54 protein-coding genes, 1 tRNA gene, 1 other RNA gene and 1 pseudogene (2 of these 57 cut by a window edge) are annotated in these 56,985 nt (G+C 56.0%); 18 read left to right on the forward strand and 39 right to left on the reverse strand.

Annotated elements, in window-relative coordinates; translation table 11 throughout:
- The 8 genes and pseudogenes from NYE74_RS24900 to NYE74_RS24935 all read right to left on the reverse strand — a co-directional run.
- Positions 1-516, reverse strand: partial view of an ABC transporter ATP-binding protein gene (locus NYE74_RS24900; protein WP_036624150.1) — the 5' portion only. Its footprint begins 288 nt before the window's first position; 516 of the gene's 804 nt are visible here — the first part of the coding sequence; it begins with the start codon at positions 514-516; the stop codon falls past the left edge of the window.
- Positions 494-1,360, reverse strand: coding sequence for an ABC transporter ATP-binding protein (locus NYE74_RS24905; RefSeq protein ID WP_051985559.1), 867 nt, complete (start codon positions 1,358-1,360; stop codon positions 494-496). The genes NYE74_RS24900 and NYE74_RS24905 overlap by 23 nt, the downstream gene beginning before the upstream one ends.
- A gap of 2 nt (positions 1,361-1,362) precedes the next feature.
- Complete coding sequence (locus tag NYE74_RS24910) at positions 1,363-2,226, reverse strand: ABC transporter permease subunit (protein WP_051985560.1); 864 nt, start codon at positions 2,224-2,226, stop codon at positions 1,363-1,365.
- Positions 2,223-3,164: a nickel ABC transporter permease gene (gene nikB, locus NYE74_RS24915; RefSeq protein WP_036624151.1), complete on the reverse strand. Its 942-nt coding sequence runs from the start codon at positions 3,162-3,164 to the stop codon at positions 2,223-2,225. Before nikB ends, NYE74_RS24910 begins: the two co-directional genes overlap by 4 nt.
- A 12-nt stretch (positions 3,165-3,176) precedes the next feature.
- On the reverse strand, positions 3,177-4,787 hold the full coding sequence (gene nikA / locus NYE74_RS24920; RefSeq protein ID WP_036624152.1) for a nickel ABC transporter substrate-binding protein: 1,611 nt from the start codon (positions 4,785-4,787) through the stop codon (positions 3,177-3,179).
- 203 nt (positions 4,788-4,990) lie between these two features.
- Complete coding sequence (locus NYE74_RS24925; RefSeq protein ID WP_036624153.1) at positions 4,991-5,680, reverse strand: class I SAM-dependent methyltransferase; 690 nt, start codon at positions 5,678-5,680, stop codon at positions 4,991-4,993.
- A gap of 195 nt (positions 5,681-5,875) precedes the next feature.
- A pseudogene (locus NYE74_RS24930) lies at positions 5,876-6,134 on the reverse strand (hypothetical protein).
- A 151-nt stretch (positions 6,135-6,285) separates the two neighbouring features.
- Positions 6,286-6,370 (reverse strand) — tRNA-Leu (locus NYE74_RS24935).
- A gap of 182 nt (positions 6,371-6,552) precedes the next feature.
- Here NYE74_RS24935 and NYE74_RS24940 point away from each other — a divergent pair.
- Positions 6,553-7,020: a hypothetical protein gene (locus NYE74_RS24940; RefSeq protein WP_051985581.1), complete on the forward strand. Its 468-nt coding sequence runs from the start codon at positions 6,553-6,555 to the stop codon at positions 7,018-7,020.
- Positions 7,021-7,049: 29 nt separating this feature from the next.
- On the opposite strand, the gene NYE74_RS24945 is transcribed toward NYE74_RS24940, so the two are convergent.
- From NYE74_RS24945 to NYE74_RS24960, 4 genes are all read right to left on the reverse strand, one after another.
- Entirely contained in the window at positions 7,050-7,394 is a 345-nt protein-coding gene (locus NYE74_RS24945; RefSeq protein ID WP_036624224.1) for a carboxymuconolactone decarboxylase family protein, read from the reverse strand.
- An 80-nt stretch (positions 7,395-7,474) separates the two neighbouring features.
- A complete protein-coding gene (locus tag NYE74_RS24950; RefSeq protein ID WP_036624225.1) occupies positions 7,475-7,690 on the reverse strand; it encodes a hypothetical protein in 216 nt (71 codons plus the stop codon).
- Between the two features lie 149 nt (positions 7,691-7,839).
- Positions 7,840-8,172 (reverse strand): hypothetical protein, encoded by a 333-nt coding sequence (locus tag NYE74_RS24955; protein WP_036624227.1) that lies wholly within the window; start codon positions 8,170-8,172, stop codon positions 7,840-7,842.
- A gap of 113 nt (positions 8,173-8,285) precedes the next feature.
- Positions 8,286-8,858, reverse strand: a complete 573-nt coding sequence (locus tag NYE74_RS24960) for a xanthine phosphoribosyltransferase (RefSeq protein ID WP_124331592.1) — start codon at positions 8,856-8,858, stop codon at positions 8,286-8,288.
- A gap of 169 nt (positions 8,859-9,027) precedes the next feature.
- On the opposite strand from NYE74_RS24960, the gene NYE74_RS24965 reads away from it, so the two are divergent.
- Positions 9,028-10,074, forward strand: coding sequence for a YkvI family membrane protein (locus tag NYE74_RS24965; RefSeq protein WP_036624229.1), 1,047 nt, complete (start codon positions 9,028-9,030; stop codon positions 10,072-10,074).
- A 333-nt stretch (positions 10,075-10,407) separates the two neighbouring features.
- Here the strand turns inward: NYE74_RS24965 and NYE74_RS24970 are convergent, their stop codons facing one another.
- From NYE74_RS24970 to NYE74_RS24980, 3 genes are read right to left on the reverse strand one after another with little or no spacing between them, the layout of a single operon-like run.
- Complete coding sequence (locus NYE74_RS24970) at positions 10,408-13,797, reverse strand: AAA family ATPase (RefSeq protein WP_278738945.1); 3,390 nt, start codon at positions 13,795-13,797, stop codon at positions 10,408-10,410.
- Positions 13,794-15,296, reverse strand: coding sequence for a metallophosphoesterase family protein (locus NYE74_RS24975; protein ID WP_227872658.1), 1,503 nt, complete (start codon positions 15,294-15,296; stop codon positions 13,794-13,796). Before NYE74_RS24975 ends, NYE74_RS24970 begins: the two co-directional genes overlap by 4 nt.
- 13 nt (positions 15,297-15,309) lie before the next feature.
- Positions 15,310-16,431, reverse strand: coding sequence for a glycosyltransferase family 4 protein (locus NYE74_RS24980; protein WP_036624233.1), 1,122 nt, complete (start codon positions 16,429-16,431; stop codon positions 15,310-15,312).
- A 171-nt stretch (positions 16,432-16,602) separates the two neighbouring features.
- Here NYE74_RS24980 and NYE74_RS24985 point away from each other — a divergent pair, with 171 nt between their 5' ends.
- From NYE74_RS24985 to NYE74_RS25000, 4 genes are all read left to right on the forward strand, one after another.
- The gene (locus NYE74_RS24985; protein ID WP_278738958.1) at positions 16,603-18,147 is read left to right on the forward strand and encodes an RsmB/NOP family class I SAM-dependent RNA methyltransferase; all 1,545 of its coding nucleotides are present in this window, start codon (positions 16,603-16,605) and stop codon (positions 18,145-18,147) included.
- A gap of 524 nt (positions 18,148-18,671) precedes the next feature.
- Entirely contained in the window at positions 18,672-19,253 is a 582-nt protein-coding gene (locus NYE74_RS24990; RefSeq protein ID WP_036624234.1) for a DUF2087 domain-containing protein, read from the forward strand.
- Positions 19,254-19,409: 156 nt separating this feature from the next.
- Positions 19,410-20,717 (forward strand): MFS transporter, encoded by a 1,308-nt coding sequence (locus tag NYE74_RS24995; RefSeq protein WP_278738941.1) that lies wholly within the window; start codon positions 19,410-19,412, stop codon positions 20,715-20,717.
- A gap of 434 nt (positions 20,718-21,151) precedes the next feature.
- Positions 21,152-22,159, forward strand: a complete 1,008-nt coding sequence (locus NYE74_RS25000) for a GNAT family N-acetyltransferase (protein WP_124331595.1) — start codon at positions 21,152-21,154, stop codon at positions 22,157-22,159.
- 19 nt (positions 22,160-22,178) lie between these two features.
- Here the strand turns inward: NYE74_RS25000 and NYE74_RS25005 are convergent, their stop codons facing one another.
- The 6 genes from NYE74_RS25005 to NYE74_RS25030 form a co-directional block, all read right to left on the reverse strand.
- Complete coding sequence (locus NYE74_RS25005; RefSeq protein WP_036628462.1) at positions 22,179-23,000, reverse strand: Cof-type HAD-IIB family hydrolase; 822 nt, start codon at positions 22,998-23,000, stop codon at positions 22,179-22,181.
- A 437-nt stretch (positions 23,001-23,437) separates the two neighbouring features.
- Complete coding sequence (locus NYE74_RS25010; RefSeq protein ID WP_036624238.1) at positions 23,438-24,193, reverse strand: pseudouridine synthase; 756 nt, start codon at positions 24,191-24,193, stop codon at positions 23,438-23,440.
- 3 nt (positions 24,194-24,196) lie between these two features.
- Entirely contained in the window at positions 24,197-25,741 is a 1,545-nt protein-coding gene (locus NYE74_RS25015; RefSeq protein ID WP_036628463.1) for an RsmB/NOP family class I SAM-dependent RNA methyltransferase, read from the reverse strand.
- A gap of 524 nt (positions 25,742-26,265) precedes the next feature.
- Positions 26,266-26,757, reverse strand: coding sequence for a DUF309 domain-containing protein (locus NYE74_RS25020; RefSeq protein WP_124331596.1), 492 nt, complete (start codon positions 26,755-26,757; stop codon positions 26,266-26,268).
- On the reverse strand, positions 26,747-27,562 hold the full coding sequence (locus NYE74_RS25025) for a GTP pyrophosphokinase (protein ID WP_341005246.1): 816 nt from the start codon (positions 27,560-27,562) through the stop codon (positions 26,747-26,749). Before NYE74_RS25025 ends, NYE74_RS25020 begins: the two co-directional genes overlap by 11 nt.
- A gap of 33 nt (positions 27,563-27,595) precedes the next feature.
- A complete protein-coding gene (locus NYE74_RS25030; protein WP_036624242.1) occupies positions 27,596-28,690 on the reverse strand; it encodes a quinone-dependent dihydroorotate dehydrogenase in 1,095 nt (364 codons plus the stop codon).
- Positions 28,691-28,860: 170 nt separating this feature from the next.
- Here NYE74_RS25030 and NYE74_RS25035 point away from each other — a divergent pair, with 170 nt between their 5' ends.
- Complete coding sequence (locus NYE74_RS25035; protein ID WP_255310295.1) at positions 28,861-28,992, forward strand: hypothetical protein; 132 nt, start codon at positions 28,861-28,863, stop codon at positions 28,990-28,992.
- Positions 28,993-29,006: 14 nt separating this feature from the next.
- Here the strand turns inward: NYE74_RS25035 and NYE74_RS25040 are convergent, their stop codons facing one another.
- From NYE74_RS25040 to NYE74_RS25055, 4 genes are all read right to left on the reverse strand, one after another.
- A complete protein-coding gene (locus NYE74_RS25040; RefSeq protein WP_341005247.1) occupies positions 29,007-30,473 on the reverse strand; it encodes a L,D-transpeptidase family protein in 1,467 nt (488 codons plus the stop codon).
- Positions 30,474-30,737: 264 nt separating this feature from the next.
- Positions 30,738-31,478 (reverse strand): Bax inhibitor-1/YccA family protein, encoded by a 741-nt coding sequence (locus NYE74_RS25045; protein WP_036624246.1) that lies wholly within the window; start codon positions 31,476-31,478, stop codon positions 30,738-30,740.
- 410 nt (positions 31,479-31,888) lie between these two features.
- Positions 31,889-32,131: a ferredoxin gene (locus NYE74_RS25050; RefSeq protein WP_036624247.1), complete on the reverse strand. Its 243-nt coding sequence runs from the start codon at positions 32,129-32,131 to the stop codon at positions 31,889-31,891.
- Positions 32,132-32,230: 99 nt separating this feature from the next.
- Positions 32,231-33,538 carry a DNA polymerase IV gene (locus tag NYE74_RS25055; RefSeq protein WP_036624249.1) on the reverse strand — a complete coding sequence of 436 codons (1,308 nt, stop codon included), beginning with the start codon at positions 33,536-33,538 and terminating at the stop codon, positions 32,231-32,233.
- Between the two features lie 188 nt (positions 33,539-33,726).
- Between NYE74_RS25055 and cimA the strand changes: the two genes are divergently transcribed.
- Positions 33,727-35,346, forward strand: coding sequence for a citramalate synthase (gene cimA / locus NYE74_RS25060; protein ID WP_036624250.1), 1,620 nt, complete (start codon positions 33,727-33,729; stop codon positions 35,344-35,346).
- 85 nt (positions 35,347-35,431) lie between these two features.
- Here cimA and NYE74_RS25065 read toward each other — a convergent pair whose 3' ends face one another.
- Positions 35,432-36,022 (reverse strand): TlpA family protein disulfide reductase, encoded by a 591-nt coding sequence (locus NYE74_RS25065; protein WP_036624251.1) that lies wholly within the window; start codon positions 36,020-36,022, stop codon positions 35,432-35,434.
- Positions 36,023-36,141: 119 nt separating this feature from the next.
- Here NYE74_RS25065 and NYE74_RS25070 point away from each other — a divergent pair, with 119 nt between their 5' ends.
- The gene (locus NYE74_RS25070) at positions 36,142-36,618 is read left to right on the forward strand and encodes a M67 family metallopeptidase (RefSeq protein WP_051985583.1); all 477 of its coding nucleotides are present in this window, start codon (positions 36,142-36,144) and stop codon (positions 36,616-36,618) included.
- A 434-nt stretch (positions 36,619-37,052) separates the two neighbouring features.
- Here the strand turns inward: NYE74_RS25070 and NYE74_RS25075 are convergent, their stop codons facing one another.
- The 3 genes from NYE74_RS25075 to NYE74_RS25085 all read right to left on the reverse strand — a co-directional run bounded on the left by NYE74_RS25075 (position 37,053) and on the right by NYE74_RS25085 (position 40,338).
- Positions 37,053-37,784, reverse strand: coding sequence for an exonuclease domain-containing protein (locus tag NYE74_RS25075; protein ID WP_036624252.1), 732 nt, complete (start codon positions 37,782-37,784; stop codon positions 37,053-37,055).
- Positions 37,781-38,872, reverse strand: a complete 1,092-nt coding sequence (locus tag NYE74_RS25080) for a DUF294 nucleotidyltransferase-like domain-containing protein (RefSeq protein WP_213510667.1) — start codon at positions 38,870-38,872, stop codon at positions 37,781-37,783. Before NYE74_RS25080 ends, NYE74_RS25075 begins: the two co-directional genes overlap by 4 nt.
- A gap of 65 nt (positions 38,873-38,937) precedes the next feature.
- A complete protein-coding gene (locus NYE74_RS25085) occupies positions 38,938-40,338 on the reverse strand; it encodes an ammonium transporter (protein ID WP_036624254.1) in 1,401 nt (466 codons plus the stop codon).
- A 614-nt stretch (positions 40,339-40,952) separates the two neighbouring features.
- Between NYE74_RS25085 and NYE74_RS25090 the strand changes: the two genes are divergently transcribed.
- Complete coding sequence (locus tag NYE74_RS25090) at positions 40,953-41,378, forward strand: MerR family transcriptional regulator (RefSeq protein WP_051985585.1); 426 nt, start codon at positions 40,953-40,955, stop codon at positions 41,376-41,378.
- Between the two features lie 73 nt (positions 41,379-41,451).
- On the forward strand, positions 41,452-42,150 hold the full coding sequence (locus NYE74_RS25095) for a zinc metallopeptidase (RefSeq protein ID WP_036624258.1): 699 nt from the start codon (positions 41,452-41,454) through the stop codon (positions 42,148-42,150).
- A 91-nt stretch (positions 42,151-42,241) separates the two neighbouring features.
- Here NYE74_RS25095 and NYE74_RS25100 read toward each other — a convergent pair whose 3' ends face one another.
- Together NYE74_RS25100 and NYE74_RS25105 are read right to left on the reverse strand one after the other, a co-directional pair.
- Positions 42,242-43,153, reverse strand: coding sequence for a LysR family transcriptional regulator (locus tag NYE74_RS25100; protein WP_036628467.1), 912 nt, complete (start codon positions 43,151-43,153; stop codon positions 42,242-42,244).
- Between the two features lie 99 nt (positions 43,154-43,252).
- Complete coding sequence (locus tag NYE74_RS25105) at positions 43,253-43,867, reverse strand: rhomboid family intramembrane serine protease (RefSeq protein WP_036628469.1); 615 nt, start codon at positions 43,865-43,867, stop codon at positions 43,253-43,255.
- A gap of 108 nt (positions 43,868-43,975) precedes the next feature.
- On the opposite strand from NYE74_RS25105, the gene tpx reads away from it, so the two are divergent.
- On the forward strand, positions 43,976-44,497 hold the full coding sequence (tpx, locus tag NYE74_RS25110; protein ID WP_036624259.1) for a thiol peroxidase: 522 nt from the start codon (positions 43,976-43,978) through the stop codon (positions 44,495-44,497).
- A 118-nt stretch (positions 44,498-44,615) separates the two neighbouring features.
- Here the strand turns inward: tpx and NYE74_RS25115 are convergent, their stop codons facing one another.
- The 3 genes from NYE74_RS25115 to NYE74_RS25125 all read right to left on the reverse strand — a co-directional run bounded on the left by NYE74_RS25115 (position 44,616) and on the right by NYE74_RS25125 (position 46,291).
- The gene (locus NYE74_RS25115) at positions 44,616-45,014 is read right to left on the reverse strand and encodes a DUF1499 domain-containing protein (RefSeq protein ID WP_036624260.1); all 399 of its coding nucleotides are present in this window, start codon (positions 45,012-45,014) and stop codon (positions 44,616-44,618) included.
- Positions 45,015-45,190: 176 nt separating this feature from the next.
- Positions 45,191-45,380: non-coding RNA, 6S RNA (gene ssrS, locus NYE74_RS25120), on the reverse strand.
- Positions 45,381-45,487: 107 nt separating this feature from the next.
- The gene (locus NYE74_RS25125) at positions 45,488-46,291 is read right to left on the reverse strand and encodes a YesL family protein (protein WP_036624261.1); all 804 of its coding nucleotides are present in this window, start codon (positions 46,289-46,291) and stop codon (positions 45,488-45,490) included.
- 179 nt (positions 46,292-46,470) lie between these two features.
- Between NYE74_RS25125 and NYE74_RS25130 the strand changes: the two genes are divergently transcribed.
- On the forward strand, positions 46,471-46,575 hold the full coding sequence (locus tag NYE74_RS25130) for a sporulation protein YjcZ (protein ID WP_082207865.1): 105 nt from the start codon (positions 46,471-46,473) through the stop codon (positions 46,573-46,575).
- 56 nt (positions 46,576-46,631) lie between these two features.
- Here the strand turns inward: NYE74_RS25130 and NYE74_RS25135 are convergent, their stop codons facing one another.
- Entirely contained in the window at positions 46,632-48,194 is a 1,563-nt protein-coding gene (locus NYE74_RS25135; RefSeq protein ID WP_036624262.1) for a DEAD/DEAH box helicase, read from the reverse strand.
- Between the two features lie 231 nt (positions 48,195-48,425).
- On the opposite strand from NYE74_RS25135, the gene NYE74_RS25140 reads away from it, so the two are divergent.
- The 4 genes from NYE74_RS25140 to NYE74_RS25155 all read left to right on the forward strand — a co-directional run bounded on the left by NYE74_RS25140 (position 48,426) and on the right by NYE74_RS25155 (position 52,565).
- The gene (locus NYE74_RS25140; RefSeq protein WP_036624263.1) at positions 48,426-49,253 is read left to right on the forward strand and encodes a YitT family protein; all 828 of its coding nucleotides are present in this window, start codon (positions 48,426-48,428) and stop codon (positions 49,251-49,253) included.
- A gap of 169 nt (positions 49,254-49,422) precedes the next feature.
- Complete coding sequence (locus tag NYE74_RS25145) at positions 49,423-49,623, forward strand: hypothetical protein (protein WP_155621168.1); 201 nt, start codon at positions 49,423-49,425, stop codon at positions 49,621-49,623.
- A gap of 184 nt (positions 49,624-49,807) precedes the next feature.
- On the forward strand, positions 49,808-51,001 hold the full coding sequence (locus NYE74_RS25150; protein ID WP_213510666.1) for a putative glycoside hydrolase: 1,194 nt from the start codon (positions 49,808-49,810) through the stop codon (positions 50,999-51,001).
- A 193-nt stretch (positions 51,002-51,194) separates the two neighbouring features.
- Positions 51,195-52,565, forward strand: coding sequence for an MATE family efflux transporter (locus tag NYE74_RS25155; RefSeq protein ID WP_124331599.1), 1,371 nt, complete (start codon positions 51,195-51,197; stop codon positions 52,563-52,565).
- On the opposite strand, the gene NYE74_RS25160 is transcribed toward NYE74_RS25155, so the two are convergent.
- The 4 genes from NYE74_RS25160 to NYE74_RS25175 form a co-directional block, all read right to left on the reverse strand.
- Positions 52,544-52,756, reverse strand: coding sequence for a DUF3906 family protein (locus NYE74_RS25160; RefSeq protein WP_036624267.1), 213 nt, complete (start codon positions 52,754-52,756; stop codon positions 52,544-52,546). The two genes, NYE74_RS25155 and NYE74_RS25160, sit on opposite strands and share 22 nt — an antisense overlap.
- Before the next feature lie 454 nt (positions 52,757-53,210).
- A complete protein-coding gene (gene pfkA, locus NYE74_RS25165) occupies positions 53,211-54,182 on the reverse strand; it encodes a 6-phosphofructokinase (RefSeq protein WP_278738699.1) in 972 nt (323 codons plus the stop codon).
- A gap of 20 nt (positions 54,183-54,202) precedes the next feature.
- On the reverse strand, positions 54,203-55,228 hold the full coding sequence (locus tag NYE74_RS25170; RefSeq protein ID WP_155621186.1) for a DUF2600 family protein: 1,026 nt from the start codon (positions 55,226-55,228) through the stop codon (positions 54,203-54,205).
- Positions 55,229-55,390: 162 nt separating this feature from the next.
- Positions 55,391-55,711: a hypothetical protein gene (locus tag NYE74_RS25175; RefSeq protein WP_036624272.1), complete on the reverse strand. Its 321-nt coding sequence runs from the start codon at positions 55,709-55,711 to the stop codon at positions 55,391-55,393.
- A gap of 128 nt (positions 55,712-55,839) precedes the next feature.
- On the opposite strand from NYE74_RS25175, the gene NYE74_RS25180 reads away from it, so the two are divergent.
- On the forward strand, positions 55,840-56,985 hold the 5' portion of the coding sequence (locus NYE74_RS25180; RefSeq protein ID WP_036624273.1) for an MFS transporter. Its footprint extends 48 nt past the window's final position; the window shows 1,146 of its 1,194 coding nt (coding positions 1-1,146); the start codon lies at positions 55,840-55,842; the stop codon falls past the right edge of the window.

A 56,985-nucleotide genomic window follows, 5' to 3' on the forward strand; every position in this document is an offset into this window, starting at 1 on the left:
TGGCCGCACAGCGATTGCCCTGGCTATCGCCAGCCGCTGCTGCTCTCCGCCGCTGAACTGATGCGGGTAACGGTCCGCGGACGACGGATCAAGTCCTACCCTCGCCAGCAGCTCACCTGCACACTCCCTATACGCCTGCTTCCCCATTTTCTCGTAGTTATACAGCGGTTCGAGCACGATGTCTCCTGCCTTCATCCTGGGATTTAGCGCGGCGGAACTGTTTTGAAAAACCGCGTGCATAAACTTTCGAAGCGGTTGGCGCTCGCGGGACGTCATGCAATGCCAATTTTGTCCCATGAACCGCACCGCGCCCGAGTCAGGCCGCTCCAGTCCCAGAATAAGCTGGCCCAGGGTGCTTTTCCCCGACCCTGATTCCCCCACCAAAGCAACGCATTCCCGCTCTCCGATCCGCAGCGAAACCCGATCAAGCGCGAGGTAGAGGTCTTTTCTCCCTCGCCAGCCCCCGATCTTCGCGGGAAATGTTTTGGTAACCTCATCTAGTTCCAGCAGGATCATGAGCAACATCTCCTACAGTCGGATATAGCGTGTCCGAATTCAACGGAAAGCTTAGGCGGGCACTTAAAAGACGGCGGGTATAAGGATGCTCGGGAGCATCAAACAATCGGGCGCAGGGCGCGGTTTCCACCACCCTACCGCTTCGCATCACCACGACCGTGTCCGCCATTTCGGCGATCACGTCCAGGTCGTGGGTGACGAGCAAAACCGCGGCCCCGGTCTCCCGCTGCGCCTGTTTCAGCTCCTGCAAAACGGATTTCCGGTTGCAGGCGTCCAGCGCGGTGGTCGGTTCATCCGCAACGATCAGATCCGGATTCAAGGCCAGAGCCATGCCGATCATCACCCGCTGCAGCATGCCTCCGCTTAACTGAAACGGATATTGCTTGATTAAGTCCATCGGACGCGGCAGCCGGACTCTGTTCAGAGACGCTACCGCCAAATCGGTTGCCTCCTTCTTGCTGACGCCAAGATGAAGGCAAAACGTTTCCGTCAAATGAGCTCCAATCGTGCGCAGAGGATTAAACGACGCTATGGGATTCTGCATAATCATCGCCATTTTACTGCCTCGCAGCGAACGAAACTGTCGCGGGGTCAACCTCCCCAGAGCATTGCCTCTGAACCGGATCTCGCCCTCGCTTATCCGGAACCCCGAAGGTAGCAGGCCCATCACGGCCCGGCACAACATCGTTTTGCCGCTGCCGCTCTCGCCTACAACGCCCAGAACCCCATGCGGAGGAAGCGACAGGCAGATATTTTCCAATACGCGATGTTGACTCCGCTGATGGCTAACCGTGACATGATCCAAGTCCAACAAGGCAGCATTGCTTGCAAATTCCGTCCGCATCTTCACCGCCCCCTGGGGTCGAACCAGGCTCGAAGCCCATCCCCGATCAAATTAAAGGCAATGACCGTAAGCAAAATGGCTATTCCGGGATACACCATAAGCCAAGGGTACTGCCAAATATAAGACTTGCTTTCATTTAACATCATCCCCCACTCCGCTTCCGGCGCCTGAACCCCCAGCCCGAGGAACGTAAGACCTGTCATGTCCAGCACGACGCCTCCCGTTTCCAGGAATTGGAGCACGGCCACGGGAATGGCCACCTGCGGTATCAAATGCCTCCGCACCAATTTCCAGCCTGTGGTCCCCGATACGATCGCCGCCCGCACATAATCGCCGGTTTTCAAAGACAGAACCAAACTGCGGACAAATCGGGCATAGGCAATCCACTGCGAAAAGATCAGGGCCAGCAATAAATTGACAAATCCGGGGCCCATGACTCCGACAAGCGCAAAAGCCAGGACAAGGGTCGGAAACGCCAGCAGCAGATCGCAGCAGCGCATAAACAACCGATCAAGGAGGCCGCCTTTCCAGGCAAAGAAAGCCCCCGTAACCGTACCTGTGACAACGCTGCACACCATAACGGCGACAGCTCCCCCCAGGGAATATCGAATGGCCATCAAGAGCCTGGATAGGATGCACCTGCCCAGATGGTCCGTTCCAAAGGGATATTCCCAGGAAGGCGGGCTGAATTGGACGGCCAGAGCGACCAGGTCCGGATCGTTCGGCACGATCCAGGGGGCCAGCGCCCCGGCCGTGCCGAGCAGCAGCAAGAAGACAAGCGCGGCTCCCGCAAGCCGCATATCCCCGCTTTGGATCAGACGAGCTCCGGAGGACGAAGCGTTCATCTTCGACGGATTCAGCCTCATGTCTTCCCCTCTCCATACTCCGCTCTGGGATCGAGCAGCCGCTGTATTCCGTCCGCAACCAGATTCACCGTTACATATACAACCGCCATCAGCCATACGTAGCATTGGATCACCGGATAGTCACGGTTCAGGATCGATTCCATCAAATATCGGCCCATGCCGGGCCAACCAAACACCTGCTCGACGATCACCGTCCCGCCGAGCATATTCCCGATGCCGAGTCCCAGAACGGTAACAATCGGCGCCAGAGCGTTCCGCAGCACATGACGGACCAAAATGAAGCCTTCGCCCAGCCCCCTGAATCGGCCAAACAACACAAAGGTCTCCCGCATCTGTTCCAGCATTTGGCTGCGGAGCAGCCGAGCCACCACCGCTATCTGGGGCAATGCCAGCGTGAGCGACGGCAGAATGAGATGCGCTAAGCCCGCCTTGCCCTGAGACGGAAGCCAATCGAGCCTGAGCGAAAAGACATAAAGAAGCAAAAAACCGAGCCAAAAGCGCGGCATTGCCGCTCCTATGTACATGAAAACCGCAGCGACCCGATCCATCCAGCGGGTATGAAATCGTGAAGATAGAATGCCCAGCGGCACGCCGATCAAGACGGTTAACAGCAAGGCCGACAGGGCCAGCTGGAGGGTGGCCGGAAATTTGGCGGCGATCTCGTCCGCAATCGGCAGTTTGCTCACATAGGAAGACCCGAAATCAAACGTGATCGTCCGGGAAAGCCATAGCCCATATTGGACGTAGAACGGCTCATCCATCCCCAATTCGGCTCGAACCTCCACCACCGCCTCATCGGTCGCGGGCAAGTTCGACAGCCGCAGAATCACTTCCGCCGGCTCCACGGGCACCAGCCGGACCAGCAGAAAAGTCAGGAGGGACACACCCAGCAGCACAAACGGCAGTTCGGCCAGACGTCTGAAAATAAACCGTGTCATCCGCCCACCCGCTTATGGAGCAACGTCGATCGTTTCCAACGGGAAGCGGTATTTGGACGCCGTCGGCGCGACGCCGGTCAACTGCGGTTGATAGACCGCCGCGTTGGCTTCGTACGAAATCGGATAAATGACTGCCTGCTCATGAATGCGGGACAGCAGCTCGGCGTAGAGACGGCTGCGTTCTTCGTCGTTCTTGCTGATCAGCGCCTTTTGTACGATGCCGTCCATTTCAGCTTTTTCCGGCAGGCCGGAAAAAGCCTCGTACAATCCGTCCATCGTCGGCGTCGCGATGACCGTTGCAAAGTTGTGCGGATCGTTGGGCGTTCCGTAACTGGACCAAAAGTTCATATTTGCTTCGCCGTTTCGCAGCATTTGCAGCCCCAGCATTACTTCGGCTCCCTGGAGATCGAGCTTGATGCCGATTTTGGCCAAATCGCCTTGGATGACTTCCGCCATCTGCTTCTGCACAGCTTCCGTCTCGATGTAAACAAACTTCAGCTTGAGCGGGCGGCCTTGCTTCATCCGTATGCCGGAACCGGGGTCAAGCTTCCACCCCGCCTCATCCAGCAGTTGCCGGGCCTTGCCGGGATCGTAATCGATCGGCTTCAGATCGAGATCCGCATATGGAACGTTGCGCCCGAGCGCCGTATCCGCCTTGAGCTCCGTTCCTTTGGTGATGTTTTGCAGCAGCGCGTCTTTGTCGATGCCGTACTGGATCGCCCGCCGCACCGCCAGCTCGGAGGTGCCGTCCATCTGCGTATTCATAATGATGCCGCGGGTGTTGAGTCCCTCCGACAGCGCGACGCCGTATTTCCCCGAGTCCTTCAAATATTGAAAGCTGTCGCGGCTGATCACGCCCTGGCCATAAATCAGGCCGATGTCGCCCTTCTCGAACGCCATGACGATCGATTCAGGATCGGGAATGATCTTCACCGTAATTTGCTCCAGGCGAGGCTTGTCGCCCCAATAATGCTCATTTCGCTCGAATATCGCGTATTCGTCTTTTTTATACTCCTTCAGCTTCCAGGGACCGGTACCGATCGGCCCCGCAATCGTTTCGGACGTTTTGCCGTCCTCCGGAAACCCCGCATCGGCCAGAAAGCGGAACGGACGCACAAAGGAAAGGTCCTGTAACACCGGATAATAGTAATCGGTCAAGCGCAAGCGGATCGTGTGCTCATCCACCTTGTTCACCTCGCCGATATGGCGAACGATCCCCATCCAGCTGTGCCGGTTTCGATTGGCCAGGATCGCCTCGAAATTTCGCACGGCATTGTCGGCATCAAAAGCGGAGCCGTCGGAATATCGAACCCCCTGCCGCAGATGAAACGTATAGGTCAAGCCGTCATCGGATATCTCCCAGCTTTCGGCAAGGGCGGGTTCGATTTCCCCGTTTGCGCCGTAAGAAACAAGCGAGTCGTACACCATCGACTGGGCGAACATCTCGCTGGGCGTGTACAGATGCGGATTCAGCGGGCCGACGTCCCGGGGCCACGCCATTGAGATCGCTTTAAGCGGCGTTTGGCTCTGTTCCGCGTTGGAGCAGGCTCCTAGCAGCGCCGCCAACAGCAGCACCGTCACGATTCGCACCAACAAGCCGGTTTTCATTTTAAGGTTCGTCATAAATAAATCTCCTCTATTTATTAAGTACGAGTTCAAAAAGTCGGGTTTCCAGGACCGAGAAGGTTGGATGAAGCCAGGGACTGAGTAGCGGAGCGTAGGCAAACCTACGTGAGCAACGGAAGGCCCGGCTGAATTCAAGATTCGACGTCGATCCCGCTCCTTGAACCTACTTCGTCATGGGAAGACGACTCTTTGAACAACCTTTATAAAGGCGCCGTAAAACGGAACAGATAGGCCTCTTCATATTCGTATTGAATGCGATCCCGCACGCTTTGGAAGAACCGCTCATTGGCGGACAGCGGAATGAACGTTTTCGGCGTCAGCCGAGTGATGCCCGCCGTGAACCCTTCCGCGAGGAAAGCCCCGGCAATATCGTCGAGCGAGTGAAGATTCATCGGAAGCTTGCCGCCGCTGTCGATTTTCTCGCGCATTTGGGGCAGGCTCGGGTTGTTGCTGTAATCGCTGTAGCTTGCGTAATATACGCCTCCAGGTTTGAGCGCTGCTTTGATTTTTTGGGCATGCTCCCGCAGATCGGAGATCAGATAGATAACCGCGGTGCTTACGGCCAGGTCAAAGCGCTGCCCCCATTGCTCCGGAGACGCCGTCGCTACATACGTAAGCGGCAAGTCCCCCTTCCGCTCATTGGCCACCCGGATCGATTCGATCCCCAGGTCCGTTCCGACGCCTTCCTTGAACGAATGGCGGGCGTATAGAAACCGCAGAAATCCGCCCTGATTGCACCCAAAATCCAAAACGGAGAAATCCCGCATCCCCTCCTTCTCCACTATGCGGTCCAGCACTTTCTCCCAAAAGGGGGCGTGACTATCCTCCATTTGCTGTTCGCTCTCCGCCGGCGCATGCCACCACCGGTCATACAACGCTTCCTCTTTCATATAGCTGACTCCTTTCAAATATGATATCCAGATTATTAATCGTAATTATTACGTTTAAGAAGTTTACCAACATATTTCCATGATGTCAATTCAAATTGACTACGAGACATTTCACGCTCTTTTAAAAGCAAAAAAAAAGCAGCCCGTTCTCAATAAGAGTCCAGCTGCCCGTGGTGTCATTTTCATGATTAAAATTTATTCCGGCTTCATATCTATACCCTGTTTCTTTATTTCCGCATCCAAATGCCTGCTATACTTTTCCATAAATCCAAGCATACTGTCAAATTGTTTCTCGGTTTCCTGCTCAAATACGGCTTTATCCCGCGCATTCGATGCAATGCACTTCAGAAGGCTTATAACCCTTAAGACTGTCTTCCATCTTGAACTTATTAAGGTAAACCATCTTGTTGAATAAGTCCCTGAAACCCACTATGACCTGTTCTTCTTTGTTCATGGCCTGTCCTCCCACCCGTTGGTGCATTAACAATATTAAAATAATGGCAGTCCTACTCCTACCCCGAAATTTATAAAAATTCCATAATGTTAAAAAAGGTTTCGGATCTGCACAGAAGAGCAGATCTGAAACCTGTTGTTGAAGGGATTGATGCGGTCGAGAGGACTCGAACCTCCACGGGGGGTTAGCCCACACGGACCTGAACCGTGCGCGTCTGCCAATTCCGCCACGACCGCGTATTTTGTCGGTGCATTGTTTTTGCAGCAACGTTATATATAATAACATGTATTTTGATGTAAATCAACAACCTTTTTTTGCTTGGACCGGTATAAAACCTCCCCTTGATTAAAACCGCTCCAATAGGGTATGATAAGAACATAAGTTCGCATATATTCGCATATAAAGGCGGTGTTTTCCCATGGCTGTTCCCGGCCTCAAGGAGGATGAGCTCGCGTTAATCAAAAGCGCGCTGCTGCTAGGATTTTTACAGAAAGTATTTCAGCGGGACGCCCGGATTCTCGAGCAAAGCGGGGTGCTGAAAAGCCCCGAGGTTTACGCCGATTTCATTCGTGGCGGAGAACGGCGGGTGGCCCTCGTGTTGGCCGAGATTCACGGCAAGTTCCGCGAGCGCAACATCGAAATATACCGGATCAGCCAGGACGAGAACGGCATCCAGGCGGAGTACCGCTGCCGCGGTTTCCATGGCAAGATGCGCATTCTGTGGGCCGGCTTGCAGCGGGAGGTGTCCTCGCGGATGCGCGCGTATCTGGGCGGCAGCGGCGGCGCGGCGGCCAAAGGGCGGTCATCCTCCGAAGCCCTCTTCCAGAACGCGGACGATGGCGCCTTCCCGGCAAGTATAGCAAAAAGGGGACCCTCCAAGGTGTGATCCATCACCTGAAAGGTCCCTTTCCTCCGTTACTGCACAGGCGGCGAGGACAAAGCCTGCTGCACGCGGGTTACCCCCTGCGACAGCGCGTTTCCGGCCAAAGCCGCGGAAGCCACGGCGACCGTTTCCAAAATTTCCGCATCGGTCGCTCCCTTTGACTTCGCCTCCTCGGCATGGTAGAACGTACAGATTTCGTTATTCGTGGACAAAGCGATCCCGAGCGCGATCAGCTGCTTCGTTTTGGCGTCCAGCTCGCCGTCCCCAAGGCTTGCTCCGGTAAACGCGTGATAAGCTTCCGTGATGCCCGGCAGGAAATCGCCGTATCGGCCGATCTCGTCTTTGTACGCTTTGATTTTCTCGCTCACGAGCGACATGGGCTTAAGCATCCTTTCCTGTAATGTAGAGGATAGTCAATCGTATCATTTATACGATGTCCCGCCCGGCAAAAAATATGCTAAACCTCCGGCGTAACCCGCGGTTCCCGCGAAGGCTGGTAAATATAATTCCGGTCCAGCTTGACCACATTGCGGTTGGGCCTGCGAATGAGCACATGCGTATCATCCCAGGCCACCACAATCCCGCGGACGTCGTTGGCTTCGATCGCATCGCGAATCACCCGAACTTTTTCGCCGGATAAACGGTATGCGTTTAATTCTTCATCCGTGATCATCGGTAACACCCACCTCCAGCTCTCATTATACAATAGATCCATCCGATATCCAGCCATGCAGAAAAAGACCCCGCCGGCCTTTAAGCCAGTCGGAGTCTTCAGTACTCCAGAACCTTATGAAAAAAATCATCATGACTTAAGCCTGCCGCTTACCGCGAAGCATGCTCCTTGCTGTCATTCGTCTCGAACCAAAAATCAAGCACCTTGGCCGACATGACCCGTTGTTCCAAATACCCCACCTGCTGCGGACTGAACTGTTCCTTCCAGGGCACATCGAGCTCTTGGCACAGCCCGGTTATCGTCAACAATTGCGACCATGCTACATAGCGTTTGTACCAGAAAAACTGAGGATGTTCCAGCATATAGGGATAAAGGTCGTCAAACTCTGTATGTTTGCAATCCAGGGCACGTTCAAAGGTAATCTTCGCTTCGGACAATTTCGAAAGGAAAAACTCCGCGTCTACTGCCAATTCTTTCCCCATTTTTTAAGCCTCCTCTCCCTAGTAATCCTCATTATAGCGAAAAAAAGGGGTGCTGCAAAGGATTGCTTGCAAAATTGTTTCTTTTTCCGAGCTTGCTTTGTCCTTATCCGCACCTAGTCCGCAAACGTGATTTGCCCGCCATCCAGCGACGCGATGCGGACCAACGACTCCAAACGGATCCCTTGATCGCGAATCGCCCGGGCCCCGGATTGGAAACATTTTTCTACGACGATGCCCGCTCCGACCAACTCCGCTCCGGCGCGGCTGATGATTTTGATCAGCCCCCGGGCCGCGTCGCCGTTGGCAATGATGTCGTCGATGAATAAAACCCGGTCGTTCTCGCTAATAAACTCGCGCGATACGAGAATGTCCGTGACGATGCCTTTCGTAAATGAAGGCACCCGCTCGCACAGCATGTCCGGCTCGGCCAGCAGCGTTTTTTTGCGGCGCGCGAACAGCAGCGGCACCCCTAGCTCGTACGCCGTCGCGAACGCCACGGCGATCCCCGACGATTCCACCGTCACGACCCGCGTAACCCCGGCATCCCCAAACCGTTTCGCAAACTCTTTGCCCATTTCCATCGTCAATTTCGGGTCCACCTGATGATTCAGCAGACCGTCCAGTTTCAGCACCTGGTCCGAAACGATCACGCCTTGCTCCGTAATCTTTTGCTTTAACAGCTCCATCTTTTTTTCCTCCATAAGTCATTCTCTATAGTGAGAGTTCAAAAAGCATTCTTCCTTAATATCTTTAAAAGCTGGCTTTTTGAACTACCTCTCTATGGGTTTGAGTCATGTCCCGTTCTTGGACAACATACCTTGTACTATATATAGCACATGAACCGGGGGGAAAACCATGAAAAATAGCGTGAAGGTTTTGCAGATCGCTTTCACATATATCGGTACCGTTGTTGGCGCCGGCTTTGCGACGGGACAGGAAATTCTCCAGTTTTTCACCCGGTATGGAAAATGGGGCGTCCTTACGATTCTGCTGTCCACCCTGCTGTTCGTTTGGCTCGGCACCAAAATGATGCTGCTCGCCCGCGAGATCAAGGCCGCTTCGTACGAGGACCTGAACCGCAAGCTGTTCGGAGAGCGCGCCGGGCGTATGCTTAGCCTGTTTACCCTGATCGTCCTGATCGGCGTCAACAGCGTCATGCTGGCGGGAGCCGGCTCCGTATTCATGGAGCATCTGGGTCTGCATTATCAGACAGGACTTTGGATCACTTTGATTTTTACCTTTTTGCTGCTCGGACGGGGGATCAAAGGCGTTATGCAGCTGAATTCCCTCGTCGTGCCGCTGATGCTGATCCTTTCGCTGGTGATCATTTTTTATACGCTCGGCTCGCCGGGAGCGGCCCGTTTCTTAACGCTGGAAACCGACTCCGGGGTGCTGGCCGCATGGGTATCTCCGCTCATGTATTCCGCGTTTAACCTGTCGATGGCCCAAGCCGTGCTCGTGCCGATCGGAAGCCACACCACAAGCCGGAAGGTAATCGTCATGGGCGGGGTTATCGGCGGCGCGGGCGTCGGCTTCATGCTGATGGCCGGCCACTTTGCGCTCTCCGCCAATATGCCGGGGATCGTGCAATATGAGATTCCGATGGGCAGCATTGCCCAGCAGCTTGGGACAACCGTCCAGCTCATTTATGTGCTGCTGATTTTTATGGAGATCTTCAGCACGTTCGTGGCCGACGTCTACGGCGTGACCCTGCAGCTGCGGCAGCACCTGCAAGTACCGCCGATGCTGATCTCGGTCACGATTTTGCTGATCTGCTACATAACCAGCCAGTTCGGCTTCAGCTCGCTGCTTTCGGTGCTTTACCCGATATTCGGCCTGTTCAGCCTGTTTTGGGCCTTTATGCTGGCGACCTATAAGAGCAAAGGAAAAACCGGAAACTAGCGGACTGCGGCTGTTCCAGGGCCGGAAGCCTCTGGAGTTGCATTAACGCCTACACAAAATCTCCGGTACACCTTGCCTGATCTCCGGAATACCTTGCCCGCTATTCTATTTGAGATCACGCCAGAAATCTAACGGTTGTATCAGTCGCTATTTTGCCAAAAACGACCCTTTCTAAATTTTAACGGTTGTGAGCGTTGTTATCTGCTCTAATCTGAGCCCAAATCTCCGGGTTTTAGCTAAATAAGCGCTATGGCAACCGTTAGAATCGTTTTAATGGTTAGAAATGAAATGTAGTAAGCGTTACATGCATTGGATCGGCCGCAGCGACCCACGTTACATTTCAACGATATGCGCCGTCGGCAGCTCCGCTTTGAGCCGGCCCACGACGTGTTCGTGGCAGGTCATCATGATGATCTGCTGGCGCTTAGCGACCGTCCGCAGCACCGACAGCGCTCCTTCGAGACGGGAGGCATCGAAATTTACGAACAGATCGTCGAGCAGCAGCGGCAAACTCCCTTGTCCTCCCGCGACCGCTTCGGATAAAGCCAGCCGCATCGACAAGTACAGCTGTTCCGCCGTCCCCCGGCTTAAACGGGCGCTGTCGATCGGACCATGTTCCGCATGCTCGGCCATCAGCTCCTGGCTGCCTATTTTCATCACAATCCGCCGGTACGTTCCGCCCGTCATCCGCTCAAAATACCGCGATGCCGCCTGCAGCACGGCCGGCTGGCGCTCTTCCTCATAGATCCGCCGCACGCGGGAAATCAACTCGCGGCATACGGCCATCACCGCATATTTATCGGCGTATTCCTCCAGCGCCGCCTGCTGTTCCGCCAGCTGCTGCGCCAAATCCTCCTGCCGGCAGCGCGCCTCCAGACTTTCCTGTTCCTGCAGCAAACGGCCGCGCCGTTCCTGCAGCTTGCGCCAGCGGACTTCCGCGCCTTCGCCTGCCGCCCGCGCTTCTTCGAGCCGCCGCTTTAATTCCGCTTCGTCCACGCCCTTCAGCAGCCGCTCCAGATCGTTTCGCTTGTCCTCATCCATACCGGCAAACAGCGCCAGCTCGCGCTGCCGCAGTTCCTTTTCCAGCGCTTCCCGCCGCTCGGCTGCGGCCCCGATGCGGAGAAATTCTTCCCCGCCCTCGGCTTCTCCTTCCGCGAGCAGATGCTCCTCCGCCTGCATCACCTGCTGCAGCCGATCCTCCAAGCGCCGCCCTTCCTCGTCCAGCGGCGCCAGCTTGGCGGCCAGCCGGTCGTACCCGGCTTTTCGCTCCAGCTCGCGTTCAAGCTCCGCCAGGGCATCCTCCAACAGCTTTATCGCCGCGCCGGCCCCGGAGCCCGCCGTTTCTGGTGCCGCTCTCCCGTTAGCGCCGTCCGAGCCGGCTTCCGGACCGGGCGCCGCAGCGGAAGACAGCGGAATTCCGGCGTAAACGCCGCCGTTCGCCGCCCGTTTCGCTTCCGGATCGTCCGCAGCACGTTTCGCTTCTGGAGCGTCCGCCGCTTGCCCGCCGGGCCCGCCGTCGTCTTGCAAAGCCAGGCATTCCCGCTCAAACCGCTCGTTTTCCGCCCGCAGCCCGGAGATCTTGTCCGTCAGCCCGTCGATCCGGCTCAGCCATTCCCGTCCCTGCCCGGCCAAATGGAACACGTCCATCGCCGCCTCCGGCGACAGGTCGGCGGAAAGCCGCCGCTCCTCCAGCCAGCGCTCCCATTCGGCGGCGAGCTTGGCAAAATCTCCTTCCCGCCGGGACAGCTCCCGCTCCACGTGCTGCAGCTCATCCTTGACGGCGGCAGCGTGGCCCTGCGCGGCCGCGGCATCCGCTTCGAGCGCGTCATGGCGCTGATCCCACAGCTGCCATTCTTCCATCAGCCGGCGCAGCTGCCGCTCCTCCTCGTCCCAGGCTTCCGTGCGAAGCGAAGCCGCGAAGCCGCTTCCCGCCGCGGAGGCCGCCGTTAGCGGATGCCGGACGAACCGGGACAGCAGCGCCTCAAGGCGCGTCTCCATCTCCTCGCCGGCTTCCCCGGCTCTTCCGGCAGGCCGGCGAGACGCCGGCGCGGAGCGCCGCCCGGCCGCCCCCGCCGGCTTGCCGCGGAAAGCGCCGATGGCGAGGTAAACGTCAAGCCCCAGCAGCAGCACGCCCGTGAAGGCAGCGCTCCAGAGCGATTCCGCGGCCAGCCACAACACGGCGGGAAGCGCGACCGTCAGCACGCAGGCGGCGGCAAACAGCTTGCGGTAAAGCGCGCGCAGCCGCGTTTCGGCCAGCGCTTCCGCGTCGGCCGCCCGGACTTCGGCGCGCCGGGAGGCCGCGCTATCCCGCCAGCGGTCGAGCTCGCCGCGAAGCTCGCTCCACAAAGCGCGGATTTCGCCGCGCTCCTGCGGGAGGAGCATCGCAAACTGCCGGCGTCCCGCCGCCGCGCTGTCCTCGAGCCGCGCCGCCGCGTTCGCGCGCGCCGTCTCCGCGCCCGCCGCCGCCCGCTCCAGCTTGGAGCGCTCGCTTTGCAGCAGCTCCATCTCCTTATCGTAGGCGGCAAAGCGCGCGCTGAACCGGCGAACCTGTTCCCGTTCGCCGACCGTCCCGGCAAAGGCGCGCAGGTCTTCGGCGCGCCATGCCGGATGGATGCTGCGCAGGCACTCCGCCAGCCGGGCCTGGACCAGGGCGGCTTCGCCCGCCAGTTCGGCCAGCTCGCGCCGCCGCGCCTCATAGGCCGGCAGACGGCCGGCCAGCTGCCGCAGCAGCGGCTCCCGCGCCAGCACCGGCGCGCGCGGCTGCAGTGCGGCCAGCTCCGCCCGCAGCGCTTCCCGCCGCCGGGCCCAGTCGCTGCGCTCCAGCTGCAGGCGGTCCTTCTCCGCCTGCAGCGCCTGCCAGCGCGCCAGCCCCTGCTCCGGGAAGCGCGCCGCTGCCGGCAGCGCGGCCAGCTCGGCGCGGATCGCTTCGCGCTGCAGCCAGTCGCCGCGGCTCTCCGCCGCCTTTTGCAAGCGGGCGGTTTCCCGCGCCACCGCAGCGCGCTCCGCCTCGCTGGCCGTCAACTCCCCGGCCAGCTCCTCCAGCTGCTCGAGCACCTCGTTGTAGCGCGGGAGCAGCGCTTTGGCCGCCTCCGCTTCGCGCTCCAGACGCTCGACCGCCTGCAGCAGCTGGGCGATCTCCTGATTGCGGCCGCGCGGGCGGTACAGCTTGTCCATGTCCTGGGCCAGCTTTTTCTCCCCGCGCAGCACCGCTGAGCCCCCGCCGATCCCGGCGTGGAACAAATAGCGGCTCAGCTCCTCGGACTGCAAAACGCCCACCTCCTGCAGCTCCGTAAGCGAGACGGCAAACAACTGTTTGAACATCGCTTTGGACAAGCCGCCCAGCAGCTCGCGCTGCATCTGTTCCTGCGTCATCTCCTGCAGCCGGCCGTCCGCATCGCTGCGCGTAATCCGCAGCCGGTCGCCGCGCGTGCCCGGCAGGCTTCGGCCTTCCGGCGGCTGCGCATAACGCTCGATGACCCAGCGGGAGCCGTCCTCCGCGGCAATCGTCAGCGCGCCGCCGTGCACGCCGCCGCGCGCCGGCTCAAACCGCTCGGCGGCAAACGTCCGCGACGGGATGCCGAACAGCATCGCGCGGACGAAACCGAGCAGCGTGCTTTTTCCCGCTTCGTTCGGTCCGTATAAAACGGTGACCGGGCCCGGCAGTTCCACATCCAGGCCGTGCAAATGGCCAAACCCGCTCACCTGCAATTTCTCCAGCCTCATGATGCTCCCCTCCCGCCAGCCGTTTCATCTTCCGCCAGCAGCGCCCAAGCGAGCTCCTCCGCCCGCCGCAGCAAGCCGAGCCGCTCTTCGGGCGCCAGTTCCTTCAATAGCCGTCTTAGCGTCCGGTTCTCCGCCAGCGGCGCCAGCGCGCTGCCGGTAAGGTCCTGAAGCAGCCCCGGCTCCCGCTCGGCCCGTTCGCCAAGCCGCAGCAGCTCGCCGAGGAAGCTGTCCTCTTCGAGCAGCCCCAAGCGGTCCATCTCCAGCGATGTCTCCACTTTAAAGCCGGCCGGCCAAACGACGCCGCCCAAGGGCGCCCGCGCCGCTATATCGTCCGCCGCATCCGTTGCCGTCATGCCATGGTTCCTTGCCGCATCGCTTAACGTTTTGCCCGGAGCGCTCCCCGTTGCATCGTCTGCCGTCCCGCCGGATCCAACTTCCGCTGAACCGTCCGCTGCAGCAAACGGCGCATTCTCTTGAGCGATCCCCAAGCCGCCTTCCTCCAGCAGCCGGCTTTCCCGGCGCCGCAGCTCCTGCAGCAGCTCCGCGGCCTCCTGCCCGGACTGCAGCAGCGTATGGAGCGGGCCGCGCCCGGTAAAGGTCAGCCGCACGACGCTGATCCGCGCGGCTTCAGCTTCCCGTACCGCCTCCAGCGCTTCCTCCACCCGGTCCTTCCACGCTTCCTCGCTCGTCAAACCGTCGATCGGCACCGCAATTTCCCGCCACAGCACCTGATCCAGCCGGTGAAACGCCAGGCTTGCCTGCCCGTTCTCATGCACATCGACGATATAACATCCTTTGGGGCCGGTTTCCTTCAAGCTGCGCCCCTGGATGTTGCCGGGATAAACAACCCAAGGATTTTCGCTAAGGATCTGGCGTTTGTGAATATGCCCGAGCGCCCAATAGTCGTAGCCCGATTCCTTCAACTCGCGCAGCGAACATGGAGCGTAAGCGTCATGGCCCTCCTGGCCGTCCACATTCGCATGCAGCAGCGCGATGCGGTACAGCTGCGAGGAGTTCGCCTCAGCCTCATCGCGGCGAAACCGCAGCGCCAGATTTTCCGTCACCGACGGCGTTATGTAGGAGATGCCGCTGACGACCGCAACCGGCGCTCCGTCGCTCCGCCGGACCGCCACCCGGCTTTCCGCCTGCCCGCCGAACTCCGTCACATGCGGCGGTAGTTCGAGGCGCAAGCGGCGGCTGCCGAGCGGGTCGTGATTGCCGCGGATGAGATAAACCGGGATGCCGTGCCGCCCCAGCTTGTCCCAGCCTTCCCGCAGCCGCAGCTGCGCGCGCAGCGACGAATCGGCGGCATCGTAAATGTCGCCGGCGAGGACGATGAAATCGACCGCTTCCGCAATCGCCAGCCGGATCAGGCGTTCGAAGGCGGCGAAGGTCGAGTCCCGCAAAAAGATACGCAGCCGATCCGGCACGCCGGACATCCCGGAAAACGGGGTGTCCAGATGCAGATCGGCGGCGTGGAGAAAACGAAATGATTTCATGATACCAGCTCCATTATTTGAATTGCAGGTACAGTTTTTTCAGCTCATGCACAACCCGGTTCAGCGAATAGTGCGCTTTGGCCTTCTCCGAACCGCTGCGCGCCAACTGATAGCGGTAGTCCGGATCGACGATCACTTTCTCCAGCGCCTCGGCCAGTGCCGGAGCGTCCTCCGGCGGCACGAGCAGGCCGTTCGTTCCGTTTTCGATCTGCTCGGCGATCCCGCCGACCGCCGTGCCGACGAGCGCCAGGCTGCAAAGGGCGGCTTCGGCAAACACGGAGCCAAACGCCTCGGCCCGCGAAGGCAGGACGAAGATATCGAAAAACGGCATAAACTCCTCCGGATGCAGCGTGTACCCGTAAAAAATCGTTTCATTGTAAATGCCCAGCCGCTGGGCGAGCTGCTCCAGCTCCTGGCGGATCGGACCGTCGCCGATAATATGCAGCACATAATTGTGCCCCCGCTTCTTGAGCTCGGCGCACGCGTTCAGCAAGACGTCCAGCCCTTTGGCCGGAACGAGGCGGCAGACCGTCACCAACTGAGCCACTTCATTTTCGTGCGGCACCGGCTTAAACCGTTTCTCGTCAAAACCGTTCGGGATGACGCCGATCGCCTCGGGCTTCTCCACATAGGAAGCCAGGTACTTGGCAAACGACCGGGACACCGTTAGCAGCCGATCCGTCCGGTGCTCAAGCTCCCTATACAGCGAGGTGAGGAAGCGGTGCTCCGGCCCGTCCGCACGAATCCGCCCGTTTAAGATCAGCTCGCGCTCGTAGCTTGAGTGGACGCTCTGGATCACGGGGGTACCCGGGAAAACCTCCTTCATGGCCAGCCCGGCGATCGGGTGATGGGCATGGACCAAATCGTACGGCTGTTTAATCCGCAGCTTGGTCCACCATAAGTAATCGCGATACGTTTGCACATATTTTTGCACGATCGGACTGTCCCCGAACTCCTTCCAATCAAAGGTGGCAAATTGTACGGGATCGGTCCCTTTGGAGCGGATGCGTTTCGGCAGCGAAAATAATTCCATTTCCCAGTGGGGAAGATTAAACCGGTCTTGCAGATGCGGGATCATCGACGATACGCCCCCCGGCTGTTCCGGGGGAAAAAATAAAGCCTGCAACAGTCTCATAGGGTTCTCCTTTATCGCGTCGTTCTTTTTGGCGGATGAACCGCTTCTTTTTCCATTATGCCATAGGCAGGAAGGAACATCCATTCCCCTTTTGAGATTGAAAAGCAATATGATACACTGCTGAAGTAAATAGGTACCGGGATTTTTTTGGTGAAAGGAGCAGTAAACATGATGAGTATGCCTACCCTGCCCGCCGCGTTTCGCGAGTCGGTGCTGGCGATGCTCGGCCGGGACGAAGGAGCACGGTTCCTCGCCAGCTATGCCCGCCCCCGCGCATACGGGCTGCGGCTGAATACGCTGAAAGTCGGGCTGCACGGCACGGCGGCGGCGCGGCTTGCGGAGCTGTTCGCGCTGCGCCCCGTTCCTTGGTGCGGTACGGGCTTTTATTACGAGGAGCGCACCCGGCCGGGAAAACATCCCTATCATGCCGCCGGACTATACTATATTCAGGAGCCTTCGGCGATGTCGGCCGTGGAGCTGCTCGATCCCCAGCCGGGCGAAACGGTACTGGATCTGGCCGCGGCTCCCGGCGGCAAAACGACGCAAATCGCCGCCAAAATGGCCGGACAAGGCCTGCTCGTCAGCAACGAAATCCATCCGCAGCGCGCCCGCATTTTGGCGGAAAATGTGGAGCGGCTTGGCATCCGGAACGCCGTGGTGACGCAGGCCGCACCCCGGGAGCTGTCCGCGCGCTTCCCGCTGGCCTTCGACCGGATCATGCTGGACGCCCCCTGCTCGGGCGAAGGCATGTTCCGCAAGGACCCGGAGGCCGTGGCCGAATGGTCCCCGGAGGCGGTGGAGCAGTGCGCGGCGCGGCAGTGGGATATTTTGCAGGACGCGGTGGCGATGCTCAGACCCGGCGGGCGGCTCGCTTATTCGACCTGCACGTTTAACCGCCGCGAAAACGAAGAGACGGTCCGCCGCTTGCTGGAGGCGTACCCGTTCCTGCGGCTGATCGCCGAGAAGCGGGTTTGGCCGCACCGCGAGGAAGGCGAGGGCCACTACGTCGCCCTGCTCGAGCGGGACGGCGAAGCGGACGGCGGGGGGCGCAGCGGCATCCTCGCCGCAGGCGCGCACAGACACGGCGGCACCCTCCCCGCAGACGTGCAAAGCGTCGTCCCGGGCGGCGGGGGGCCCGCCCTCCGGCGCGGCGCGGACGCTCACCCGGGCGGCACCGCCGCCAAAGGCGGGCGCGGGGAGCGCCCCAGCCGCGGCCGCCGCGACTTGCGTGCCGGCCACGCCGGCCGGGAGACCGCCGCAGCCTGGGACGCCTTCCGCGCCTGGGCGGCGGACGAGCTGCCCGCCTCAGACGCCTTCGCGCCCGGGAGCGGCACGCCGCTCCTGTTCGGCGAAGCGCTGTACCTGCTGCCTGCCAGCAGCAGCCTGCCGCTGTCGCCGGACCACCTGGCCGGCCTGAAGGTCCCGCGCGCCGGGCTGCACCTCGGCGACGTCCGCAAAGGCCGGTTCCAGCCCGCCCACGCGCTCGCGATGGCGCTCGGCGCGCCCGAAGCCGCACGGGTCTGGACGCTCGGCGAAGACTCGCCTTCCGCGGCCGCATACCTGCGCGGCGAAACGCTGGAGGTGCCCGCCGATCTGCGCGGCTGGCACCTCGTCACCATCGCCTGCGGCGGGGCCAGCTTCCCGCTCGGCTGGGGCAAAGCCAGCGGCGGCCAGCTCAAAAACCACCTGCCCAAAGGCTTGCGGCAGCACTGTTAATGAGAGCAGATCAACATCCGCTGTCCGGACGCTTTGCACGATTATCCCATTTGATCCGGAAGCAGAGAGCAAGATAAATTCAGGACAAGTAAATAGGTTTGGAGCAGCAGACATGTTCGAGTTCATTAGTTCGAGATCGTTAGACAGGTTTGTGAGAAGGAGGTCTAGGAGAAGTGAAGCAGACCTGACGGGAGGAATGGGGCAAAACACCGGGAAAAATGACCGTGATTAGCCCCCACCCTCTCCCCCCTGAACAAGAGGGATAATCGTGCAAAGCAGCATGCAGGGATACCAGGACACGAACGCTATAAACAGCCGGTTTTTTTAACCTTTCTCCCAAGCTCGCCAACCGCCCCCTTCACCCCGCAAAAAGAACGTATCATCCCCAGCATTCCGCGGCCCTACCAAGCGGTTTCCTGAGCAATCAACCGGGTTCCCGCCTCATGCTTGTTGACAACGAGCTTTTTCCATGGAATAATACATCTATCTAATTAGATGATTATAAAATCAGGAGAGCGATAAACATGCAGCTTGACCGCCTCGTTCATTTCCACAAAGCCGTCGGGGACGTCACCCGCATCCGGATCATCGCGCTGCTTCAAAGCGGGCCGCTTCATGGCCAGGCCCTTGCCGGAAAATTGGGCGTCACGCCGCCGACCATTACCCATCACATCACCAAGCTCCGGGAAGCCGATTTGATTTATGAGCGCCGGGACAAAAATACGATTTATTTTTATCTGAACGAAAAAAGCTTAACCCAGCAGGCCCAGGCCATTCTGAATGTCGGCAAAACGCAGCCCCTGGCAGCGGACGGCAAACAAGATGAAGCGCAGCGAAAAGCGTCCGTCGAAAGCAGCTTTTTCAACAAGGACGGCACGTTAAAGCATCTGCCTGCCCAGCGCAAGAAAAAACTGATCGTGCTCGAACGCCTTGTCAAAGGTTTGGAGCCGCGCCGGAAATATACGGAGAAGGAGATCAACGAGTACATCCGGAAATTTCACGAGGATTTTGCGACCATCCGCCGCGAGTTTATCATGAACCACTATATGTACCGGGAAAACGGAATCTACGAGCTGAACCCTCCGGAAATGTGGGGCAAAAGCTAGAACCGCCGTTCGGCGTAATAACTATTTTGGCCGGTAATGCGGTAGCGGGCGTACTTAGGACGCCTGGCCGCATGGCTTTTTTTTTGCTTAACAAATTAGATAAATATCAAATTAGATTGCTATCTTATTCTGCTTACAGAGGAGTCTGATACAAAAATGAAGCACAAGCATACGCTGCGTGAAGAAAAACAGTATGCGCGCCTGTTCGCCGCCGGGATCGTGAACGGCATCGGAGACCGCTTCAGCCAGGTTGCCGTTCTCGGTCTATTGCTGTCGCTGACGGGATCGGGTTTGGCCGTCGGCATTACTTTTGCCGTTCGCCTGGTTCCCTATCTGCTGTTCGGGCCGCTGGGAGGGATGCTCGCCGACCGTTTTTCCAAAAAATCGCTCCTGATCTTTACGGATGTCGCCCGTTTTTTCTTTGCATTGACCCCGCTGCTGGTCCGGCAGGCGGACGATGTATGGATCATTTACGTCAGCTCGTTTGTGCTATCGGCCGGCGAGGCGCTGTATGCTCCAACCCGGATGTCCGTGATTCCCCGTTTGGTCCGCAGGGAAAATCTCCTGGCCGTCAACAGCTTGGAGCAGGCGCTGGTCGGTTACGTGCTGATCGCCGGCTCCGTGACCGGTGGGTTCGTTTCCGCCCTGAGCGGCGGTCAGGCGTCGTTCACGCTGAACGCCCTGACTTTTCTCGCGTCGGCTTTGCTTTTGTCCGGACTGGATCTCCCCCGGGAACGTGGACAAGCTACGGAAGCACGCGGCTCGGTTGCATCGTCGGGGCTTTCGGACGGGGCGTTTACAGAGGCAGCCCCAGAGATCTCGCGGCCCCTCCCCGAGCCCCAAAGCAAGCCTCCGGGAGCGCTTCGCCTGCTGTTGTCCCATTCGTTGTATTTGCGGCTGATGATCATCGTGTTTGCTATTTGGCCGATCGGCGACGGGATGATTAACATTCTGATTAGCGTTTACGCGTCGGAAGTGTTTCATATGGGAGAAATCGGCATCGGCCTGCTGTACGGCGCTTTGGGAATCGGTCTTGTGGCGGGCTCCAAAATCACCGGGAAAATCGGCCGGCGCATGGAAACGGTGGCGATATTCGCCCTGCTGCTGGAAGGTGCGATCCATATGCTGATCAGCCAAAGCGCTGTTTTTGTTCTCGCCCTGATCCTGATGATCGGTTCGGCCATGGTGTCCAGCATCGGCAACGCCTGCAACGAAACGGTTTTGATGAAGACGGTTCCCGCCGGCTGGCAAGGGCGCTTCTTCGGTACGCTGGCCGCGCTGCAAAATGCGATCATGGGGGTGTCGATGTTGACTGCCGGTTTTCTCCTCGACCTCGTGGCCCCCAGATTCCTTGGCCTGGCTGCCGGAATTTTATTTACGTTGTTGGGAGCCGTAGCAGGAATCGCCTGGGCCATGTCCCAATCCCGGCAGGCTCGTACGAACATAGAGTCCGAGTCACTTTAAATATAGCGGAACTTTACCGTGAACCGGGAAGCCGCATATGGGATAATGCGGTAGAAGCTCTTATAGAGGTTGTTCAAAAAGTCATCTTTTGAAGATGTAAGAAAGAATAAACGTCCAAGTATTAGCTTCCTTATATCGCAAGAAAAACTACCGCTAATCGCGGTCTGGCTTCCTAGAAGGTGCTTCGATATACGTTTTTCTTATCACGAAGCAAGAACATGGAGCGTATTCGACATCGAATCTTGAATTCAGCCGGGCCAAGCGGATGCTTCCGAAGCCGTTTTCTACGAAAACGTGTAGCTCCGCTACTTTCGTCCCTAGCTTCATTCAACCTAAAGCGTTTTGAAAAAACGCACATCGGAAGCATAAGCTTCGGTGCTGAAAAGCCGATTTTTTGAACTCGCTCTTATAAAAACAAAGAGGAGGCAGATCATTTGCCTAAATTTACGATTCGCAAAATGGAGCGGCCTTACGATTTTACGGAAGTTGCGCCGCTGCTGAATTTCATTTGGTCCGAGCCGACGACGGCCGAACTGCTCAAGGAAGAAGAGGACAAAATTCCTCCGGGAAAGCTGCATTACAACGAAGAAGGAAAGCTGATGGGTTGGGATCGCCCTAAATGGGTGGCTGAAAACGAAGACGGGCTTGTCATCGGTTACGCCCATGCGTGGAGGGCCCCCTGGTCGGACCCGGGGACTTTGCTCCAAACCGTTGTCGTGCATCCGGAAAAACGCGGTAACGGAGTTGGCCGGGCTTTGTACGATGCGCTTCTGCGGTGGTCCGTTGAAGTCAAGGCTTCCCGCCTGATCAGCCACGTCCGTGAGAACGATCAGGAAGGGGTAGCTTTTGCGGAACGGCGCGGCTACATCAAGGAACGGCATACTTTCGAATCCGTACTGGACCCGTTTGCGTTTGATAACGATAAGCTGTTCGAATCGATCAAGGCAGTGGAGCAATCGGGGATCCGGTTCGTTACGCTGGCGGAGGAGCCGGGAGAAGCAAGCGAGAGAAAGCTGCATGAGCTGTACAAAGTCACGCACCTGGACATTCCCGGATTCTCCGGCGACTTTCCCTGGTTCGAGGAATGGAAAAAGTGGAGCATCGAGCAGCCCGGGGTACGCCCGGAGTGGATTCATATCGCCAAGGACGGCGGCCGATACGTGGGCGTCGTTACGCTGCAGAAGAACGAACAGACGCTGGCGATGTATCATGAGTATACCGGCGTGCTTCGGGAATACCGCGGACGCCGGATTGCACTCGCCCTCAAGATGCTTGGCATCCAAACGGCACGCGCCTGCGCGGTTCCCTATTTAAAAACGCACAACGACTCCATGAACGGGCCGATGCTGCACATAAATCGCGATCTGATCGGTTTCCGGGCGGAGCCGGGAACTTACAAGATGGTGTGCGAGCTACAGCGAGAGCTTGGCCTGCATTTTTAAGCTATCTCGTGGCTAGTCGCTATTCGCCCATTTCCCGGGTAATTCCCAAGCAATATTTTTCCAGCGCCAGTTTAACGCCCTCTTCGTTATTGGACGCCGTTACGGCATCGGCCGCGGCTTTAACCTCCTGTGGAGAATTGTCCATGGCCACGCCAAGCCCAGCGAAGGTGAGCATCGTCAAATCGTTATAATAATTGCCGATGGCCATGACGTTTTCCACCGGAATGCCCCGCTTTTCCGCCAACTTTTGCAGCGCGGCGCCCTTGGAAGCATCCTTATGCATCAAATCGATGAAAAAATCGCCGCTGCGCAGCATGTTTAACTTCTGCGGCCATTCGCTCCATTCCGCAAACACGCGGTCCAGCTGCTCCATCTCCCCCGAAACGGTTAGTTTGACGATCGGTTCGCGCAGCTCGGCCCAAGCCGGAAGATCCTGCGGCACCACGAAAAATTTGCTGTAGATATCCAGCACTTCCTGGCTCAAGCGGGATGCTCCTTCCACGTATACGGTAAACGTCGTATTGATGTCGAAATGCACTTTATGCTTGCGGCAATACTCCATATATGGCTCCAGCCCTTGCCGGTCAAGCGCAAATTCATGAACGACTTCCTCCGTACGCACGTCGACCGTGACCGCGCCGTTATGTGTAATGACATACCCCTCCAGGCCGATCCGGCGCATAAAAGGGAGCGAACTGATCGGGGCCCGTCCGGTGCACAGCACAAATTCCGCGCCTTGATCGGCGATGGCCCGAATCGTTTCCATCGTGCCCGGCGTCAATTCATGATCATCGGTCAATAAAGTTCCGTCTACATCCAAAGCGATTAGCTTGTATTTCATCATTGTCATTTCCTTTCTCAACGGGTCTCATCCCTCCCAAACCCTCCCTTACCGTAAGGGAGGGCCCCAAGGGCCTGCTGCCCTTTGGATACCCGCAAACTGGACTAACGTGGGAGCTGCAGAGGCGCTCCTGCGGCTGTTCCCTGCGGGAATGCGCCTGGCTTCGTGCGTGGAACGCTTTTCCCCCTTCGGGTACGTCTTACTTGGGGAGCTCCCGGGTTACCTGGAAACACGCTGCAGGCACTGCTGCTTTCGCACGCACCCGGGTAACTATGGGAAATCAGCCGCTTGCCGCCCTTTGGGCACGCTCTGCTTTTGGCGCTCCTGCGGGGGCGGGGACTGCTACGCAGGCTGTTTTTACTGTAACGTTCGTGCCTGGGAGCCGCTCTCCCTTCGGGATTCACTTTACTTCAGCGCAAAGCGTTAGCTACTTTTGTTTACTTTTTATATGCTTTCAAAGCGGCCAGCTCGGCTTCGGTCAGCTCGCGGAAGGCGCCTTTGGGGAGCACTTCGTCGAGGACGAGCGGGCCCATGGAAATGCGCTTTAAGTAAGCGACTTTGGAGCCGACGGCTTCGAACATTCGCTTCACTTGGTGGAACTTGCCTTCGGAAATGGTGAGGCGTATGCGCGAAGTTAGGGTGCCGTCGGCGAGTGTGTTTCGCTCAAGGACGTCGAGCTCGGCGGGCAGGGTGATGTAGCCGTCGTCGAGTTCGACGCCTTGTTTGAATCGCTCTGCTTCGCGGTCCCCGACGTGGCCGTCGACGATGGCTTCGTACGTTTTGGGCACGTGCTTGCGCGGGGACAGCAAATCATGGGCCAGCTGGCCGTCGTTCGTGAGCAGCAGCAGGCCTTCGGTATCCTTGTCCAAACGTCCGACGGGAAAAGGGTCGAACACACGGAATTCCGCCGGCAGCAAGTCGAGCACGGTCTGTTGCCGGAGGTCCTCGGTGGCGGAAATGACACCGGGCGGCTTATGCAGCATCAGATAAACAAATTCCCGGTATACGATTCGTTCTCCATCGAGCTCGATGACGTCCCCGAAAGGGTCGCATTGCGCGCCGCTATCTTTGACGACCGCGCCGTTTCGGGTCACCCGGCCCTGCTTCACGAGCTTTTTGATTTCGGCTCGCGAGCCGTATCCGAGATTCCCCAGGATTTTGTCGAGTCTTTGCGTTTTTTTGCCTGGACTCATTCGTTATGTCCACCTCCAGCCGGCCGGATATTCGTTTTTGAGCAGGCCGTTTTGCCATTTGCCCCAGCCGAGGGAATAACCGTCCACGGTGACAAGCACATAACCTTTCGGATTAGCTCCATCGCGGGTATGGACCCGCGAAGCTTCGATTTCCAGCGTTTCTCCTTTTAAATAGCGGACGGCCTCCCCGCCGTCCACGGACAAGTCGAGCGTTCTGGCCGCCTCGGAAGGCGCCAGCGCCGTAGCCAGCGGATGCCCTGGCGTAAACCGGCCGTTTTTGACCGTGCCGGCATACCAGCCTGGGCGAACGACCTTTAGCCCGTCCAGCTGTTCTTTGGCGACCGGCGAAAGGTACACGTTCCCGCCGAACGTCAGCTTCGTCCCGGGCAGTTCGGCCCGCAAATGCTCCGCGGCAAAAGCCCGCCAGCTATCCAGCGTCTCCCGTTCGCCGAAGCCCCTTTTGTCCGCGCCGGCCGCTTGACGGGAACGCAGCGCAGGGCGAGCCTCCGCTCCACCGCGAGTTGCTCCGCTTTGCCGCGAAGCGATGCGTTCATGCCCGCCCGCAAGCTTGGCCTCCGGAACGTGCGCCTCCCTATTTCGCTCCAGCACCGCGACAAAATGCCCTTCGCCTTCCACCTTATGCGGCCATAATCTGCCGCAGCCGGCGGTTTGCTTTTTGATTTCCTCAGGGACCGAAGCCATAACGCCCCCTTCTTCGCTGCTTAGCCAAAGCCAATCCGGCCGTCCCGGGGCAATACCGGCGTCCCGCGGCACGGGGACAACCTCGAAGTCCGGGTTCCCCAGCAAAAATTCCGCGATCATCGCCTCGTTCTCTTCCGGCGCAAACGTGCAGGTGGAGTAAACGATCCTGCCGCCGGGCGCCAGCATCGCCGCCGCCGTTTTCAAAATATCCCGCTGCATGACCGTACATTTCTCGATCGAATGCCGTTCCCACTGCCGGGCCATGCCTTCATCCTTTCGGAACATGCCTTCGCCCGAACACGGGGCGTCGATCAGGATTTTATCGAAATAATGCGGAAAAGCCCGGGCGATCCGCTCCGGCGCTTCGTTCAGCACCACCGCGTTCCGCACGCCGTAAAGCTCGATGTTTTTGGCCAAGGCCTTCGTCCGTTCCGCATGGATATCGTTGGTAACGAGCACCCCTTTGCCATTCAGGCGGGCCGCGATTTGCGTCGACTTGCCCCCCGGAGCCGCACATAAATCCAGCACCCGTTCCCCTTCCGAGACGTTCAGCAGCTCCGCCGGCGCCATCGCGCTCGGCTCCTGTATGTAATACAATCCGGCATGGTAGTACGGGTGTTTGCCGGGCTTGACCCGTTCATCCACATAAAAGCCCGCCTCGCACCACGGAATCGGACGGAGCGCAAACGGGGACAGCTTCAGGAACGAGTCCAGGCCGATTTTTAACGTATTGACGCGGATTCCCGCATGCCTGGGATCGTCATAGGAGGACAGGAACGCCTCATACTCATCCCCAAGCAGCTCCCGCATTCTATCCAGAAAAACGCTCGGTAGTTGCACCGTCATCTCGTACCATCCATTCTTCAGAAACTCTTGTTGAAAAACAACGCTATTGTACCACAGGTTCCCTATTTCCGGGAAACGCCCGTTCATCCAAAACAGCGGCGCGAACCGTGTAAAACTCCGCTGCAAATGACTAGACTCCGACGATTATCTAACGATTATCTGATGATTATCTAATGATTAACTGTAAATCATACAGCTATAGTATACCGAATTGCCAAGCCAATCGTTTTAATTGCATCTCATACAACTACATCCCATTCTTTTGGCTTTTCTTTCGAAAGAAGCGAAGTAGTTGCAGGATTTGCACTTATTCAAGCGCTGTAACAGCATTTCCGGATAAATAACCGTTCATTTTGCAACTATTGGAGCCTGAAGCGGGACTCACGGATTTCTTCACCAGAAAATCGCAGCCGCACTGTCCAACCTCACATTGGAAATATCCAATAGACTTCGCTTAGGCCGCCCGTTTTGCCCCGAAAACGGCAAAAGCCCGCCCCAATAAACGATATAGGCGAGCCTTAATATCAGCCGTTTAATTCCCGTTGTCGCTGCTCCAGCTTCAGCCGGCGTTCCTCATGTTTTTCGCCCCGCTGCGGCTTGCGCCGCTGCGGGACGTTTGGGGCGATCTCCGCCGCCGCTTGCTCCACGGCGTCACGCAGCGCCGGATCGACAATATCAATCGTTAAATCATAATACGCAAAAGAACGGTTTTGCCGGGGCTCCAAAGCTTCCGCATAAGCCGCCGTCTCCCGGCGCAGCTTGCCGAGGTCGATCCCCAGCGCCCCTTCCGGATACGGGCCGAGCCGCTCCAGCGCCGACAGCAGCATTTTCCGGCCGCCCGAAACGTTTCCGCTCCGCGCATGGAACAGCCCGACGGCTACCTGCAGCAGGCCCTTGTACAGCGGATCGTGATCCCGCTCCAGCCACAGCTCCTCCAGCACCTCATGGCACTCAAAGTAATCGCGGTCCCGGTTAAAATAAACCAGATACGCCACGTACAGCGGCTCATAGCTCATCGCCGGGCTCCTCCACTTTTTTGTGCCGCTTGATTAGCTCTTTGACCTCGGTCAGCAGTTCCTTGAAGCCTTCAAAGTCTTTCGCTTCCCAAAGCTTGTTAAACCGGCGCTGCGCGTCGATCGCCTCCGAGACGAGATGATAGAAATATAGCTGGTGAATGGCCGCGAGCAGCGACGACACGATATTGGAGTCGTCCTCAAAGCTTTTTTGCGCCAACAGGATTTCCTGACGGATGCTCGACATCTCATTGTCCAGCACAAAAGCGGCCTCGGCCGCTTTTTTCAGCCGGGCGCGCATTTCCTCCGGCAGGCTTTCGCGGTATTTATAGTTCAGCGAGTGCTCGATCGTCGCCCAGAAGTTCATCGCCAGCGTGCGAATCTGGATTTCGGCGAGCACGTTTTTTTGCCCAAGCGCGGTTTGCACCGGGTATTCGACGATCATATGAAAGCTGCGGTAGCCGCTTTCCTTGTAGTTCGTGATGTAGTCCTTCTCGTACAGCACCTTCAGGTCCTTGCGCATGCGGATATATTCCGCGACCCGCCGGATATCCTCCACGAACTGGCACATGATGCGGATGCCGGCGATATCCTCGATGCCCGTCTCCAGATCGTCCATGGACACATTCAGCCGTTTGGCTTTTTCTAGAATGCTGGAAATTTTTTTGACCCGTCCGGTCACGAATTCAATCGGCGCGTATTCTTCGCGTTTTTTTAGTTCGGACCGCATCGTTTTGAATTTCACTTTTAATTCCTCAACAGCCTGTTCATATGGAAGCAAAAATGTTCCCCAATCTCTACTGTCCATCCCTATGCCTCCTGTCTTCTGTAACCCGGTTTTCTAGCGGTGGTCGGCCCCCACCGCCTCGGAAATATGGCTAAACCCGTCGCGCGCAAGCAGCTCCCTCAAGCCGCGATGCAGCTTCCGGTTGATCTCCGGCCCCTCATAAATCAGCGCAGTATAAATTTCCACCAGGCTGGCGCCCGAACGTATTTTGTCATAGGCGTCGGCAGCGGAAAAAATCCCGCCCGAACCGATAATCGGCAGTTTGCCGCCCGTTTGGCGATAAACGCGGGAGACGATTTCCGTCGATCTGGCGGCCAGCGGCTTGCCGCTAAGCCCGCCGGTCTCCTTGGCGTTCTTATGGTGAATCCCTTCTCTGGAAACGGTCGTATTCGTGGCGATCAAGCCGGAGACGCCGCTTTTTTCGATCGTATCGACCATATACTCCAGTTCCCGGTCGCTTACGTCGGGGGCAATCTTCACCAGTACCGCTTTGCTCGCGCCATGTTTCTTTGCCTCCGCCGCCATCTGGTTCGTCACCGCCCGCAGCAGCCCGGACAACTCGTCGCCATGCTGCAGATTACGCAAGTCCGGCGTGTTTGGCGAGCTGATATTAACGACAAAAAAGTCCGCATACGGATACAGCGCCGAAACGCATTTCTCATAATCGCGAAACGCCTCTTCATTAGGCGTCGTTTTGTTTTTTCCGATGTTCACGGCGACGGGAATCGGCCGCTGTTTTAACGCCCGCAGCCTTGCCGCCATCTCCTCCGCGCCGCGATTGTTGAAGCCCATCCGGTTGATCAGCGCTTCCTCCGGAGGAAGCCTGAACAGCCGCGGCCGGTCGTTGCCCGGCTGCCCGGCCGGAGTCACCGTCCCCACTTCCATAAAACCGAAGCCGATGGCCGAAAAACCCTCCACCGCGTCGGCGTTTTTATCGAGTCCGGCGGCGAGTCCCACCGGGGAAGGAAAATGAATTCCGAATAAGTCCGTGGCCAGCTCCGGCACTTCCGGAACGCCGTACATACCGCGCATGAGGGTGAGGGCCCCCGGTATTTTTGCCGCATTATGCAAACCGTCAATGACTAAATGATGGGCATTTTCCGGATCCATCCGAAAAAAAACGGGTTTCCCCAAAAGCCGATACAACACGTTATTTGTCCACTCCGATCGCTGTTTCCTGTGCATTTTTTCTATAAACAGTTTAGCCGTTTCCGGCCAAAAAGAAAAGTTTAACCTCGCCGCATGTGAAAACCACTACAAAGTGATGGAATTTTAAAATGAAAGCCATTACAATAGGAATAAAAAGGGAGGGGATAACCATGTCAACCAAACGTGTACCGCCCACGCTCCAGCAAAAAAAGGACGAAGTCAACAAGAAGGCGCTCATCTGGTCGATCTCCATCGCCGCGGCGCTTATTGTGGCAACTACCGTCCTCTTGATTTTGACGTAAAACTCAAAGTCTTTTTAGTTAAGCCAGTGATATACTCGATGGGGATTGGTCTGATCCTCGCGGTGTCCGAGCTTGAATCTTTCTTTCGGGACGCTCTCCAGGTCTGGCAAAATCCCCTTTCCTATCGTCACCTTCGTTCCTTTCGGGGCGAGATCGAACAGTTCTTCGACATCCTTTTTCCCCATGCGGATACAGCCCAGCGATTCGTCTTTGCCGATGCTGTCCGGATCGTTCGTCCCGTGAATCGCGTAGTTCGTGTCCGATAACTGCATGCCGCGGCTGCCGAACTCGCCGTTGTCTCTTCCATTCGGGTTGATCACTTTGTCCGAAATAGCGAAAGAACCTTCCGGCGTCCTGTCGCCGCCCAGTCCCACAGGATAACTGCGAATCAGCTTGTCACCGCTGACGACGGCCAGCACATGCGTTTTCTTGTCCACGATAATCTCAAACGGCTCGCTGAAGTACGGTTGTTCTTCCGGAGCTAAACTATCCTTAACCGCGTCCGAATTCGCGCTCGGCTGACCCGCCGCACCGGAACCGGCGGCGTTTTGCAGCCTCTTCAGCAGCGGCCCGAACGTTTTGACCATAACAGGATCGCTGCCGGCAAGCCAATTGTCCGGAAAAGAGCCGGTCAGATCGTCAAGACCGGTTGGCCATGCTCCCGTACCTTCCTTGTATCTCTGCATCGCCGAAGCAAGCACGCCCAGCGACTCCTGGTACGGAATCCACCGCTCGGCCGCCGCCTGCAAGCCGGAAGCGTCCGGCGGGGTGCAGCGGCATGCTTCCGCGTCATAGGATTGGATCGTCGTCGTTCCTTGATCCGGGTTTTGCTCCAGTTCATAAACGACCGGCATGCCGTCCGTCCAGAGCAAATAATCTCCTTCCCGCTCCATGCCGAGCACAACGGCATTCAGAATCGGCGCGCCGGTGCGGTTCTGCAAATCGATCAGCCCGCCGAGCGCCTCGGCGCCGGCCTTGGCTTTACCGAAAGCGTAACCTTGCGCCGTAAACACCGGCCCTTTGACGGCGTCCGCCGAGCCGGCCGAACCGGCCTTTGCCGGAGCTTTTCCCGGCGGCGTGGCCGGCTTGGCATCCGGTACAGCGAGATCCGTCTCCGCTCCCGGTTCATCTTGAAGGCCGGCCGTGGCCGGTTCGGCCGTTTTTTCACTCGGCGCATAAGCCGAGGGATGCCCGATCACCACCAGGGCGATCAGCAGGGCGATGCCCAGCTTGCGCAGAAAGCGGCTACGCTTCTCCCGCTGCTTCGTCTCCTGCAGCAAGTCGGCTTTGTAGCCCATCCATAAATCCTCCGGAATTTTGCTCGCTTCGAAAGCTTCATAGACGCCGCCCGCCTGAATATAGCAGTACCGTGCCTTTCCCGTCTGGCCGCTTGCTTCGTATTCCTTGCCCAGCAAATACCAGGCCATTTTGTTTTTCGGGTGGTTTTCCACAAATTTTTTGAGGTAGGCTGAATCCCCCATACGTTTCCTCCATCAAATGGAAAAGTTAAGCTTCAACTATTACTATATCGGCAAAATGGATGGCGTTTCTAACCCAAACCTGCGAGAAAAGCGGATTTTGCGACTTAGTACCTACATCGCTTTAACATTTTCCGGGACATTTCGGAAAAAGCAAAAAGCGCGGCCAGCAGGAAGCCCTGCTTTTCCGCGCTTTAGAACTATATAAATTGCCTGACTCTTGCTTATTCGTAGGTTCAACCTATACAGCCGCTTGGTTCCAATTGCTTAATCCCGGCTCGCCAATTTTGCGAGCAGGCGAAGGATTTCCAGGTACAGCCATACCAGCGTGACCATCAAGCCGAATGCGCCGTACCATTCCATAAATTTCGGTGCTCCCCGGTGGGCTCCCTCTTCGATGAAATCGAAATCCAGCACCAGGTTCAAGGCGGCGATGATGACGATCACGACCGAGATGCCGATGCCGATCCAGTCGTTGCTGTGGAGATACGGCACCTGAATTCCGAACAAACCGAGAATAAAGCTGAGCAGATAGACGAGGGCCACGCCCCCGGTAGCCGCGACGACTCCGAGCTTGAAGTTTTCCGTCGCCTTGATCAGCCGGGTCTTGTAGGCGATAAGCAGAGCCACAAACACGCCCATGGTCAGCAGCGTCGCCTGTAGCGTGATTCCATTGAACTTCGCTTCATAAGTGGCTGAAAGGGCCCCCAGGAACATCCCTTCGGCAATGGCGTAAACCGGGACCAGATACGGGGCCGTTCTCGGCACAAAGCTGACGATCAGCGCCAGGATCAACCCGACGATCGCTCCTCCGATCGCCATCGGGACAACGTTCATCCCGTCGAAATACAGCATCCATGCGCTGAACGCGCTGCCGAGGAGGATGACTAATGTGATAAACGATTTGTTTACCGTCCCCTCGACGGTCATCGCGTTCATTCCGGAAAATGAGTCCGGCCTGTCAAACGTATCGCTCCTTAAAGTTGGGTTACCGCTGCGTCCGATCAAGAAACAACACCTCATTTATCAATTTGTTACTATGATATCATAAAATATTCCAACTATACTAGAACATATTGTCGTTTCCATTTTGGGCTCGAACTAACCTGCCTAAATCCCGCGAAGTTCCCGCGAATCCACGAAATGCACGAAATCCACGAAATCCACGAAATCCACGAAATGCAAAGGGGCATGCGATTTTCGTCGAAACTCCTCGAAAAGGGTGGTTCAAATGCAAAACTTCAGTTCATTTCCGTTCAAAAACCTCTTTTTTATCAAAAAGCTCATGATCAGATGCACTTTTGCAGTTGAACCGCTCAAACTCCCCACGGCCCCAAACCGTCCCTTCAAACTGTCTGTTAAAAAAAACAAACCCCACCGCTGCGGTGAGGTCTCCTGCTTGTACTCGCTATCGGAAATTAGCCTTCTTTATTAAACGGCTCATCCGCCACTTTGATGGAGTCGGTCGGGCAGCCGTCGCAAGCGTCTTGAAGATCGTCGTACAAATCTTCCGGGATTTCCGTCACGCCGCGGTTCTTGTCCTCACCGTAGATAACTTCCGCCAAGCCTTCATCGTCGTAATCGTAAATATCCGGTGCAGTAGCGCCGCAAGCGCCGCACGCAATGCAAGTGTCCTTCTCAACCCAAGTATATTTTGCCATCTTTAATCTGCCTCCTGAATAAACGGTACAAGTCCGGTGTTTTATATCACCATGACCACTATAATATAAATAGAAAGCAATTTCAATTCATTTTCCGTATTATTCCAATCGAGAATCAGGATGATTCCCCCGTTGTTCCCGGAGAAAATCGGTTTGCAGCGAGGTGCCGCGAATTTTGTGGTCGCGGATCAGCGCCGAAGGATCGTCGGTCAGCATGCCCGCCGTCAAAACGGCGTTTTCGCCGAATTTGTCGCGCAGCATGTCCATCACCCGCGTGAGCGATTCCTTTTTCGGCTGCTGCTCGTAATCGAACAAATCGAGCTGCAGCGCGGCCTCCTCTTTGGGCACCAGATTTTGCAGCGTGATGCCAAGCAGGCGCACCGGTTTATCTTCGCTCCAGTGCCGCCGGTACAGCTCGCAGGCTTCGCGGTAGATTTCCTCCGCCTGCTCGGTCACCGTCTCAAGGCTTTGCGAGCGGGTGATCGTCTTCATATCCGGCGTGCGGATCGTGATCTGCACCGTTTGCGCCATCAGCTGCTGCCGCCGCAGCCTGCGGGCAACCTGGTCGGCCAAATTCAGCATAACCCGCTGCACATCCTCCATCCGGCTGATGTCCGCCGGCAGCGTCGTCGTATGGCCGATCGACTTGTTTTTCTCGCGTTCGTCGTTCACCGGGGAATCGTCGATCCCGTTCGCCGCCCGCTTCATCCAGGCTCCGGCCACGCCGAAGCGTTCGATCAGCTTGTTTTCGTCCGCGGCAGCGAGCTGGCCGATCGTGTAGATCCGCATCTTCTTCAGCTTCTCCGCCGTTTTGCGGCCGACGCCGAACAACTCGTTACAAGGTTTGTCCCACAACAGCCGCGGCACATCGCGGATTCGGAGCACCGTAATGCCGTTGGGCTTCTTCATATCGGAGGCCATTTTCGCCAGCAGCTTGTTGGGAGCAACGCCGATGCTGCAGGGAAGGTCCAGTTCGTTTTTAATTCTTTGCTGAATTTGGGCCGCAATCTCCAGCGGCGTGCCGAACTGCTTGGACCCGGTAATATCCAGGTAGCATTCGTCGATCGACATCGCCTGCAGCAAAGGCGTGTATTCGTAAGCGATGTCCATGAACGCCCGGGAATATTTGCGGTACAAATGAAAATCCGGCTGAATGACAAGAAGCTCCGGACATTTTTTTAGTCCCTGGCTGACCGTCATTCCGGTGGAAATCCCCCTTTTCCGCGCCGTGTAGGAGCAGGTGACGATAACGCCCTTGCGCAGTTCGACGCTGCCGGCCACGGCCGTGGGACGGTTCCGGTATTTCTCCGGCTCCTCCGCCTCATGCACCGAACAGTAAAAGGCGTTCATATCGACATGAAGAATGACCCTGCCCCGGGCGGGATAATAATCAGCGGCATTTTTCACGTTGCTTCCCCTCGTTTATCATTCGTTATTCTCCCCCTCAGCATACCTTTCCAAGGAATGCCGGTCAATATTGGACCATGCAATTTCGCAAAAAGCGTGTTACATTTAAAATAGCAGATGCTATAATTAGAAATTAATACACACGGAGCTTGTATTTTCGAAAACAACCAAAGGGGGACACTTCCATCATGTCAAAGGCTTTATCCATCTTCGACACCACTTTGCGCGACGGCACTCAAGGCGAGGGCATCAGCCTGTCAGCGGACGACAAGTTGAAGATCGCAGGGAAGCTGGATCAGCTGGGTGTCCATTACATTGAAGGTGGCATTCCGGGCAGCAACAGCAAAGACATCGAGTTTTTCAAGCGGGTCAAGGAGCTCAAGCTTCAGGCGAAAATCACCGCTTTTGGCAGCACGCGCCGGAAGGACAGTTTGGCCGAACATGATGCCAATTTGAAGCGTATGATCGAGTCCGGCGTGCCGGCGGCCACGCTGGTGGGCAAATCTTGGGACTTCCACGTGCATACGGCGCTGCAAACGACACTGGAGGAAAACCTGGCGATGATTTACGATTCCATCGCTTATTTGAAACGGCAAGGGCTGGAGGTTATTTTCGACGCCGAGCATTTTTTTGACGGTTACAAAAACAACCCGGAATATGCCTTGTCCGTCATGCGTAAAGCGGAAGAAGCCGGAGCCGACTGGCTCGTCATGTGCGATACGAACGGCGGAACGATGCCGCATGAGGTGCACGATATCGTCAGCGTGCTGGCCGGTACGATCACCGGATCGCAGCTTGGCATTCACACCCATAACGACTGCGAGCTGGCGGTGGCCAACTCCCTTAGCGCGGTGCGGGCGGGGGCGACGCAAATTCAGGGGACGATGAACGGGTACGGCGAACGCTGCGGCAACGCCAACCTATGCTCAATCATCCCGAATCTGCAGCTCAAGCTGGGCTACCAGGTTCTCGAACCAGAGCAGCTTAAGCAGTTGACCAATACGGCGCGCTACATCAGCGAAATCGCCAATGTGCATATGCCGGTGAACCAGCCTTACGTCGGCACGGCCGCATTTGCGCACAAAGGCGGCATCCACGTGTCCGCGATCCTTCGCGATTCCCGCACATACGAGCACATCGAGCCGGAGCTGGTCGGCAACCGCCAGCGCGTGCTCGTCTCCGAGCTTGCCGGCCAGAGCAATATCGTGTCCAAGGCGCAGGAAATGGGCATCGACTTTGATCCGGAAAACGAGAGCACGCGGGCGGTGATCAGCAAAATCAAGGAGCTGGAGCATCAGGGCTATCAATTTGAAGGCGCCGACGCCTCTCTCGAGCTGCTGCTCCGCCAGGCAAGCGGCGAACTGAAGGAACTGTTCGTGTTCGAATCTTTTAAAATGCTGGTGGAAAAAACGGCCGACAGACCGGTTGTGTCCGAAGCGTTCGTGAAGCTGAACATCGACGGTGCGAGCGTGTATACGGCCGCCGAAGGCAACGGTCCGGTCAATGCGCTCGACAATGCGCTGCGCAAAGCGCTGATTTCGTATTATCCGGGGCTGAAGGATATGCATTTGTCGGACTATAAAGTCCGCGTCCTCGACGACAAAGACGCCACCGCCTCCAAAGTGCGCGTATTGATCGAATCCAAGGATTTCACCAACTCCTGGAACACCGTCGGCGTATCCAGTAACGTAATCGAAGCGAGCTGGGAAGCGCTGGTCGACAGTATCCGGTATGCTCTGCTGGGGCAGACCAAACGCGAGGATTACGAAGAACTCCCGTACGCCGGCACGGGTTTGGTGAATCAATGATCCGCCGTTTGGCTAAACATAAAGCGCGGGCGCAAGGAGAGAAGTCTCCTGCCGCCCGCGCTTTTTTTGCCGGCCAATCCCTGCTTTACAGCAGCTGTTTAATTTTCGCCTCCAGCTCTTCCGGAGAAATGACGCCGAGGATGACGTCCTGAATGATGCCGTTCTCGTCGATCAGCACATTGGTGGGAAAAGCGACGCCGTTAAACCGGCTGTACACTTCCTCTTTCTCATCGAGCAAGACGGGAAAGGTATATCCGTAATTTTTGACAAATGCCTTGGCGTCGTCCAGCTTGTCGTAAAACGTCACGTTGACCCCGTATACGTCAAGCGAATCCTTGTATTTATCCGCAAGCTTGACCAGTTCCGGGGCCTCTTCCTTGCAAGGATCGCACCAGGAAGCCCAAAAGTTGAGCAGCAGCGGTTTATCCCGTTTGCCGCCGACGTCATATTGCTTTCCATCGAGCCCCATCAGTGAAAAAGACGGAGACGGCGTGCCCGGCTTCGGCGCTCCTGCCGCAGCCATCGCCGCGAGCGACTGCCCGTTTTTCCCGGCTGCCGCTTCGGAACCGGCCCCGCCAAAGATCGACCGCCAGCCCTCCTGTGTGCCCCGGTCCATCAACACAAGCACCAGCAGCACAAGCAGAACGCCGGACAAAATCCATCGGTTTCGTTTCATCCTGTTCTTCCTTTTCCGGCTATTATAGTTCTTTTTACGCTATTGTACCCTTTTTTCGCGATTTGTTACAATATTCGAAACAACCTGGAGCGGGCAGGACACGGAAAGCGGGAGAATGAATGGAAAATAAATGGATTATACCGGACGGCATACGCAGGCAAATGCTTGAACATGGGCGGAACTGTTTCCCCGAGGAAGGCTGCGGGCTTCTGTTCGGCACGAACGCGGAATCCCCGTTCACAGTCATCACCGGCTACCTCCCTGTAGCCAATACGTCGCCAGCCCCGCTGCACAGATTTGAACTGGCTCCGGACGAATGGGTGCGCAGTTGCTTTGATCCGTCGTTAGTAGGGATTTTTCACACCCATCCCACCTCAAGGCCTGTGCCTTCGCCGGAGGATTTAAAACAGCTGCAGCATTTCGCCGCGCAAGTCCAGCTCTATCTTATCGGCTCGCCTGCGGGAAATGACAAGCCGCCCGGCGAACCGGACGGCTGGAGTTTAAACGCTTATTCCATTGTACGCGAAGCGGACGGCCGCTATACGCTGCAACGCGCATCTGTGGGAAGACAGGACGTGATTAAGCTAAACCCATAGCTCGGTTGGTCGGCAGATCAACATCCGCTGTCCGGACGCTTTTGCACGATTATCCCGTTTGATCCGGAAGCAGAGAGGAAGAAAAATTCAGGAGCAGAAAATAGGTTTGGGAGAAGCAGACATATTCGTGATCATTAGTTCGAGATCATTAGTTCAAGATCGTCAGACAGGTTTGTGAGAAGGAGGTTTATGGAGAAATGAAGCAGACCAGACAGGAGGAATGGGGCAAAACACCGGGAAAAATGAAAGTGCCGTGATCAGCCCCCACCCTCTCCCCCCCTGAACAAGAGGGATAATCGTGCAAAGCAGCATGCAGGGATACCAGGACACGAATTGCAAACCAAGGGGCCGCCGGACGAATAGAGCGAAAATTTCTCCGGCGGTTTCTCTTGCGATAAAAGGAAGTTATACTTAGCAATTACTCTTCCTTATCATCAGTTTTTGCTCAGGAACGTGTACAGATCACCTAACGTAATTACCCCCCGATCCCTTAAGCGGCCGATCAGCACCGTCCACAGCCGCGCCGTCATTTTGGCGTCTTCCAGGGCATGATGGCGCCGCGTAATGGGAATCCCGCATACATTCAGCCACTCGTCGAGCCCGGAGATCGGCCGGTCCGGCTCCAGCTTGCGCGCGATCATCATCGTATCGAGCACCCGGTGACCCAGGTGAGCCTTGGACGTTTTCCACAACGCCACATCGAGAAAAGCTTTATCATGAGCGCTTCCGTGCGCAACCAGCACCCGGTCGTCCACAAACGCCATAAATTCGCGCAGCGCCTCGAGCAGGGTCGGCGCATCCTGAACCATCTCCGGCGTAATCCCGGTCAGCTCGATGATTCGCTCCGGGATCGTGCAGGCCGGTTTAGTCAGGGAATAGTAGACTTCTTCGCTAATGTCCTCCCCTTCCGCTTTGACGGCCCCGAAGGACAGGATTTCATCGCCGTAATGGTAATGAAATCCTGTGGTCTCCAGGTCAAAGACCGCTGTTTTTAGTTCCGATAGCGGAACGTGGAGCGTCTCCGGGCGCCGCTGCCCTTTGGTCAGCGAACGGACAAACGCGATTTGCTGGGCGCTGGGAGCCCCAAGCATCGAAGCGATCCTGGGCACTCCGCCGGCCTTTAACGCATCCCAAAAACCGCCGTTTCCTTTCATAGGTTCTTTCATAGCCATTTCCTTTCCGCGTACCGATGTTGTCTCTGCAGCGTCCGGTACATCAGCCTGACTGTGCCGAGAGCATCCCGCAGCTCGCGCCGCAGCTCTTTTTGCTTGATCATCGCTTGCGGCAAATAGTGGGTCCCCGTCAACATCCCGTCTTCGAGCTTCGGCGGAGCGATAGACCGGAATTTAACCGCCGTAGCAAAAGCTTTCCGGCACGATTCTAGCCACCGGGGCGGAACCGCTTCAAGCTGGTGCAGCTGTGAAATCCTTTCCCCGGTCGAGGAAGACTCGATCCCATATTGCAGGGCAAAATAACGCACCGCGTTCACAATCGGTATATAGAGGCCGTATTTTACGTCAAAATCTCCGGCGTGCTCGCCGGCCGCTTCGGTAATCACCTGCCCGAGGATATTGAGCGCGGCTTTGTGGCGCACCGTATTGCGCAAAACCGCGGCAATCACGTCCCGCTCGGTCCCTTGATCAAGTTCCATAATCCGCTTCATCGTTTTGCGCAAAGCGCAGGATAACGCCTGATCCCCGTAGATATGGCGCATGTCCGAAGCGATCATCAAGTAGCGGACTTGCTCCCATCCGAGCGCCTCGCGCCACTCCATGAACTGCCTCTCCCAACGGCTCAAACCGCCCCGCCACAGCGGGTTCGACAGCATCACGTTGCCCGGGCACGGAGGATAACCGGCCTGCTCCAAAATTTGCGAGAGCTTGTTCCCGAACGCTGCAAAATAAGCGGCGTTCTCCGCGTCATCGCCGTCCCCGTAAACCAGGCCGTTGTCCTGGTCGCTCCACAGCGTTTGCTCCGCCCGTCCGGCGCTGCCAAATGCAACGAAAGCATAATGTGAAGGAGGAGGGCCAAAGCCCTCCTGCCGCAACAACTCTTCGCATAAATGGCAAGCCTGCCCCATAACGGCGTCATGCATTTCCCCAACCGCGCGGTTCCATTCCAGAATCGGCATCGAGGCGAAGCGGCCGTGCAGCCGGTTCTGCTCCTCGATTCTGGCCGACCTGAGCGATCCGGGAGAAGATGCCGACCGGATCGCTTGCAGACCGCCGCTGTTCATCGCCGTTTCGTGGCTCATGGGCGCCATCTCCCTTCCTGTTCCCGGAACCCCAAGCTTTCATAAGGTATATTCTCGCATTATTATTATTCAGCCGGAATACCGGAAGAAGTATTTTTGTTCAGCAAACTCATTTGTTCGGGATAACCGTAAGTGCCGTGTTCGCTCATATCAAGGCCCATCGTTTCCTCTTCTTCGGTCACGCGCAGCCCCATCAGCCATTTCATGGCCCCAAGAATCAGGAAGGAAAGCACCAGAACGAACGCAAACGTGCCGATAACCCCAAGGAGCTGAACTCCCAATTGTCCGAATCCGCCGCCGTAAACCAGGCCTGGAGCGCCAACTCCGGTCTTCTCTACAAGCTCAGGCGTGGCGAACAGCCCCGTGGAAATCGCGCCCCATACCCCGGCGATCCCGTGCACGGAGGCAGCGAAGATCGGATCGTCTATGCCGGCCCGCTCGATCCATCTTCCGGTGAAGAACGTCAGGATCCCGGCGACGGCGCCGATCACGACCGAAGCCCAAGCGTCCACGAATGCGCAAGAACCGGTGATGGCGACGAGCGCGGCCAGCACCCCGTTCAGCATGCTCGGAATGTCGGATTTGCCCATAACCGCCCAGGAGATCAGCAGAGCGGCCACAGCGCCCGCTGCAGCGGCCAGGTTGGTCGTCATCAAGACATAACCGAAAAATCCATCGTTCAGCGGCGTCAAGGCACTGCCCGGGTTAAAACCGAACCAGCCGATCCACAAAATGATAACGCCGAGAACCGTCAATACTTGGTTGTGCCCCGGAATGTTGTTTGGCTTGCCGTCTTTGTTGTATTTGCCAAGACGGGGTTTAAGCAAAATCGTTGCCGCAAACGCCGCCGTTGCGCCGGTCAGATGGACGACGGTCGAACCCGCGTAATCCTGCATTCCCAAGTTGCCGAGCCAACCGCCGCCCCACACCCAGTGAGCCACGATCGGGTAAATAATAACGATAAAGATCGTTCCGAAAACGATATATACGCTAAGCTTGGCGCGTTCCGCCATGCCGCCGCAAGCGATGGCCAGCGATACGGCCGCAAAAGCCATTTGGAACAGGAAGTTAAGGTTAAGCGGGACGCCGTTTTCCGCAAAAACGCTGAACGAACCGATATCCCCCGCGCCTCCAAACAGGAACCCGGTTGTTCCCAGGAAGCTGTTGCCGTCGCCGAATGCGAAGCCGAAGCCGAGCAGCCACCAGGCAAGCACGGCAATGCCCAGCGTCAGCACCGTTTTACCGGCTACGTGGCCGGCGTTTTTCATCCGGACCGTGCCCGCCTCCAGCAAGGCGAATCCGGCTTGCATGAAAAATACCAGCATCGCCGCGACGAAAACAAACAATGAATTCAAGCCCAGCTCAAGCACCGGTGCGGTAATCTCCCCTTCCGCCGCATAAGCCGAGACCGGAAATGCAAATATTGCTGCCGATGCCAATAGACCATAGAGCCATTTCTTTTTCATCTTACACACTCCCCTAATGTTATATTTCCTAACACAAAATGAATTGTTAAAGTGATTATAAGACTAAAGAAGCAGATATGACAATAGTTTTTTTGAAAAAATCTAATTAATCGCATATATATTAACACTAGATGTTAGATTTTAATGCGTTTTTTGTATGAAGTTTGCTCCGGCAGAGTACAATTTTTATCGCCACGGACTCCAGCGAATAATATAAGGTCCTAAAATGTCGCTATACCGGTGAATTACGTCCATTTGAGAGCAATAGTGGAAATTTATGCCGCTATTTTCTCGAATTGCAAGGGAACGCCCGTGTTCTGGACTATTCACAGGAAAATAAGGACTAAAAGTGCTGCTAATGGGGCTGAGCATGCATAGTACCGGTTATTAAGTACAAAAAATACCGCTATTTGCAGGCTGAGAATTCGCCATACCAATTGTCTGGCTCTAGCCGGCTGTCAAGGACGGATTTCTAGGTTGCCTCCAAACAGTTACTATAAAAAATAAAGTATGACGTTTGACTGTACGCTTAATGATCGGTATCATAAATATACATAAGATATAAATATAAGCATTGGATAGGCGGGAGAGGTGATCATATTGGAGTAAAGAAAATGTACCGGATCGGGGAACTGGCCAAGGCCGCAAACGTCAGCGAGCGCACGATCGATTATTACACCAAGCTCGGGCTGATTTCCCCGGAGAAACGGACGCAGAAAAATTACCGTTTATACAGCGCTGAAACCTTGACCAGACTGGAACGTATTAATCAAATGAAGCAGGAGAAATATACGCTGGAAGAAATCCGTGAAAAGCTGGAGCAGTGGGATCGCGTCACGCACGAGGAACAGGTGTCCGAGAAGCTGAGTTCGCTGGAACTTCACTTGCAGCAGCTGCAAAGAGAGGTTAAAGAATTGGAGCCCTTGATCTCCAATCTGCAGCCGAACCAGGTGAAACGCGCCTTTGCGCACCTGATGCCGCAAAGCCTTGCCTGCATGGAAGCGCTCCGGTTCCTGGTCAATCACGGCCCTTTTTCATAACGTATAATTGCCTGCAGCAGGAAGCCTCTGACTCATCAACGAGCAACTTTAATCCTAAATGGAGGAATGATGCATGTTATATTCAGACGTTATGCTGATCCCGATTCTTCTTGCCTTCGCCTTGTCGCTGTGGGCGCAGTTTCGGGTCAAGGGCACTTTCAACAAATATGCGCAGGTGGCCAACATGTACGGCTTGACCGGACATGACGCCGCCAGACGGATGCTTGACGCCAACGGGCTGTACGATGTACCGATCGAACCGGTCCCCGGCGCCCTGTCGGACCACTACGATCCGATTCACCGCGTCGTCCGTTTGTCGGAGCCGGTATATTATGAAAGATCGATCTCGGCCGTGGCGGTGGCTTGCCACGAAGTGGGCCACGCGATTCAGCACAAACAGAAATATCCGATGCTGGTGCTGCGCCACCGGATGTTCCCCGTCGTCAACTTCGCTTCCGGCGTCGCTCCGTTTCTGCTGCTCGCAGGATTCTTGTTCGGAGCGTACAACCTGGTCGGCATTGGCGTAATTTTCTTCTCGGCCGCGGTTTTGTTTCAGCTCGTTACGCTCCCTGTCGAGTTCAACGCCAGCAACCGGGCCCGGAAAATCATGGTGCAGCAAGGGTTCATTACGCACGACGAAACACGCGGCGTTGCCAAAGTATTGAACGCCGCCGCGCTGACCTATGTCGCCGCCGCGCTGGTTTCCTTACTCGAGCTGTTCCGCTATGCTTTGATCTTCTTCGGCGGCACGAGCAGCCGCGAGGACAACTAATCGTTCATTTTACAAAAAACAAGCGCCAGCGGTCTGGGGATTCTCCCCGGCCGCTGGCGCTTGTTTTGTTTCGGCAAAGATTTGAGCACTGCTATTGGGCCGGCGGTGTATCGACCTGCAGTCCGAAATATTCCAGCAAAAACACCCGGAACGACTGGGCCACCAGCGGCAGCTTTTCATCCATCCTGTGGATAAGTCCGATCGTTCGCGTCACCTTCGGCTCGGAAATCCGCACCCGGCTGGGCTGAAGCGTAAAGCTTTGAAACAGCGCCATCTCCGGCAGCAGACTGACGCCCATACCGGCGGCCACCAGCCCCCGGATCGTGTCGGTCTCCTCCCCTTCAAAGGCGATTTTCGGGGTAAATCCCGCTTCCAGACAGGCGTGCCAAACGATCGGCCGCAGGGAATAGCCTTTGCTGAACAAAATAAACTTCTCGTCTTTCAGCTGGCTGAGCTTGATGCTCTGCTCCCCGGCCAAGGGATGTCCCGGCGGCAAAATCGCCACCAAATCCTCGGTCAGCACCACATTGCCCGTCACTTGGTCATGATTTTCCGGAAACGGAGAAATAAAGGCCAGATCCACTTCTCCCGAGACGACGTCACGGATTAACGTGGGGTAGGTTCCCTGGCGGAAACGGAATTTCACGTTGGGATACAGCTTGCGGAATTCCGCCACGACGCTGGGAATGATATGAATGCCCAGACTATTCGGAAATCCGAGCCGGATTTCCCCTTGCTCCGGGTCGATAAACTCGTGAACCTCGTTCACCGCCCGGTCCAAATCCTTCAAAATCGTCTCCACCCGGCTGCAGAACAGTTGTCCGACGGCCGTCAAATGCAGGTTTCTTCCCTTCTGCATAAACAGATTGACGCCCAGTTCCTGCTCAAGCTGGTGGATTTGCCGGCTTACGGCAGATTGCGCCACATGCAGCTCTTCGGCCGCCTGCGTGACATGTTCTTTTCTGGCCACTTTCACAAAATATTGCAATTGTCTTAATTCCACGAGTCCGATCGCTCCATTTCGCATCCACTGATAATCCGAATTAGGGCTTTTAAAAAATAAGGCTTTTTAACATAAATGTACCATTTCCCCGCCCCCGGTTCAACGCCGTTTTAACACTCGGATAATCAATCCGTAGATGAAAAAGCCGCCGACAAGCCCGCCGAAATGCGCCATCCAGTTGATTTTGGGGGCCACCAGCGAAAAAATGACACCGACGATCAGCAAACTGTAAAGGGTCTTGCGCGAGCTTTCGTCCATCAGGTGGCGCTGGAGCAGGGCGATGTACAAAAACGCCCCGTACACCCCGTAGACGGCGCCTGAAGCGCCGACGGAAAGGTGCAGCTCCCCCGATTGCTGATACATCCCGAAGCTGAGCAGATTGCCGACGATGCCGCTGCCGAGATACAGCAGCGCGTAGCGCCAGTGGCCAAGCAGCCGCTCCAGCGGCGGGGCGAACACGAGAATCGCAAAGCCGTTGGAGAATAAATGGCCGAAGCCCATGTGCAGGAACATCGCCGTGAACAGCCGCCACCACTCGTGCTCGAACGGTCCGAAATTGGCTATCGCGCCATATTTCAGCAGCGTATCGGTGTTTAGCGAACCCCCGTTAACGGTCAAAACGAGAAACATGATGATGTTCGCGGCCAACAACAAGCAGGTCACGGGATAGTAACGGATATAACTTCTCCAGTTTTCATAGCGGATAAAAATCATCGGATCCATCCTTTGCATTCTTTTTTTCCTGATGTTGGACATTTTCTTTTTAAAAAGATTATAATTAATTTTGAATGAATAAATCCATCTGTTTAGGAGGAAATGTACATGGCGCAAGAACGTGCAAACGTAGCTACATTCAAAGGCAATCCGCTTACCCTGGTCGGACCGGAGCTCAAGGTTGGCGACACGGCCCCAGACTTCCGCTTGAATAAAAATCTGCTGGAGGAAGCAACCCTTCAGGACTTTGCCGGCAAAATCAAGCTGATTAGCGTCGTTCCTTCTTTGGATACGGGCGTATGCGACGCGCAAACCCGCCGCTTTAACGAGGAAGCCGCTGGCCTGGGCGACGATGTCGTTGTGCTGACCGTCAGCGCGGACCTTCCTTTCGCCCAAGCCCGCTGGTGCGGCGCCGCCGGCGTTGACCGCGTCGTTACGCTGTCCGATTACAAGGACAACTCCTTCGGCAAAGCATACGGCGTTCTCATCAAAGAGTTCGCGCTCGATATGCGCGCCGTGTTCGTAGTGGATAAGGAGAACAAAATCCAATACGTTCAAGTGCTGGGCGAAATGACCGAGCATCCCGATTACGACAAGGCGGTAGCGGCCGTTAAAGCGTTGCTGTCCTAAACCAGGGTCAAAATGAAAAGCGAGTAGGAGAGAGCTCTCCCTGCTCGCTTTTTTTGATGTATGGCGGTGCACCTCTGAAGCTTCGGCGTCCATACGGCAAGCTTGTTACTGACGTACATTATGTAGATGAGGACACTTTATACGCGGACAGCTTCTTATCCAGAACGGAAAACAGATGCAGAATCGTTCGGTAGTTTGCCCCCAAATCGCCAAGCGACCCGCGCGTCGCGGAATAAATGTCCACCGCGCTGCGGACCGGCCCCGTGCCGACGATCGACACCGTTATGTCCATCGTTCTCCCAAAGGCGGTGCGTTTCTCCAGCGTAATTTCGCCGACGTTCGGCACCTCGTGCAGCACCTTGTACCCCGGGATTTTTTTGAGCGTGGATGACACTTCGTCCCAGAGCTTCTCTTTCGATAGCTGGTAATATCTCGTTTTCAGTTCGGGCACCTTGGCGCGATCGCTCGTTCCTTCCTGGCTCCGGAATATTCCCGTCAACGTTCGCTTCAATGACAACTGTTCTTCCTCCTTCACGATCCTTAAAAAACCTTTAGGGTATGCGTTTTCTTTATTCATAGTTTAACATTGTTGGAAGACAAACAAAAGCGAGCGCCGCAGATAGCGCGCAACAAAAAAAAGCACCCCGTTCCCTTTTGTGCAAAAAGAGGACAAGGTGCAGTTCGCGTTTCGTATGTAGACCCGCCTATGCCGTCCGGTTACGCTGTCTCGAACCTGCACCCGCAGGTGGGTGACCGCAACGACGTTTTTGAAGTCCCCTCATCCGGTGGATAGGGCCTTTCAGCTGCGCCGCAATATAGGTCTCCCGAGACATTGTCATTGGTTCAAAACAACATGAAACCGCAACGCACATCGCAGGACGTAAACCTATTATAGTGCTTCATCATCGAAATGTAAACCAAGGCCGGATGGAAAAACAAAGAAAATTTGAAAGCGGTTTAACGGGCGGGAAAGCAAGTTATCAAACCGCTTTAGTCCTTCTCCTTGTCTTCGCCCGCCGGCAGGTTCAGCTCCAGATCGTCATCGGGTTTGGACAAGTTTATGCCGTTTGATTCCTCTTCCGCCTGGCGCATTTTCTCCACTTTCTCCTGGATTTTATTGTACGCGATGTAGAAGTTGTAAAAAGCGACCAGCGCGGTCAAGCTGCCGAAGCCGAATAGGATCAGCCAGCCGAAGCGCATCGTCAAAAATCCGAGCACCACCGCGCAAATCAGCGTGGACAACGTGCGGAACGGGCGGATGATCGTGAACAAAATGGCGTTTTTGATCAATTGGACCGCGCCCAAATGGTAATGCGCCACCAGCGAGAAAAAATTGAACAGGGACAAAAGCAGCAGAAACAGCAAAAACAGCATGATCATGCCGATAATCTGCATATTGCTGATTTGGTTCATGTATACCGTGTAGTCCACGTACATAATCACGATCAAAAGCGTATAGAAAATTCCGCCCAGCATGCTTTGCTTATAATTTTCCTTATATCCTTTGAAATACACCTTGATGATGCTTAGATCGGCCTCGCCCATCACCCATTTCCGCGTCACCGAAAACAGCGCGGCCGTGGCGGGAAACAATGTAAACGGTGCCAATATCCCCATCGCCCATAACGTCAGATTTTCCTGGGGCGCGTCAGGGCTTTGCAGCAACAGCAGCTTCGTCAGCAGGAAAAACAAAAACGGAGATGAACACAGGAGCCACAGCAGATTGCTGCCTGAGATCCTCATAATCCATTCGGTGATTTTATAAAAACCGCCCATAAAACCTTTGTATTCCAAGCAAAAATCTCCTCTCGAGCATAGTTTGTTTCCGTCTATCTTAACTATACATGATTCGTCCATCCCATTCCAGCGCCTAATTTGACGATTATGGGTTGGCGTCTAATCCCATGCATGGGGTCTGCCATACTATATACCGTAACCACAAAACATCTCAAATTTTTAAAGGAGGTTATCTCATGTCTGCAGGTTTGGGATTTGGAGGAGGTTTCTTTACTTCTACAGGTGTAATTCTGGTATTGTTTATTCTGCTCGTTATTGTGAGCCGTTCGCTGTTCATCTAATTCAAAGCACAGATGAAACAAAGAAGGCGGAGATAATCTCCGCCTTCTTTGTTTTGTCAATTGTCAAAAGATTTGTTTTCGCTGTATTTGGAAGGTCTGCGGTCGCCGCCGGAGCGAGGTTTGCGATCGGAGGAACGGTAGGAGTCGCGCCCGCCGTCCCGGCCGTAGCCTCCTTTGGAACCATAACCGCCGCGGCTGCCGCCCTCGCGGTTGTCCCGGCGGTACCCTCCGCCGCGGCTGCCGTATCCCGATGGCTTGCGCCCGCTGGACCGGATGTCCGGATTGCGGCGTTTTACCCGGATCGGTTCTTCCGGCGTTAATTCGATCGCCGAATTTTCCGTTTTATCCCCGGTAATCAGCTTGAATGCCGCCGCCAGCAGGTTCACCGAATCGTACTGCTCCAGCAGCTGAATGGCGATGCCTTTATATTCATTCAGTTCGCCGGCTTCAACAAGCTCCAGCAGGCGCTCCGCGGTGATCCGCTGCTTGCCTTCGATCGCTTCGGCGATGCTCGGCAGAGGTTTGCGGGTGATTTTATGGCGCGTGATGCGCTCGATAAAATGCAGATGGTCGATTTCCCGCGGCGTCACAAACGAGTAGGCGGCCCCTTCCTTGCCCGCGCGCCCGGTCCGGCCGATCCGGTGCACATAGCTTTCCGGATCCTGCGGCAGGTCGAAGTTGACGACATGGGTTACGCCGGATACGTCCAGCCCGCGCGCCGCTACGTCCGTAGCCACCAGCACATCGATGCTGCCGTCGCGGAACTTGCGCATCACGTTGTCGCGCTGGTTCTGCGACAAGTCGCCGTGCAGCCCGTCGGCGGAATAACCGCGTTTTTGCAGAGCTTCCGAAAGTTCGTCAACCCGGCGTTTGGTCCGGCCGAACACGATCGCCAGTTCCGGCGATTCCATATCCAGCAAGCGGGTCAAAGCGTCGAATTTCTGGCGCTCGTGCACTTCGATGTAGGCTTGATCGATCAGCGGCGCGCTAACCTGCTTAGGAATGACGGAGACATGCTCCGGATTTTTCAGGAACTGCTGCGCCAGCTTTTGGATATTCGCCGGCATCGTGGCCGAGAATAACATCGTCTGCCGTTCTTCCGGCACAAGCTTCAGGATCGACTGAATGTCGTCCATAAAGCCCATATCCAGCATTTCATCCGCTTCATCGAGAACGACGGTCTGTACATCGTCGAGTTTGATCGTTTTCCGGTTAATGTGGTCAAGCAAACGGCCCGGCGTGCCGATAATGATTTGGGGTCTCTTCTTCAAAGCGCGAATTTGGCGTACGATATCTTGTCCGCCGTAGATCGGAAGGGAGCGTATGCCTTTGAAGCGGGAAAGCTTGCCGATTTCCTCGGCGACCTGAATGGCGAGTTCACGGGTCGGCGTCATGACCAGGGCTACGATGCGGTCTTCTTCCTTCGGGATTTTATGGATCAGCGGAAGGCCAAACGCCGCCGTTTTCCCCGTCCCCGTTTGGGCTTGTCCGATTAAATCGCGTCCGGTCAAGGCGATCGGGATCGATTTGGACTGGATCGGCGTCGCTTCCTCAAAACCGAGTTCCGTGATGGCTTGTAATACTTTAGGCTCTAGGCCGAATTCTGCAAATGTGCTCAACTTGTTCTACTCCTTCTATATAGTGGACATTCCCACCGGCTTAACTGTATTCTTAAGTAGCGCTAAACGTTTATAGACTGTCCAAACAGCCTGTAATTTTTACATATCGCTCTATTGTAATAACCGAAAAGGTTCCCTACTCAAGAATATCTCAAACATTATAGCACAAAACATAAATGGAACACCAGCAAGCAGGTTGGGATACTTCTATTATTTCCGAGGTGAAGATCCATGATTAAAGAAATTCGAAATGCCGCGGTCATTCTGCTTGGAGCGCTCCTGATCGCCGCGGGCTTCAATTTGTTCCTCGTTCCGCTCCATTTGCTAAGCGGCGGCGTATCCGGATTGGCCATGCTTACGGCGTATTTTTCGCCGCTTGGCATCAGCACGATGTATCTGGCCTACAACGCGCCGATTCTGATCGCCGGCCTGTTTTTGCTCGGCAGACGTTTCGTCGGACTAAGCATCCTGTCGGTAGCCGGAGCCACCTGGTTCATTGAACTCATCCCGACGCCGGACAAGCTGCTCGCTTCCGATACGCTGATTTCCGCCGTATTCGGCGGCGTGCTCGTGGGGATCGGCAGCGGGATTTCCTTCCGGGTAGGCGGATCGTCCGGAGGGTTCGATATCATCGGCTCGATCATTACCCGGTATCGCGATTTTCCGGTCGGCAACGTGCTGGTCGGCCTGAACGCCAGCGTCATTCTGGCGATGGGATATTTGGAGGGCAACTGGGATCTCGCGCTGGCCTCGATGATTTCGATTTACATCACCGGCAAAGTCGTCGATCTCATTCATGTCAGCCATATCAAAATTACTTTGTTTATCGTGACCGACAAAACCGAAGCGATGGTGCAGCGGCTGCTGACCCTGCCCCGCGGGGTGACGAAGATTAGAACGGAGGGCGCTTTCTCCCATAAGGAAAAAGATATGCTGATGACGGTGACGACGAGATACGAACTGACCGAGCTGCGGGAAATCATCAAGCAAACCGATCCGCAGGCGTTCGTCAATATCGTGGAGACCGTCGGGATCATGGGTTCCTTCCGCCGAAGATGACCGGTTTATGGAACGATCCTCCGTTTTCAAGCGCCGGTTTCTCTGCTATAATGAACTAAGCGGTTCCTTCGTCAATTCCATAAATATCAGCTTTACCTGCTTTCACAGGCTTTGTGCTTTTCCGATTTAGGAACATTCCGGGGTGAATATTTCTTAAGTGGAAAGGGTGATGAATGTGGAAATGGAAACGGTAAAACTGGAACAGATCGTCATGAAGTGGTTCCCTGACATGCTGCCTTTCTTGAAGCAGAAGGAACTTGATTCGATGATCGTCCTCCGGGATGGCTTGACCATCTTGGAACCGCAGGACGCGCTGGAGATCATTCAATTCAGCATCTGCGAGCACCAAAACCCGGCTTTTCTTCATTGAAAAGCGATAAACAAACGCAACACCCGGTCGTTTCTTTTGCTGCGGCGAGAGAAGCGGCCTTTTTTGCGCGGCAATCTATGAAACTTTTAAAAATATTTCCAATAGTGACAATCCTGTTTCCCTCTGACAGCCCTCCTTCCGATATAATCAAAAGCGAGTGTATACAAGGGAGAGGAAAGGGAAAATGAATATCATCTGGACGCTGCTGCTGCTAGTTATGAGTATGGGGAATGGAGGTGTGCAGCCGGCGGCGGATCAAGCCGCGGGGAACGGCCGACCGGAATCCATTCTTCCAGCAGTCGTGCAAACGATGGCCGCCAACCTGGCCGCCGGCCGGATCGACGATCCGTTAACCCCTGCCGAAGTGAAGGCCGCTTCGCTGGGGGAGGCGCCCAAAGTGAAGGGGATATATGTCACGGCGTACAGCGCGGGAGGCTCGCGCATGAACGAGCTGGTCGACCTCGTCGATAAGACGGAGCTGAACGCCATGGTCATCGACATTAAAGACGATTCGGGCTACATCACTTACAAAACGGAAAATCCCGAGCTGAACAAGCTGGGAAAAGCCCAGCCGTTCATTCGCGACATCGGGGCCTTGATGGAGCGGCTGGAAAAACACGACATTTACCCGATCGCCCGGATTGTTGTATTCAAGGATACGATTTTGGCCAAAAAGCATCCGGAATATTCGTTTGTGCAAAAAGACGGCTCCGTGTGGAGCAACGGAGGCGGCGACAGCTTCGTCAACCCGTACAGCAAAGAGGTGTGGGACTACAACATCGAAATCGCCAAGGAAGCGGCCAAACTCGGCTTTAAAGAAATCCAGTTCGATTACGTGCGTTTCCCGGAAGGTTTTGAGAAAAGAGCCGATTCGTTAAACTATGAAAAAAGCGAGATGAGCCGCGTGGACGCCGTCTCCTCGTTCGTGAAATACGCCAAAGAGCAGTTGGAGCCGCTCGGCATCCGCGTTTCGGTCGATATTTTCGGCTATGCGGCATCGGTGCCGGCCGCGGAGGGCATCGGCCAGGATTTTGTCAAAATCTCAGACCAGGTCAACATCATCTGCCCGATGATCTACCCGAGCCATTATTCGACGGGCTGGTTCAACGCCAAAGATCCCGACAAAGCGCCGTACCAGACGATCAAAGGAGCCATCAAGGATACCCAGGACAAACTGGCCCCGCTGGGCGAGGAGCAGCCGATCGTACGTCCGTGGATTCAGGATTTTACGGCGAGCTGGCTGGGGAAAGGACATTATATAAAATACGGCAAACATGAAGTTGAAGAGCAAATCCGCGCGCTGCGCGACATGAACGTCGACGAGTACCTGTTATGGAACGCGTCCAACCGGTATACGGAGGGCGTGTCCTATAAGTAAAAAAACGTTATGCTGCAACATTTGCGGCCAGACTACTTAATAGGGAAATTAACGGTAAACCATCCAACCAAACCCGGTCCATAAGCGCCCGGGATCATCGAGCAAACCGGACCCGGGCCACAAGCGCCCGGGTTTGGTTTGGCGTTTTTGCGTTTTGGCATGGTTTCCGGCACAGGAAATGGAGAATGGGCCAATGAAAGTAACTAACGGCTTGAAACAAAAATACGGGCAATTTATTCGTATTCTTATCCCGATTTTAGTTACCCAAGTAACGATGTCCTTAATGACATTTTTCGATACGATGATGTCGGGGCACGCGAGCCCCGCGGACCTGGCCGGAACCGCGATCGGGTCCAGCCTTTGGGTCCCGGTGCAGACGGGGCTTAGCGGAATATTGATGGGCATCACCCCCATCGTTTCGCAATTGGTGGGCGGCGGCCGGCACGACAAGGTCGGATACCATGTAATTCAAGCGCTGTGGTTCGGGTTCGCCGTCGGGCTGGTCGTGCTCCTTGCCGGCGGCTTCGCGATCTCCCCTCTGCTGAACGGGATGAACCTCGAGCCGAAGGTGCACCATGTGGCCTTTTATTTTCTCGCGGCCATTTCAACCGGGATTCTGCCGCTGTTCGGATACATCGTGCTGCGCTCGTTCATCGACGCGTTGGGACAAACCCGCACTTCGATGATCATTACCTTGATCTCCTTGCCGCTGAACGTGGGCGCCGGATACCTGCTCATTTTCGGCCACGGCGGTTTCCCAAGGCTCGGCGGCATCGGATCGGGCATCGCCAGCGCCTTTACATATTGGTGCATCTTTCTCATCGCCGTCTGGATCGTGCATCGCAGCGAGCCGTTTGCTTCCTACGGCGTATTTCGCAAACTGCATAAAGTATCGCTCGAAAAATGGCGTGAGCTCACCAAGCTCGGCGTGCCGATCGGCTTCGCGATCTTCTTCGAAACGGCGGTGTTTGCCGACGTCACCTTGCTGATGAGCCGGTTCGACACGCTTACGATCGCCGCTCATCAAGCGGCCAACAACTTCGCTTCCACGCTCTACATGATTCCGCTTAGCATCTGTCTTGCACTGACCATCCTGGTCGGCTTCGAGACCGGAGCCGCGCGCCTGAAGGACGCCCGCCAATATGCCGTTTTGGGCGTCGGCACGGCCGCGGGGATGGCGCTGGTTACCGCCGTCCTCCTGATGTTGTTCCGCCAAAGCGTGGCCGAAATCTACTCCAGCGATCCCGAAGTCGTCGCGCTGACCAAGCATTTTTTGATCTACGCCATTTTCTTTCAATTGTCGGATGCGATCGCCACGCCTACCCAGGGCGTGCTGCGCGGATACAAGGACGTTAATCCGGGTTTTTGGATCTCCTTGTTGGCTTACTGGATCATCGGGCTTCCGCTCGGATTTGTGCTGGCCAACTATACGCCGCAAGGCCCCTACGGCTACTGGATCGGCCTAATTACCGGACTCGCCGTCGCCGCCGTCCTGCTGCTGCGCCGCCTTGTCGTCATCCAGCGGAGAATCGGCCGCAAGCTTCAGGCCGGCGAGCCGCTTTGAATCACATATCCCGCGCCGGGCGCGATCCGCTTCTTCTCCACGATGCTGATCTCGCCGATCGCCGGAGCCGGCGAAATATGCCGCCGCACATGTTCTTCCGCGGCGGCAAACGCCTGCTCCTCCCCCTCCGCGGCAATGACCAGCGCCAGCAGCCCGGCGGAAGTCTCCGCCTCCAGGCGATACAGGTACATGTCGATGTCCTCCTTTGTTTTACATTAGTTTACTTCCCGGCAGGTTACTGGATAAGACTAGCGCATCGCATTTGGGCCGAGGGACCTGAGAGCCCCTATTTGCTCGAAAAATACTGAACCCACTAGCGTTGCATCAAATCGGACAAGATACATTTTCTAGCCACACCAATATTCTAACGGTTGCCATAGCGCTTATTTCACTGAAATCCGGCTTAGTGTGCCTAGATGCAGGCAAATAACGGCGATCACAACCGTTAGAGTTTTGAAAAAGGCTTTTTTCGCGAATTAGCCGCTGCTGCAACCGTTAGATTTCCGGCGGACGATAGTTTGATTCGAAAAGCCTATGATGTCCGTTAATCGCAAAGAATAGAAAGCCGAACCGGGAAAACCCGGCTCGGCTTTTAACTTGCCCGTTTTATTTTGCTTAATAATAAATATGCCAAGCTCCCCGCCCTTATTGCGACAACCGCGAAGCCAGCTCGTACAATTCCATATTAAACTGCTTTTTCGTGGCGACGACCTTCTCGATGTCGGTGAGCACCATTTCGCCGCCGATCATGCCGCAAGATTTGTTCGATTCGCCCGCGATCAGGCTGCGAACGGCAAAGTCGCCAAGCCGGCTGGCCAGGTTGCGGTCGAACGGAGTCGGCGAACCGCCGCGTTGGATATGGCCCAGCACCGTTGCGCGCGGCTCCAGGGAAGGCTGGCGCTTCTTGATCGCTTCCACGACATCATCGCCTTTGCCCACGCCTTCGGCCACGATGACGATGCTGTGCCGCTTGCCGTTGTCGAAGTTTTGTCTCATACGGTCGGCCACTTCGTTCAGATCAAACGGAACTTCCGGTACCAGGATCGTTTCGGCGCCTGCGGCCAAACCGGCGTGCAGCGCGATATCCCCGCAGTGGCGGCCCATGACTTCGACGACGGACGCCCGCTCATGGGAGGACATCGTGTCACGCAGCTTGTTGACGGCGTCCACGACGATGCTGACGGCCGTATCGAAGCCGATCGTGTAGTCCGTAAAGGAAATGTCGTTGTCGATCGTTCCCGGCAAGCCCATCGTTTTGATGCCCAGCTTGCTCAGCTTTTCGGCCCCTTGATAGGAGCCGTCCCCGCCGATGACCACCAGTCCGTCAATGCCGCGGTCGCGCAAAATCTGCGCCCCTTTCTGCTGTCCTTCCGGCGTCTTGAACTCCAGGCACCGCGCCGACTGCAGAATCGTTCCGCCGCGCTGGATAATATCGCCCACACTGCGGATATCCATCGCGAAAATGTCGTTGTTGAGCAGGCCTTGATAGCCGCGCTGAATGCCGTAAACCTCAAGCCCGTAAAACAATCCGCTGCGCACGACGGCCCGCACTGCAGCGTTCATGCCCTGGGAGTCTCCTCCGCTCGTAAGAATTGCGATTTTTTTCACTGCTGACATGATAATTCCTCCTAAAAAATTTACAAATATTTGCGAATCCAACGGCTATTGACAAAGAAAAACAACCTCATCAGCGGACTTCTTCGCATCAGTCGCCGGGATACCTCACGGATGTCTTCCTGCTGGCTGACTTTCGGATCGGACAAATAAAGCGCCAGCAGCCCTTCTATAATCATTTTATGAAACGAGGAAGCAGGCAACTTTTTGATGTCCCGCCGCGCTCCCTCGACGATAAACGCAATTCGGTCAAGCATCGTTTCCTTATTATCGTAATAGCTGCAAAAATTCAAATCTCCGCCAAGCTCGTCCTCCGCCTGGTCAATTAAGTAATCCAGCATAATGTGCAGCCCGCACACATGGGGGAAATAAGCATCATGAATCACCTTGGCGCTCTTCCCGTCCAAACCCGGGTTGCTGGCCGCCAAAAACAGCATAAACACGCCCAAGGTCGAACCGGTGGCGGCGGCAAATTCGTTCCAGCGCAATTGCGGCGCCCGGTATTCATGCGTTTCCCACCAGCTTAACAGTTTGGCTTCGCGCAGCTGCGGATCGATGTGCTTGTACACCTGAAGATCGCAGTAGAGCCCAACCAAATCGATAATAAACGGCATGGCTGCGGCATATCCGCGAAGCTCGGCGATATTGGCCCGGCAAGTGCGCACCAGCCGGTGCAAATAGCCCCCATCGTCCTGCTCCGCACGCAGGGCATAGTAATTTTGCAGCATGCCGCCGGGATTAACGGCATCCAGCATGCTTTGGTGCAATAAGCGGAAATCCTGCTCATCCTTGGAGGTGCTGCGGTCGCACAGGTTGTCCAAATAATCGCTGATCGTCTGAAATGCTACGATTAAGGGGATCAAAATATGGCGCATCGGCAGGTTAGCGGCAGCGTAGACGGCGCCGCCCTGGCAGTGAAATTCTTTCGTAGCGATGCTGGCGAGCGCCTGCCTTCTGAGTTCAGGGTCGGGAATGGCTTCCGCCTCTTCTCTCCAGCCATCCAGTTTCTGACGGACGTCCGGCAAAATAAACTTGTATACCCGGCTCATCAGCCGGATCGGCTCTCTCGGAAACTGATTTCGGCTTTGCTCAAGTTCAATCACTGCCCTGCCCCCATTACATTGTGTAATGCGCAGTTTGAAAATCAAACTGAAAAGAAAATCATTCTTTATTATAATATGATCCAACTTTTAGCACAAATATAATCAATATCACATATGCCCTTTGACCGAGGATTCGTCCTGGGTCGTCCGGTACCAAATATGCAGATCGTTAATCCGGCTGGCCAGCTCGGCAATTTCCCCGTTAATCCGGCAGCTTCTCTCGAAATCGCTTTCCTCGTTCATCTCCCGCAGCATCCGTTCGATCGCGCGCTCCAGCACCATCACTTTGCTCGGAATGCGGCCGCGGATGTCCTCCCAAACCTCGATCATCGACAACCGTTCCTCCAAAGCGTATTCCTCAAAAGGACGCTCCAGCAGCGGAACGTGGATGTCCAGCCGCTCGTCGTAAACAAAACAGGAATGATTCATGGCGAAAAGCCTCCTTTTATCGTATAAAATAAACTGCCTGTATTGGAAATTTTAGTACCGCCCGCTTTGGTTTTTTCTGTTATACTAGCGGTAACTTCATTCATCAGAAACGGAGTTTTGAAACCGGCATGAAAATAAGACCGTTGGCCGAACCCGACATTCAGTGGCTTCGAGCCTTTACCTTTACAGTATACGGAACAAGCGTCCTTGTTTCCTCCTATTTTCCGCTTTTTTATGCGCAGCTTGGCTTCACAAACAGCCAGATCGGCCTCCTGTACGCCCTTGGACCGATGATATCCTTATTTTCCAATTTACTGTGGAGCCTCGCGAGCGACCGCTATAAAACGATCAAACGGATTTTGCTGATCCTGCTGGCCGGCCAAGCCGCGCTGGCGTTCGTCCTGTCGGAGTCCACCGCGTTTTCCGTCATTATCGCCGTGATTACCGTATTCTATTTTTTCTATTACCCCGTGTTCCCGTTGTCGGATACGATCCTCATCTCCACCGCCAACCGGTATCGCATCAATTTTATCTCGATCCGCTTGTTCGGGTCCGTCGGATTCGCCGTATTTGCCATCGCCATCGGTTATGTGCTTGACCGCGTCGGCTCCGCAAACACGATGTGGGTGGAAATGGCGGTCGCCGGACTTGCCCTGCTGCTCGTGCTTTGGGTGAAGGATCAGCCGGCATCATTGGCAAAAATGAACTTGTCGGGGATTTGGACGATTTTAAAGCAGAAGGAGCTGCTTTGGTTTTTCGGCTGCGTCTTCTGCCTGGCGATCGGCACGCGGATGAACGACGCTTTCCTGACGATTTCCCTTAAGGAGCTTGGCGCCGGCGAAAACTTGATCGGCTGGGCGATGCTGGCCTCGTCGTTGTCGGAGATCCCCGTGTTTATCTATCTCAGCTTCCATGGGGACAAATACAAGGAACTGCCGCTGCTGCTGTTCGCCAGCCTGCTGTTTGCGGTCCGCTTTTTCCTGATGGGATTAACCCAATCGGCCTACGGCATCCTGCTGATCCAAATGATGCACGGATTGACGTTCGGCGTGTTTTACGTGACGGCGATCCGCATGCTGACCCGGCTGGTTCCGGAACAATTCCGGGCAACGGGAATGGCCTTTTACACCATCATGTGGTCGAGCCTGTCCGGCCTGCTCAGCGGCACGTTTGGCGGCATCGTCTTTGAACAGCTGGGAAGACAAATTTTTTATTGGGTAGCCATGGGCTCCTCGCTCGTCGCGTTTATCGGCTTTGCCGGCCGCTATTTCGTC

This window comes from Paenibacillus sp. FSL P4-0127, from assembly GCF_038007325.1.
Taxonomy (GTDB): domain Bacteria; phylum Bacillota; class Bacilli; order Paenibacillales; family Paenibacillaceae; genus Fontibacillus; species Fontibacillus macerans.

Bases quoted from the DNA above. Each gene is read 5' to 3' on its own strand.
- NYE74_RS25035 (WP_255310295.1), top strand. From the start codon at position 28,861: ATGTCAACCAAACGTGTACCGCCCACGCTCCAGCAAAAAAAGGACGAA.
- NYE74_RS25095 (WP_036624258.1), top strand. From the start codon at position 41,452: ATGTTATATTCAGACGTTATGCTGATCCCGATTCTTCTTGCCTTCGCC.
- NYE74_RS25080 (WP_213510667.1), bottom strand. From the start codon at position 38,872: ATGAGCCACGAAACGGCGATGAACAGCGGCGGTCTGCAAGCGATCCGG.
- NYE74_RS25140 (WP_036624263.1), top strand. From the start codon at position 48,426: ATGATTAAAGAAATTCGAAATGCCGCGGTCATTCTGCTTGGAGCGCTC.
- NYE74_RS24960 (WP_124331592.1), bottom strand. From the start codon at position 8,858: ATGGAGCTGTTAAAGCAAAAGATTACGGAGCAAGGCGTGATCGTTTCG.
- NYE74_RS24955 (WP_036624227.1), bottom strand. From the start codon at position 8,172: ATGGGGAAAGAATTGGCAGTAGACGCGGAGTTTTTCCTTTCGAAATTG.
- NYE74_RS24940 (WP_051985581.1), top strand. From the start codon at position 6,553: ATGGCTGTTCCCGGCCTCAAGGAGGATGAGCTCGCGTTAATCAAAAGC.
- NYE74_RS24965 (WP_036624229.1), top strand. From the start codon at position 9,028: ATGAAAAATAGCGTGAAGGTTTTGCAGATCGCTTTCACATATATCGGT.
- pfkA (WP_278738699.1), bottom strand. From the start codon at position 54,182: ATGTCAGCAGTGAAAAAAATCGCAATTCTTACGAGCGGAGGAGACTCC.
- NYE74_RS25150 (WP_213510666.1), top strand. From the start codon at position 49,808: ATGAATATCATCTGGACGCTGCTGCTGCTAGTTATGAGTATGGGGAAT.
- NYE74_RS24970 (WP_278738945.1), bottom strand. From the start codon at position 13,797: ATGAGGCTGGAGAAATTGCAGGTGAGCGGGTTTGGCCATTTGCACGGC.
- NYE74_RS25155 (WP_124331599.1), top strand. From the start codon at position 51,195: ATGAAAGTAACTAACGGCTTGAAACAAAAATACGGGCAATTTATTCGT.
- nikA (WP_036624152.1), bottom strand. From the start codon at position 4,787: ATGACGAACCTTAAAATGAAAACCGGCTTGTTGGTGCGAATCGTGACG.
- NYE74_RS25160 (WP_036624267.1), bottom strand. From the start codon at position 52,756: ATGTACCTGTATCGCCTGGAGGCGGAGACTTCCGCCGGGCTGCTGGCG.
- NYE74_RS25105 (WP_036628469.1), bottom strand. From the start codon at position 43,867: ATGATTTTTATCCGCTATGAAAACTGGAGAAGTTATATCCGTTACTAT.
- NYE74_RS25085 (WP_036624254.1), bottom strand. From the start codon at position 40,338: ATGAAAAAGAAATGGCTCTATGGTCTATTGGCATCGGCAGCAATATTT.
- NYE74_RS25010 (WP_036624238.1), bottom strand. From the start codon at position 24,193: ATGAGTCCAGGCAAAAAAACGCAAAGACTCGACAAAATCCTGGGGAAT.
- NYE74_RS24975 (WP_227872658.1), bottom strand. From the start codon at position 15,296: ATGAAATCATTTCGTTTTCTCCACGCCGCCGATCTGCATCTGGACACC.
- nikB (WP_036624151.1), bottom strand. From the start codon at position 3,164: ATGACACGGTTTATTTTCAGACGTCTGGCCGAACTGCCGTTTGTGCTG.
- NYE74_RS25005 (WP_036628462.1), bottom strand. From the start codon at position 23,000: ATGAAATACAAGCTAATCGCTTTGGATGTAGACGGAACTTTATTGACC.
- NYE74_RS24985 (WP_278738958.1), top strand. From the start codon at position 16,603: ATGAGTATGCCTACCCTGCCCGCCGCGTTTCGCGAGTCGGTGCTGGCG.
- NYE74_RS25175 (WP_036624272.1), bottom strand. From the start codon at position 55,711: ATGAATCATTCCTGTTTTGTTTACGACGAGCGGCTGGACATCCACGTT.
- NYE74_RS24945 (WP_036624224.1), bottom strand. From the start codon at position 7,394: ATGTCGCTCGTGAGCGAGAAAATCAAAGCGTACAAAGACGAGATCGGC.
- NYE74_RS24905 (WP_051985559.1), bottom strand. From the start codon at position 1,360: ATGCGGACGGAATTTGCAAGCAATGCTGCCTTGTTGGACTTGGATCAT.
- NYE74_RS25070 (WP_051985583.1), top strand. From the start codon at position 36,142: ATGGAAAATAAATGGATTATACCGGACGGCATACGCAGGCAAATGCTT.
- NYE74_RS25130 (WP_082207865.1), top strand. From the start codon at position 46,471: ATGTCTGCAGGTTTGGGATTTGGAGGAGGTTTCTTTACTTCTACAGGT.
- NYE74_RS24950 (WP_036624225.1), bottom strand. From the start codon at position 7,690: ATGATCACGGATGAAGAATTAAACGCATACCGTTTATCCGGCGAAAAA.
- cimA (WP_036624250.1), top strand. From the start codon at position 33,727: ATGTCAAAGGCTTTATCCATCTTCGACACCACTTTGCGCGACGGCACT.
- NYE74_RS25015 (WP_036628463.1), bottom strand. From the start codon at position 25,741: ATGACGGTGCAACTACCGAGCGTTTTTCTGGATAGAATGCGGGAGCTG.
- NYE74_RS24990 (WP_036624234.1), top strand. From the start codon at position 18,672: ATGCAGCTTGACCGCCTCGTTCATTTCCACAAAGCCGTCGGGGACGTC.
- NYE74_RS25040 (WP_341005247.1), bottom strand. From the start codon at position 30,473: ATGGGGGATTCAGCCTACCTCAAAAAATTTGTGGAAAACCACCCGAAA.
- NYE74_RS25065 (WP_036624251.1), bottom strand. From the start codon at position 36,022: ATGAAACGAAACCGATGGATTTTGTCCGGCGTTCTGCTTGTGCTGCTG.
- NYE74_RS25020 (WP_124331596.1), bottom strand. From the start codon at position 26,757: ATGAGCTATGAGCCGCTGTACGTGGCGTATCTGGTTTATTTTAACCGG.
- NYE74_RS25170 (WP_155621186.1), bottom strand. From the start codon at position 55,228: ATGAGCCGGGTATACAAGTTTATTTTGCCGGACGTCCGTCAGAAACTG.
- NYE74_RS24980 (WP_036624233.1), bottom strand. From the start codon at position 16,431: ATGAGACTGTTGCAGGCTTTATTTTTTCCCCCGGAACAGCCGGGGGGC.
- NYE74_RS24995 (WP_278738941.1), top strand. From the start codon at position 19,410: ATGAAGCACAAGCATACGCTGCGTGAAGAAAAACAGTATGCGCGCCTG.
- NYE74_RS25145 (WP_155621168.1), top strand. From the start codon at position 49,423: ATGAATGTGGAAATGGAAACGGTAAAACTGGAACAGATCGTCATGAAG.
- NYE74_RS25075 (WP_036624252.1), bottom strand. From the start codon at position 37,784: ATGAAAGAACCTATGAAAGGAAACGGCGGTTTTTGGGATGCGTTAAAG.
- NYE74_RS25025 (WP_341005246.1), bottom strand. From the start codon at position 27,562: ATGGACAGTAGAGATTGGGGAACATTTTTGCTTCCATATGAACAGGCT.
- tpx (WP_036624259.1), top strand. From the start codon at position 43,976: ATGGCGCAAGAACGTGCAAACGTAGCTACATTCAAAGGCAATCCGCTT.
- NYE74_RS24925 (WP_036624153.1), bottom strand. From the start codon at position 5,680: ATGAAAGAGGAAGCGTTGTATGACCGGTGGTGGCATGCGCCGGCGGAG.
- NYE74_RS25090 (WP_051985585.1), top strand. From the start codon at position 40,953: ATGTACCGGATCGGGGAACTGGCCAAGGCCGCAAACGTCAGCGAGCGC.
- NYE74_RS25050 (WP_036624247.1), bottom strand. From the start codon at position 32,131: ATGGCAAAATATACTTGGGTTGAGAAGGACACTTGCATTGCGTGCGGC.
- NYE74_RS24910 (WP_051985560.1), bottom strand. From the start codon at position 2,226: ATGAGGCTGAATCCGTCGAAGATGAACGCTTCGTCCTCCGGAGCTCGT.